The 57,671-nt window shown below is 45.3% G+C and carries 31 protein-coding genes, 8 tRNA genes, 2 pseudogenes and 1 riboswitch (2 of these 42 running past the window's edge); of the genes and pseudogenes, 33 read left to right on the forward strand and 8 right to left on the reverse strand.

The genetic code is table 11. The features are described 5' to 3' along the window. Window positions 1-376: the 5' portion of a phosphatase PAP2 family protein gene (locus tag CZ502_RS07810; RefSeq protein WP_076461289.1), read on the reverse strand. The gene continues 272 nt to the left of window position 1, outside the view; the window shows 376 of its 648 coding nt (coding positions 1-376); the start codon lies at window positions 374-376; the stop codon falls past the left edge of the window. A gap of 180 nt (window positions 377-556) precedes the next feature. On the opposite strand from CZ502_RS07810, the gene CZ502_RS07815 reads away from it, so the two are divergent. Beyond that, window positions 557-1,804 (forward strand): chloride channel protein, encoded by a 1,248-nt coding sequence (locus CZ502_RS07815; protein WP_076461291.1) that lies wholly within the window; start codon window positions 557-559, stop codon window positions 1,802-1,804. A 39-nt stretch (window positions 1,805-1,843) separates the two neighbouring features. On the opposite strand, the gene thiE is transcribed toward CZ502_RS07815, so the two are convergent. Genes thiE through thiM form a run of 3 tightly spaced genes read right to left on the reverse strand, consistent with a single transcriptional unit; the run spans window position 1,844 to window position 4,101 of the window. Beyond that, on the reverse strand, window positions 1,844-2,488 hold the full coding sequence (gene thiE / locus CZ502_RS07820; protein WP_076461293.1) for a thiamine phosphate synthase: 645 nt from the start codon (window positions 2,486-2,488) through the stop codon (window positions 1,844-1,846). Continuing rightward, window positions 2,478-3,302 (reverse strand): bifunctional hydroxymethylpyrimidine kinase/phosphomethylpyrimidine kinase, encoded by an 825-nt coding sequence (thiD, locus tag CZ502_RS07825; protein WP_076461295.1) that lies wholly within the window; start codon window positions 3,300-3,302, stop codon window positions 2,478-2,480. The genes thiE and thiD overlap by 11 nt, the downstream gene beginning before the upstream one ends. Further along, on the reverse strand, window positions 3,295-4,101 hold the full coding sequence (gene thiM / locus CZ502_RS07830) for a hydroxyethylthiazole kinase (RefSeq protein ID WP_076461297.1): 807 nt from the start codon (window positions 4,099-4,101) through the stop codon (window positions 3,295-3,297). Before thiM ends, thiD begins: the two co-directional genes overlap by 8 nt. Window positions 4,102-4,164: 63 nt before the next feature. After that, window positions 4,165-4,270: riboswitch (TPP riboswitch) on the reverse strand. A gap of 181 nt (window positions 4,271-4,451) precedes the next feature. Here thiM and CZ502_RS07835 point away from each other — a divergent pair. Further along, a complete protein-coding gene (locus CZ502_RS07835; protein ID WP_076461300.1) occupies window positions 4,452-6,380 on the forward strand; it encodes a DUF6933 domain-containing protein in 1,929 nt (642 codons plus the stop codon). A 72-nt stretch (window positions 6,381-6,452) separates the two neighbouring features. Here the strand turns inward: CZ502_RS07835 and CZ502_RS07840 are convergent, their stop codons facing one another. Further along, the gene (locus CZ502_RS07840) at window positions 6,453-7,100 is read right to left on the reverse strand and encodes a site-specific integrase (RefSeq protein ID WP_076461303.1); all 648 of its coding nucleotides are present in this window, start codon (window positions 7,098-7,100) and stop codon (window positions 6,453-6,455) included. A 17-nt stretch (window positions 7,101-7,117) separates the two neighbouring features. After that, window positions 7,118-7,972 carry a patatin-like phospholipase family protein gene (locus CZ502_RS07845; RefSeq protein ID WP_076461306.1) on the reverse strand — a complete coding sequence of 285 codons (855 nt, stop codon included), beginning with the start codon at window positions 7,970-7,972 and terminating at the stop codon, window positions 7,118-7,120. Between the two features lie 407 nt (window positions 7,973-8,379). Between CZ502_RS07845 and CZ502_RS07850 the strand changes: the two genes are divergently transcribed. Continuing rightward, window positions 8,380-10,776, forward strand: coding sequence for a glycoside hydrolase family 68 protein (locus tag CZ502_RS07850; RefSeq protein WP_076461308.1), 2,397 nt, complete (start codon window positions 8,380-8,382; stop codon window positions 10,774-10,776). Between the two features lie 361 nt (window positions 10,777-11,137). On the opposite strand, the gene xerS is transcribed toward CZ502_RS07850, so the two are convergent. Beyond that, window positions 11,138-12,238 carry a tyrosine recombinase XerS gene (gene xerS, locus CZ502_RS07855; RefSeq protein WP_076461310.1) on the reverse strand — a complete coding sequence of 367 codons (1,101 nt, stop codon included), beginning with the start codon at window positions 12,236-12,238 and terminating at the stop codon, window positions 11,138-11,140. A gap of 74 nt (window positions 12,239-12,312) precedes the next feature. Next, a tRNA-Pro gene (locus tag CZ502_RS07860) sits at window positions 12,313-12,386 on the reverse strand. A gap of 260 nt (window positions 12,387-12,646) precedes the next feature. Here CZ502_RS07860 and fabZ (CZ502_RS07865) point away from each other — a divergent pair. From fabZ (CZ502_RS07865) to CZ502_RS08000, 30 genes and pseudogenes are all read left to right on the forward strand, one after another. Continuing rightward, the gene (fabZ, locus tag CZ502_RS07865; protein WP_076461312.1) at window positions 12,647-13,093 is read left to right on the forward strand and encodes a 3-hydroxyacyl-ACP dehydratase FabZ; all 447 of its coding nucleotides are present in this window, start codon (window positions 12,647-12,649) and stop codon (window positions 13,091-13,093) included. An 85-nt stretch (window positions 13,094-13,178) separates the two neighbouring features. After that, window positions 13,179-13,625 carry a MarR family winged helix-turn-helix transcriptional regulator gene (locus CZ502_RS07870; protein ID WP_076461314.1) on the forward strand — a complete coding sequence of 149 codons (447 nt, stop codon included), beginning with the start codon at window positions 13,179-13,181 and terminating at the stop codon, window positions 13,623-13,625. 20 nt (window positions 13,626-13,645) lie between these two features. Next, on the forward strand, window positions 13,646-14,620 hold the full coding sequence (locus CZ502_RS07875; RefSeq protein ID WP_076461316.1) for a beta-ketoacyl-ACP synthase III: 975 nt from the start codon (window positions 13,646-13,648) through the stop codon (window positions 14,618-14,620). 22 nt (window positions 14,621-14,642) lie between these two features. Next, on the forward strand, window positions 14,643-14,885 hold the full coding sequence (locus tag CZ502_RS07880; RefSeq protein ID WP_076461318.1) for an acyl carrier protein: 243 nt from the start codon (window positions 14,643-14,645) through the stop codon (window positions 14,883-14,885). Window position 14,886: 1 nt separating this feature from the next. Beyond that, window positions 14,887-15,837 carry an ACP S-malonyltransferase gene (locus CZ502_RS07885; RefSeq protein ID WP_076461320.1) on the forward strand — a complete coding sequence of 317 codons (951 nt, stop codon included), beginning with the start codon at window positions 14,887-14,889 and terminating at the stop codon, window positions 15,835-15,837. Beyond that, complete coding sequence (fabG, locus tag CZ502_RS07890; protein WP_076461322.1) at window positions 15,821-16,555, forward strand: 3-oxoacyl-[acyl-carrier-protein] reductase; 735 nt, start codon at window positions 15,821-15,823, stop codon at window positions 16,553-16,555. The genes CZ502_RS07885 and fabG overlap by 17 nt, the downstream gene beginning before the upstream one ends. Window positions 16,556-16,565: 10 nt before the next feature. Next, the gene (gene fabF, locus CZ502_RS07895; RefSeq protein WP_076461324.1) at window positions 16,566-17,798 is read left to right on the forward strand and encodes a beta-ketoacyl-ACP synthase II; all 1,233 of its coding nucleotides are present in this window, start codon (window positions 16,566-16,568) and stop codon (window positions 17,796-17,798) included. A gap of 7 nt (window positions 17,799-17,805) precedes the next feature. After that, window positions 17,806-18,243 carry an acetyl-CoA carboxylase biotin carboxyl carrier protein gene (gene accB / locus CZ502_RS07900; RefSeq protein WP_076461326.1) on the forward strand — a complete coding sequence of 146 codons (438 nt, stop codon included), beginning with the start codon at window positions 17,806-17,808 and terminating at the stop codon, window positions 18,241-18,243. A gap of 2 nt (window positions 18,244-18,245) precedes the next feature. Next, a complete protein-coding gene (gene fabZ, locus CZ502_RS07905) occupies window positions 18,246-18,677 on the forward strand; it encodes a 3-hydroxyacyl-ACP dehydratase FabZ (protein ID WP_076461328.1) in 432 nt (143 codons plus the stop codon). An 8-nt stretch (window positions 18,678-18,685) separates the two neighbouring features. Next, complete coding sequence (gene accC, locus CZ502_RS07910; RefSeq protein WP_076461330.1) at window positions 18,686-20,056, forward strand: acetyl-CoA carboxylase biotin carboxylase subunit; 1,371 nt, start codon at window positions 18,686-18,688, stop codon at window positions 20,054-20,056. Next, on the forward strand, window positions 20,053-20,901 hold the full coding sequence (gene accD, locus CZ502_RS07915; RefSeq protein WP_076461331.1) for an acetyl-CoA carboxylase, carboxyltransferase subunit beta: 849 nt from the start codon (window positions 20,053-20,055) through the stop codon (window positions 20,899-20,901). The genes accC and accD overlap by 4 nt, the downstream gene beginning before the upstream one ends. Next, window positions 20,894-21,670 carry an acetyl-CoA carboxylase carboxyltransferase subunit alpha gene (gene accA / locus CZ502_RS07920; protein ID WP_143457280.1) on the forward strand — a complete coding sequence of 259 codons (777 nt, stop codon included), beginning with the start codon at window positions 20,894-20,896 and terminating at the stop codon, window positions 21,668-21,670. The genes accD and accA overlap by 8 nt, the downstream gene beginning before the upstream one ends. A 16-nt stretch (window positions 21,671-21,686) precedes the next feature. Further along, window positions 21,687-22,451: an enoyl-ACP reductase FabI gene (fabI, locus tag CZ502_RS07925; protein WP_076461333.1), complete on the forward strand. Its 765-nt coding sequence runs from the start codon at window positions 21,687-21,689 to the stop codon at window positions 22,449-22,451. A gap of 575 nt (window positions 22,452-23,026) precedes the next feature. Then, window positions 23,027-26,548 (forward strand): YSIRK-type signal peptide-containing protein, encoded by a 3,522-nt coding sequence (locus CZ502_RS07930; RefSeq protein WP_076461334.1) that lies wholly within the window; start codon window positions 23,027-23,029, stop codon window positions 26,546-26,548. A gap of 3,455 nt (window positions 26,549-30,003) precedes the next feature. Next, window positions 30,004-35,082 (forward strand): annotated as a pseudogene (locus CZ502_RS11010) (mucin-binding protein); the annotation flags it as partial. 495 nt (window positions 35,083-35,577) lie between these two features. Beyond that, window positions 35,578-36,018: pseudogene (locus tag CZ502_RS11015) on the forward strand (MucBP domain-containing protein); the annotation flags it as partial. Window positions 36,019-36,069: 51 nt separating this feature from the next. Next, entirely contained in the window at window positions 36,070-36,426 is a 357-nt protein-coding gene (locus CZ502_RS11020; RefSeq protein ID WP_438267736.1) for an LPXTG cell wall anchor domain-containing protein, read from the forward strand. A 690-nt stretch (window positions 36,427-37,116) separates the two neighbouring features. Then, a complete protein-coding gene (locus CZ502_RS07940; protein ID WP_076461337.1) occupies window positions 37,117-41,088 on the forward strand; it encodes an MBG domain-containing protein in 3,972 nt (1,323 codons plus the stop codon). Between the two features lie 27 nt (window positions 41,089-41,115). Beyond that, the gene (locus CZ502_RS07945; RefSeq protein WP_076461339.1) at window positions 41,116-54,819 is read left to right on the forward strand and encodes an MBG domain-containing protein; all 13,704 of its coding nucleotides are present in this window, start codon (window positions 41,116-41,118) and stop codon (window positions 54,817-54,819) included. Between the two features lie 202 nt (window positions 54,820-55,021). After that, on the forward strand, window positions 55,022-55,678 hold the full coding sequence (locus CZ502_RS07950; RefSeq protein WP_076461341.1) for a DNA alkylation repair protein: 657 nt from the start codon (window positions 55,022-55,024) through the stop codon (window positions 55,676-55,678). Window positions 55,679-55,782: 104 nt separating this feature from the next. Further along, window positions 55,783-55,854: transfer RNA gene (locus CZ502_RS07955), tRNA-Glu, on the forward strand. A gap of 9 nt (window positions 55,855-55,863) precedes the next feature. After that, a tRNA-Gly gene (locus CZ502_RS07960) sits at window positions 55,864-55,935 on the forward strand. 17 nt (window positions 55,936-55,952) lie between these two features. Continuing rightward, window positions 55,953-56,038 (forward strand) — tRNA-Leu (locus tag CZ502_RS07965). Between the two features lie 5 nt (window positions 56,039-56,043). Continuing rightward, window positions 56,044-56,117: transfer RNA gene (locus CZ502_RS07970), tRNA-Pro, on the forward strand. 211 nt (window positions 56,118-56,328) lie between these two features. Further along, window positions 56,329-56,586 carry a GlsB/YeaQ/YmgE family stress response membrane protein gene (locus CZ502_RS07975; RefSeq protein ID WP_076461343.1) on the forward strand — a complete coding sequence of 86 codons (258 nt, stop codon included), beginning with the start codon at window positions 56,329-56,331 and terminating at the stop codon, window positions 56,584-56,586. 126 nt (window positions 56,587-56,712) lie between these two features. After that, window positions 56,713-56,784, forward strand: a tRNA-Glu gene (locus tag CZ502_RS07980). A gap of 5 nt (window positions 56,785-56,789) precedes the next feature. Continuing rightward, a tRNA-Val gene (locus tag CZ502_RS07985) sits at window positions 56,790-56,862 on the forward strand. A gap of 33 nt (window positions 56,863-56,895) precedes the next feature. Next, a tRNA-Gln gene (locus CZ502_RS07990) sits at window positions 56,896-56,967 on the forward strand. Between the two features lie 116 nt (window positions 56,968-57,083). Continuing rightward, window positions 57,084-57,416, forward strand: a complete 333-nt coding sequence (locus tag CZ502_RS07995) for a toxin-antitoxin system (protein ID WP_076461345.1) — start codon at window positions 57,084-57,086, stop codon at window positions 57,414-57,416. Next, window positions 57,406-57,671, forward strand: partial view of a type II toxin-antitoxin system RelE/ParE family toxin gene (locus CZ502_RS08000; RefSeq protein WP_076461347.1) — the 5' portion only. Its footprint extends 28 nt past the window's final position; 266 of the gene's 294 nt are visible here — the first part of the coding sequence; its start codon is at window positions 57,406-57,408; its stop codon lies off the right edge, out of view. The genes CZ502_RS07995 and CZ502_RS08000 overlap by 11 nt, the downstream gene beginning before the upstream one ends.

The raw sequence follows: 57,671 nt of genomic DNA on the forward strand, positions 1-57,671 counted from the left end.
CGCTGGGGAAACTATACCCACCGACTGCGATTAAGCGATTGGTCGGCCTCGTTCGCGCAATCCCGTACTTAACGAGGATGACTAGACAGTAGCCGATGAACTGGAGCATGCCATACCAGACACTATCGGTCGGGTGTTTCCTTCGCCAGAGGACCAGCATCATCCCAACCGTCACGAGCATGACGGTCACCGGATCACCGAGGAAGGTTAATTCCGTGAGAATTGCGGTCTTCGTCTGCCCAGTTGGCTGGGTAAGCTGGTAGCCCCATGTGTCGATTGCGCTGGTCCATCGGGAGTTGTTGACAACCCCCACCAGCAAAAGGCTGAATAAGAGCCAGCAGCCAATCCCGCTCAAAAATTTATATCGATCTTTCATTTTGCGCCCCCGCTTTAGTAAAGTAGCATGTTCTATTATAGCATTTTCAAAATAAAATAGTGCTGAAGGTTGCTTTAGCTAGTTTACATAATGTTTGATATCCTGGACGAGTGTTTTTTTATTTCACTCAATTTCATGATAAACTATGAAGTGGCGATTTTTAAGTAGGAGAGAGATTGCATGAAAGAAATACAAGAGAACGTTCCGCTGGCGATTGCGACGATTGTCGTCGGAATAATTGTGGGGTGCAGCTCATTGATCTTGAGTGTGCTCTTAGATTTAACTGAAAGATTCTTTTTACACTTTGAAGAGAATAACCACTTTCCGGTAAACATTAATATCACCCCGGCCAACCGTTTTTTCGCGGTCCTGATCGGGGGGATTATTGCAGCAGTGATTTGGTACTTCCTGCAACGTCACTACCGGCCAGTAAGTATTAAAAGCGCGCTTAGCGGAAAAAGAATGCCGCTAGGGAAAACTTTAATCCACGTCGTAACCCAGATTTTTTTCGTGGGGACCGGGAATTCAATTGGGCGTGAACTGGCACCACGTGAAGCAGGGGCTGCATTTGCCCAGCAGTGGAACCGGTCGGTAAATAGGTTTCGCTGGCTGCATCTCAATAAGGAAGACCAGCGCTTGCTGATTGCGGCGGCTGCGGGAGCCGGTTTTGCCGGGGTGTATATTGCCCCGATTACTGGCACAGTCTTTTGCCTGGAACTTTTGTATAAGCAGGTCAATGCCCGGGCGGTATCCGTTAGTTTGACAATGTCGGTCATCGCGACGATGATTGGCTCGATTGTTAAGGGTTATCAACCATATTACATTGTTGGTAGTCGGGATTTTCCCTTGCAAATCGTGCCATTAGCGATCTTCCTGGGCCTCGTTCTCGGGGCTGCCGGTACCTGGTTTAAAAAAGGGGTCAATCTTGCTTCGGCGCACCGGGCAACGACTTCGCGGATTTTGTGGCAATTGCCGTTACTATCATTATGCGCTGGGGCAATCGCGGCCTTTTACCCCCAGATCATGGGAAATGGGCGGGGGTTGGCCCAATTAGCAATGAACACAACTGGTCCTAGTAAGCAGGTTCTTCTTGCCTTGCTGTTTGGGCTGGTGGCAAAGGTGCTCGTAACGATCTTTACAATCAAGTGTGGGGGCTACGGAGGTATCTTGACGCCATCAATTGCCGCCGGGGCGGTTCTTGGTGTCTTTATTGGGATTATCTATATGCAGTTTTTCCCGGTTGTTACCTTTGCCCAGTGTGCAGTCCTGGGAGCGGCCATCTTCCTTGCGGCATCCCAACAAGCACCCCTGATGGCAATGTTTATGCTGTTTGAAGTATGTCATTTAAACTTCACCGCCTTTGTGCCCCTGGGAATTGGGGTAGCATTTTCTATTGCAATGTCGAAATGGCTATTGGCCCGTCAGTAACAAAAAAGCACGTTAGCATGTGACGCTAGCGTGCTTTTTTTAGTAGAGAGCTTTCATTTTTGCAATTGTCTTAACCAGGTCGGCACTCTGGAAAATCATCGAGATCACGGCAATTCCGGCGACCCCGCTGTCATGGACCTCCTGCAGATTATCTTCAGTAATTCCACCAATGGCAACGAGGGGGTGCTGGCTCTTAGCATTAAGGGCAGCCAGTTGGTCAATCCCGATGGCTGGATCAGCATCATCCTTGGAAGATGTTGCAAAGACTGGACCGCAACCGATGTAGTCAACATCGTCTAACTTGTTGGCGGTGGCAATCTCAGCTGGGGTGTTACACGAGTAGCCGATGAACATCTGCTCACCGACAGCGGTCGAGACGGTTTCAATATCAGTGTCGCCCTGGCCGACATGAACCCCGTCCGCATTGATTTGCTGGGCGAGCCGGTAGTCATCGTCGACAATCAGTGGCACGGCGTACCTGGTACAAAGCTCCCGCAACTTTAAGCCGAGATCGACCCGTTGCGCCATCGTAAGGGTTGACTTACCCTTTTCCCGGTATTGAAAAGCAGTGATTCCAGCTTCTAGTGCTTGTTCAACCTTGGCGAGAAACTGATCAACATCGTGATTAACGTCCTGGCTACCCCCAACGAGGTAGACTTGTAACATTTGTGAATTAAATTTCATTAGTTTGTGCTCCTTTAATTTTTGCCCAGTGGTTCAGGGGTCCGTGACCGTGGCCCACGTTAATGCCGTCTTTAATTGTTGCTTCAACATAGGCTTTGCCAATTACAATTGCCTCCGCCATCGAGTGTCCCTTGGCGATTTCAGCTGCGATGCAGGCGGAAATGGTATCGCCCGTCCCGTGTGTATTTTTCGTTGCAACCCGGGGCGCGGCCAACCAGCGGTCACTGCCGTTAGCAAAAAGGACATAGTCACTAGCGATGGCTGGGTCGTCGGCATGACCACCCTTTAAAAGGACGTTTGTTGCCCCCATTGCTTGCAGCTGTTTGGCAGCTGTAATGATGTCATTGCGGCTATTAATTTGCTGGCCCGTCAATACTTCTGCTTCGGGGATGTTGGGCGTGACTAAATTGGCGAGGGGGAGGAGTTCTTGACGGACGACGGCGATCGCGTCATCGCTGAGCAACTTAGCACCGCCCTTGGCGACCATTACCGGGTCAACGATGACGGGACCAAAGTCATATTTCTTGAGGTTATTGACGACCGCTTGAACGTGTTGCGCATCGGCTAACATTCCCGTTTTGCAGGCCCGAATATTAAGGTCGCTGGCGATTGAAGCAAATTGCTCGTCAATCATATCCGTTGGCAGGGGAAAGGCATCCTGGACCCCGATCGTGTTCTGGGCGGTCACCGCAACAACGACCATTGCAGCATAGGCTCCCCGCATCTGCATTGTTTTAATATCAGCTGCAATCCCGGCGCCACCGCCGCTATCTGTTCCCGCGATTGTTAGTGCTTGGGGGTAATCGTTAGTCATGTAAATCTTCCTCACTTTCAATAAATTCTTGCATCATCCGAGAATCCATCAGTGTTAAATGGTCAAAGAACTGGGTTTGCCATGACCCGAGACCAACGGAGTGACGGTTAGCGATAACCCCGCTAGCTGAAAACATGGTAGTCGCAATCATGCAGGCCTTTAACTGGTTCCCGGTCACGGCTGCAAAGGCGGCAATGATACTGGAAAGCATATCGCCACTGCCAACGTTAATGGCTAACATTGGCGTTTCTAACTCGTTGCGATAGGTGTGCTCACCATCGGTAATGGTGTCAATTTTACCAGTGAGCACGACGATGGCGTGGTATTTTTGCGCACACTTTTTTGCCAGGCTGACCTGGTCGCTGACAACACCGGCATCGATTCCGTGGCTCTTGCCGGTTTCACCGACGAGGGCGGCAATCTCTCCGGCATTTCCGCGGATAATATCGAAATGGTACTTCGCTAATAGGTCGGTGGCAATTTTTCGCCGGGACGGGATGGCCCCCACGGCGACCGGGTCCAGAACAAGTGGCTTACTGTCGTCAGTGGCCCGCAAGACGGCATAGATTTGCGTAAGCTGGGCTGCGTTAATTGTCCCGAGATTGATCGTAATCGCATCCGCAATTGCGACCATTTCACTGCTTTCAGCAGCATCAGTCGACATGATGGGGGAGGCCCCAATTGCGCTGAGGGCGTCAGCAACCTTACTAATCGTGACCGTGTTAGCAACCGTCAAGACGAGGGGGTTCTGCCTTTTGACCCGGTCAATTAGCTGCCAGTTAATCTTCTTGTTTTGCATGTTACCTCCTAAAAAAGCGCCCAAGAAAGGAATAAAAACCTGTCTTGGGCGCCGCCACTTTAACTATCCACGACTGCATTTTCCTTCGCGAGTATTAGCTCAACAGGTTCTAGGGTCCGCGCATCTAGCACATCTCAGTCCAGCACTATGGACACCCCTAATGCAAATATCAATAACTAAATTATACTTCATCACTACGATTAATAAAAGATTTTCTATCTAAGTGTTACTACAAATATACTGAAAACAAAAAATATGACAAAGAAAAAACAACCATAAATAATAGCAAAGTCCGCGTATTTATGGTCTAATTATATGTAGCAATTCGTAAAAAATAGGTGGTAACAAGAATGTACATGAACGTTGCTGGTAAAGCGCAAAACTTATTTAGCGCGTTTAACCAAACTAAAAATAACCAGGCGAAAGCAGATGCGTTGGCGAATCCGCTTTTTTCCTGGCACGTTAACTACTTTACGGCCAAGCGGCAGAAAAATGTTGTTTTCTTAAACGATGCCAGTACGCTCGCGGTAGTTGTCTACGATGTCAACGAAAAAAATAAGGGGAAATTACAGGTAAGGTTTGAGGAGAATCTTGCAGCGGTTTGGCAAGAAATTGGCTTACCCGAAGACCTATTGAAGCGGTACTTACAAGCTGGCGGCAGTTGGCAAGTTAATAAGTCAATTAGCCGGTCGGCAATCGCTAGCACAGCATTACTCTGTCGTGAAGTGGGGGAAGAATTAATTGGCCAGGTCGATGCTCCAACGATGGGCCTTGAGATGACCAAGCGGCTCCGGCGGATTAATCAAAAGCCGCTGTTCCTAGATGATACGGTAAGGCTATTTACTGCTGCAGCACCGTTTAAATGGCAACAGGCTACTAATGATGGAGTAGTTGTCGACCGCAGAGCGCTACGGGAAATTATCCGCCGTCTCCGGAAAAACGGCCAGGCAGATCCTGATGAGCATACGCCAAGCGAATTTGAAGAGATAATCAAGGATATCCAGCGAACAAATGATGAGTTAATCGCGATGTTCATTGAAAATGAGCGCGATAAACATTCGGCTAAAACGATTGCGCATTATCAAGACAGCCTTACTTTCTACCTCAACCACTGGCTAGCTTTTCACTTTCAGACAATCCTCAGTGTTGAGAGCACCGCAATTGCGGACCTGCTATATCACGGTTCATCCGCAAACGAGGTGGTGCAGGTGCGGCGTGCAATGAAAGAATTACTGAAGTTCTTAGCTGATAATGGCGCGGTAACTAGCGAGTGGTATAAGGAACGAAAAATGCTGTTGAACCGGGAAGACTTATCCGCTGATGCCCTAACGGACTTTGCTGACAATGATGATGTCGCATGGGCGAAGCGGGATGGGATGATGTTTAACGATAGTGGTGATCCAACCTTGCCAACGATTTTTGACAAGGAAACCGATAAGATGATCGATGACTACTTCACCGCATTTGCGAGCCTGTACGGTTTAATTCCTACCCGCCATGCTTACCAAATTATCACCAGTCAAAACCCGGAGTTAGGTTTACGGATGGATAAGTTCCAATCGTATGTTGAAGAGCGGGTTAGTAACCGCAACCTGCGCTACCTTATCTTTAATATGGCGCAACTGGCAGATGAGCGCCAGCTTAACGGTAGCTTTGCGGATGAACTTTTCATTGTTTACCCGACGATCATTGCCGACAGCAGGCGCCTAGTCAACCTATACAACCACCAACTCGGCTTACAATACTATGTACCGAAGAAAAGTAAGATGATGCGCTTTGCTGAGGACGGCTACTTCGACCTTGGCGAACTGCATAATCGGTTACGGGATATATTTATTACGAATTATGAGTTGACCGGCAGTAACCTTTATGCAGCAATTTACCTCAGCTTATTTGGGTTGAAACTCGACCAGTACGAAGACCTGGACCTAGTAGCAATGACCCGGGCGATTAAGAAGGTTATCTACATGCTCAACGATTCGATTCGCCTCGGCATTGAAGATACCGCGGAGCATGAGCAGTTGATCAAGTTGCTGTTCTTTATTGAAAATAAGATCCGGCGGCCGTATGACCGGGGATGGACGTGCATGGAGATGCGTGATATCCCGACTTTGGCGCAGGTTGTCGAGGACAGTGGGGCAACCTTAACCAATGAAGAAATTTTTGGGATTCGTAGTGGACAAATTGATCGCCAAGAATTGATTGGGGAGATTGAAGAAAGCAATGAAATTCCCGCTGCCGCAAAAGAAAAATTAAAAAAGCAAATTGAAGAAATATAAAAAGTGACGCTCCCTTCGTCAGGTGGGCGTCACTTTTTTGCACTTTAGTTTACATAATATCTGCAATAATAATTACTCAAACTTGAAATTCTGAACAACCTTGTCCAAGTCTTCCTGTTCAATTCCCAAATAATGGCGGGTATTTCGCTCTGATGAGTGGTTAAAAAGTTGGGAAATGATTTCAACGTTAACCCCTTTTTTGTAGAGTTGGCGACCGAACGTCTTCCGGAAGGAGTGGGTACCTAACTTGGCAGCAATTTTCTTATCACCAGTCTTCCGGGCCATCCGCTGTAACATCTCGTAAAAGCCATGAACCGAAAAATGCCCATCCTGCTTGCCAGGGAAGAGGTAGTCATTTTCATCATGGTAGTCGAGGTCGTTAAGGTAGTCGATGATCTCTGCCAAACAGTTATTCCAAAAAAGGGTCTTTGCTTTGCCGGTTTTTTGTTCGATTACCCGGGTCTTCGTCTTGTTAAGGACGTGACCCACGCGTAAGGTAACAACATCAGAGGCGCGCAGCCCATTATTAAGGGCAATCGCAATTAGCAACAGGTTACGGTTAACTAATTCCGGACGGGAGTACAGCTTAATCGTTTCACGAAGACGGTCATATTCTTCGAGGGTTAAATACTTAACGGATTCGACCCAGATTTTACGTTTTCCTTTGACTTGTCCGTTAGTTTTATTCTTGGGAATGTAGACTCGCTTCTTAGTTGACATAATATTTCTTCCTTTGGTTATTTCTCCAGATACTTAATTAAGTCGGGGATAATTGCTTCGCCTTCTTGCCGCCCAGTCTCATAAAGCGCCCGAATCTTCTTAACATTACCTTCAATCCGCTTGATCTTGACTGGCTCTGTTGGAGCGATATTGAAAACTTTTCCTTCGTGAACGAGGTGGGAGATCTGCGCAATTTGCTGATTGTAAACCAATGGCCGGTTAATACCTGCTTCCGCAAAAGCCGGGTGGTCCTTATAAACCAGGTGATAAAGGCGCTTAACAGCTGGACTTGATAACTTCTTCCGGTAGTTAACATCACGGGTCCGAACAATGACGATCTTGTCATAGCCCTGTTGCTGGGCAATATCAAATGGAATCGAGTCGGTGATCCCACCGTCAAGGCATGGCCCTTGCGAGGTCATTTGTGGGTCGGACAGGAAAGGCATTGATGACGAAGCCTTTAGCGCATCAGTAAGATCCTTACCGGTGGGGTCGGTAAAAAGGACGGTCTTCCCAGATTGAACAGAGGTCGCAACCGCGGTGAAGTGTGATGCTGAACGGCGGTAGGCAGTCTCGTCAAAATTTTGCCATGAATAACCGTGGTCCTCGAATAAGTAGTCGAGGTTAATGATCTGCTTTTTAAATGCACGGGTTAATGAAATGTAATTGTGGTCGTGGCGGTGGTTAATATTGATGTTCGCCGCGCGACCATATTGCTTTGATACGAAGTTAACCCCGCATAGTGAGCCGGCGGAAACACCGATCACACTCTTGAACTCAATATGGTGGGCGAGGAAGGTATCGACGACGCCAGCGGTGTACTGACCACGAAAAGCCCCACCTTCTAAAACAAGTGCAGCATTATATAACATATAAACAACAATCTCCTTTATCTCCCAAAATGTAGCGAAAAATAGTGTTTTTAACGTAAGACACTTTTTCAATAAAATTATATAACAGTCTTACAAGAAAATTCAAGAAATTAAAACCCTATGATAACGGCATTTGTGGGCGAGATACGTAAGACTCTTTTATCAAAAGAGTCTTACATAAGCGGTAAAAAACGAAAAAAGAGGGCGAAAACCAGAATTAGCTCTGAGGCGAAATGAAATCATCTTTGACGGGTAGTTGGTCGACTCATTTCGTTTCAGCGTAAATTAATAAAAGCTCGCCTTGTGAAGTTTTTATGAAAAACTATTTACCTTTTGGTGAAAATGTGATAAATTGGATAACGAATTTGATAAACGTTTAACATAGATTGAAAAGGGGTATTATATTAATGTTAGAACGTAAAGAACATAAAAAGATGTACAAGAGCGGCAAGAATTGGGCAGTAGTAACTCTTTCAACTGCCGCTTTAGTACTTGGTGCATCCAGTGTGACTGCATCAGCAAATACGGAAACAGAAACGAACAACAATAACACAGATACTGTCCAGGTAACGACGGAAGACAGTAACGTCAATGTTAAGAGCATTAATTTTAATGGGGGGGGGCAAACTGCCGCTTCTAGTGACTCAGTAGTAAGCACTAAGGACAGTGCTGTGGCTTCAACAGCCGTAAATTCAGCTAGTGCATCCACTAAGGCTACTGCACAGGCCAGCGATGCATCTTCATCATCAGCTTCAAGTGCTAGTTCGAGTGACAGCAAAGGGGCGGTTGCTAGTGCTAGTTCTTCAACTGATAAGAAGAGTGCGGCGGCAAAACCAGCTACAAGCGCTAATAATAATGAAGAAAAAGTTACAGATAGCGCAGAAAAGCAAGCTAAATCTGCTAGTGAAGAAGGCAAGAAGGCTGATGATAATGCCGCAAAGCTAAACAAAAATGCAGCAGCAGTAGTTAAGAATGCTGGTGTTGATCCAGCAAGTTTAACTGCTGACCAAATCAAGGCATTAAATAAGGTTAACTTCTCTAAGCGGGCAAGAACTAGTGCTCAAATGACGTACCTTGACTTTCAAAAGATCGCTGATACGTTGATTAAGCAAGATCCACGTTATGCCGTACCATTCTTTAACGCTAGTCAAATTAAGAATATGCCAGCTGCAACGACTCGGGACGCACAAACTGGGATTGTTCAACCATTAGATGTGTGGGATTCATGGCCAGTCCAAGATGCGACGACTGGTTACGTTACTAATTGGAATGGCTACCAATTAGCCGTTGCAATGATGGGTGTTCCTAACACTAACGACAACCACATTTACCTTCTTTATAACAAGTATGGTGATAATAACTTAGCTGACTGGAAGAATGCCGGCCCAATCTTTGGCTTTAACGCTGATGCACTTACTCAACAGTGGTCTGGTTCAGCAACTGTTAATAGCGACGGTTCTATTCAGTTGTTCTACACAAAGGTTGATACTTCTGATAATAATTCTAACCACCAAAAGATTGCGACAGCAACGTTATACCTTAACCACGATGACAACACCGTTTCAATTGCCAAAGTTGAAAATGACCATGTTATCTTTGAAGGTGATGGCTGGCACTACCAAACCTATGCGCAATGGCGTGCCACTAACAAGGGTGCTGATAATATCGCAATGCGGGACGCGCACATCGTCAAGGATAACGAAGGCAACCGTTACCTTGTCTTTGAAGCAAGTACTGGTTTGTCAGATTACCAAGGCCCTGAACAAATCTTTAACTGGTCTAACTATGGTGGCGATGACCACTTTAACTACAATAGTTTCATCCGTCTGTTAGACAACAAGGACATGAACAGTCGGGCAAGCTGGGCTAACGCCGCGATCGGGATCATTAAGCTTAATAACGATGAAAAGAACCCCCAAGTGGAAGAGGTCATGAGTCCATTGCTTACTGCGAACATGGTAAGTGACGAGATTGAACGGCCAGACGTTGTTAAGTTAGGTGACAAGTACTACCTCTTCGCAGCAACCCGTTTAAACCGGGGAAGCAATGATGATGCATGGATGAAGGCTAACTACAATGTTGGTGATAACGTTGCCATGGTTGGGTATGTCTCTGATAACCTGACTAGTGGTTTTAAGCCATTGAATGATTCTGGGGTTGTTTTGACGGCCTCCGTTCCTGCTAACTGGCGGACTGCTACTTACTCTTACTATGCGGTTCCAGTAGAAGGAAAGGACAATCAAGTTCTTATCACTTCTTACATTACTAACCGTAACGGTGTAGCAGGAGAAAACATGGACTCAACATGGGCACCAAGCTTCTTGCTCCAAATTAACCCTGATAACACGACGACTGTTTTGGCAAAGATGACCAACCAGGGGGACTGGATCTGGGATGACTCCAGTGAAAACCTTAGTATGCTTGGGGATCTCGATTCAGCTGCCTTGCCAGGTGAACGTGAAAAGCCAGTTGACTGGGATCTGATTGGTTGCGGGCTTAAGGATCACGATCCAGAGAAAGCACCACAAGACCAACCAAAACAGCCAGGTACTCCTGAAACGCCAACGACACCAGAAAAACCAGGGACGCCTAATACTCCAGGTACCCCTGAAACACCGAAGACACCGGGAACGCCAACAACCCCAACGACACCTGAGAAGCCAGGCACTCCTTATGACCCTGCCCAACCAGCACGCTTACCACAAACTGGTAATGCTAGTGCAAAGGCCGCAATGGGCTTAGGCGCAGCAACGCTTCTTGCAATGTTTGGCCTTGCCGGTGCAAACAAGCGTCGCTATTACTAATCTTTAATAAAAACATCCTTGCCGATGGAGGCAGGGATGTTTTTTACTACTTGGATGAAAAAACCGCTAAGTCAACGACTCAGCGGTTTTTAATTTGCTTTATTTGGGGGTAAACATACTAGGCAGTATATTTACTGTATATTGGTTCGAGGACCTTTCTGCAGTAGTAGCAGTGAAGGTGACCATTTTTGTCTGCTAGGCGTTTTGCATCAAGTGATGAAAACGTATAGTGCTCATGACAGAAGGGGCAGACGTATTGTTTCTTCCCAAACAATGAGTTGATCAAGCCCAAGATACTTTCCTCCCGATAAAAATTTGCGCCAGAACTATTATAAACTAAATTATCGCAGATTAAAAGTAACTATTCAGTTTTCGGTTCAGTTTCCGGTAAACTATTGCTTGCTGCATTCGCGCTAATCTCGTTCAGGGCTTGCCGTTGCTGCTGCTGGTCAACGTGGGTATAAAGGTCCGTTGCTGACGTTCCCTTTTGGCCCAGTTGCTGGGCGACCAGAACCTGATCCTTTGTCACTTCGTACATCTCCGAAGCAAGGGTGTGGCGCAGCTTGTGGGGGGTGAGGGGATGGCCGAAGGCAGTTGAATACTTCTTAACCATCTTTTCAATTGCGTTGGCCGTCATCCGCCTGGTCTCTTGATGGTAGCGGGTCAAGAAGAAGGCGGTATCCTTTTTAAGGGCGTGGTAGCGCTGGCTCCGGATCTCCTGATAAGCGGAAACGTACTTGATCGCCCAGGGAGCAATCGGTACCGAGTCCCGCTGGCCACCTTTCCGGGTCACATCGAGTAGCTGCTGCTTGAGGTTGAGGTCGGCTAGGTTAACGTTGGCCGCCTCAGACACCCGGACGCCAGTGCCGAGGATCAGGGCAATGATGGCGATATCCCGCTCCTTATTGACCTTATACGCCGGAAGGGCCCGCTTGTCACACTTGGTTGGATACTCGTTTTCAATGAAATTGATGAAGTCAAACTTCATCTGTCCCCGGTACATGTGGGCCGCCAGGGTATGGGCCCGGTAGTTTAAGGTCTTCGTGTCATTGAGCGAATCAATCTTTAGCATGACATTTCGGTCGAAGTAGGGTTCACCATTGTTGTTATCGGCGGTGATTGTCAGAAACTTGTAGAGTGAACGCAGGGCGTTGATGGACCGGTTGATTGAGGTCGGGGAATTAAGCCGCCCCTGGGCATTGGTCGTGTGCTGGAGGTGGTCAATATAAAGCATGATGTCATTTCGCCGGAGATTTTCTAAGGCCGTCACTGGTAGTTCACGATTAGTGGGTGTTTCGACAAGGCCACTTGCCCGCAACCAGTCAAAGAAACGGCGGATCTCCGTTAGGTATTGGTAGGTCGTTGTCACGGCATGGTTTGTCCCCAGGTAGTATTCGTTAACGTAGTCGGGAAGGTTTTGTAATTCTTCCTGGATCAACTTTAAGTACTTATCTGCTTCCATCTAAATCGGACCTCACTTTTTAACTTAAATAATAAAAAAAGCCGTCTGAAAGCTAGCTTTCAACGACTCCACGATCGGGAAAACAGGATTCGAACCTGCGACCCCCTGGTCCCAAACCAGGTGCTCTACCAAGCTGAGCTATTTCCCGTTATGCAACAAATCCTATTTTACCAATTTATCAGTCACCAGTAAAGACTAACTTTTAATTCGCCTGAGGAGAGGGCAGAAAAAATTTTAAAAGTTTAAATATAATTTAAAAGCTATCATATCAACGGCCTAACTATCACATGGGGTTAACTACTTTTTCGAAAATCGCTAAAATAGTTTGACAATCAAAATACTTTTGCATATAATTTGACCATCGAATATTTTGATACTCGAAATACTTTTTGAAGGCAGGTGAATCTTTTGGCAATAATGACCGCGCAGGAGATCATGGACCTCATCCCCAACCGATACCCGATTTGCTACATCGATTACGTGGATGACATGGTTCCTGAAAAAGAAATCACGGCAACCAAGAACGTGACGATCAATGAATCATTCTTTCGCGGACATTTCCCGCACAACCCAGTAATGCCGGGAGTCTTGATTATTGAAACACTTGCCCAGGCAGCGTCAATTCTGATTTTAAAATCGCCACGATTTTACAAAAAGACTGCTTACCTTGGTGCAATTCATAAGGGCAAGTTCCGGGCAATGGTTCGGCCAGGGGATGTTTTAAAACTCCACATTGAAATGAAAAAAGTGCGTTCAAAGATGGGAATTGTCGAAGCCACGGCAACTGTCGATGGCAAGACGGCTTGCAGCGCGGAGCTGGTTTTCATCGTTGCAGAACGTAAAGAAAAGATTTAACATGGTTAGCTTTTATCATTTATAATGTATTTTGATAATCAAATTATTTGTACTGTCGAATAAAATTGAAAGGGAGAAATGCATTATGAGTCGAGAAAGTGATTACCTCAAGATAAACAGGGGGCTCATCAAGGCCTATTCGGGGATCTTATGGATCGAAGAAAATGAGCTGCGAAAGAGTACCTTTAATGATTTGACGATCAAGGAAATGCATGCCATTGACGCAATTTCAATGTACAACCACCAGACCATCTCACAAGTAGCAGACAAACTTCACCTAACACCGGGGACGATGACTTCAATGACCGACCGCCTGATTAAAAAGGGCTATGTCGAACGGATCCGCGATAAGGAAGACCGGCGAGTAGTTCGCTTGGCATTGACAAAGCGGGGCCGGGTATTATACCGGGCACACCGGGCCTTCCATAACATGATGGTGAAGAGTTTTCTCAAGGGGATGAATGATGAAGAGATGAAAGTCGTCAAAAAGGCAATGCAAAACCTTGAAGATTTTGTTGACGAACACTCATAAAACAAAGGTGTGGAAAGTTAGTGCAAGATGTAAAGATTATTAGTACTGCTAGTTATAATCCGCCATGTGTTGTCACTAATGACCAACTAACTACTTTGATGGATACTTCTGATGAATGGATTAAGAGTCGCACGGGAATTTCTCGCCGCCACATTAGCCAGGGTGAAAATACAGCCGACTTGGCGGTGAAGGTAGGCAAGCAATTATTAATAAACACAAATATTTCCCCTTCCCAGGTCGACTTAATCATCATTGCCACCATGTCACCCGATGCCTACACGCCGTCTACCGCGGCTATCGTCCAGGGACGGCTGGGGATGGCCAATGCAGTTGCGTTTGACATCTCGGCCGCCTGCACCGGCTTCGTGTACGCCTTTAACACGGCAGAACTGCTGTTAAAAAGTACAGCTTGGCAGACGGCGATCGTGATTGGGGCGGAAGTATTATCCAAACTGGTTGACTGGCATGACCGGAATACCGCGGTCTTGTTCGGCGATGGTGCCGGTGGGGTCCTTTTGAAAAAGGTCACAACGACTGTACCGTTAACTCTTGGCCGTCACTGGCAGACATACGGGCAATTGGGTGACAAGATTGTTGCCGGGCAGACGAAACCGGGCGACCACTTTCCCAAGGAGTTAACCGCTCTCAGCCCATTTACCATGGCTGGCCGGGAAGTGTACCGGTTTGCGACCCATGAGGTACCGGCATCAATTGAACAGGCTGCCAGGGTGGCACAGATTAACCTTGACGCGGTGGATCATTTTATCCTCCACCAGGCAAATGTCCGAATTATTAAGCAAATTGCTAAACGTTTAAAGCAACCACTCACCAAGTTCCCCGTTAACATCACTGAATATGGCAACACCGCGGCCGCCAGTGAGCCAATCCTATTAGCCGAGTGTGTGAGAAAAGGGATTGTCAAGCGTGGTGAGATTATCGCCCTCAGCGGTTTTGGTGGTGGATTAAGCACTGGCACGACAATTATTAAATACTAAGAAATAAAGGAAGAGATTGATTATGACGAAGGAAGAAATTTTTGACACAGTAAAGAACATTACGGTTGACGAATTAGACGTTGATGCTGACAAGGTAACGATGGATGCCAAGATCAAGGATGACCTTGACGCTGACAGCTTGGACGTCTTTGAAATCATGAACGAACTTGAAGACAAGTTTGATATCGAATTAGATGCTGACGAAGGGATTCAAACCGTTGGCGACGTTGTTGACTTTGTTCAAAAGCAACTCGACGAGAAGTAAGATGCGCTACGGAATTCTATTTAGCGGGCAAGGTGCCCAACGAGCGGGAATGGGAGTCGAGCTAATGGCCGACTCTCTTTTTTCAAGCATTGTTGAAGAGGCGAGCGCGGTTAGCGGCCTCGACTTGCTGACGATCATGAAGGATGAACATGGCGAATTAGCCAAAACGGAATATGTCCAGCCCGCCCTGGTGACCGTCAGCTACGGGATCTACCGGATGTTAAAACGGGACGTGCCAACCCTGCCAATCAGTGGGATGGTCGGCCTCTCCCTCGGTGAATACGCGGCGCTGTTTGCTAGTCAAGCAGTGACCTTTGCTGCGGGGATGAAGCTCCTTGTCGACCGGGCTAAGTATATGCAGGCCGATGCCGACAAGGTTGCTAGCACGCTGGCCGCAATCCTTGAACCAGATATTGTGGCCGTAACTGCGCTTTGCCAGCAACTCGCAGCAAGTGGGAAGCAAGTCTATATTGCCAACTACAATTCACCCGCCCAGTTAGTCATTGGGGGACGGGTTGCAGACGTAAAAGAGATGGTCAAACAGGTTAAATCCAACCACCTTGCCAAGCGGGCAGTGATATTGAAGGTCAGCGGCGCTTTTCATACCCCCCTCTTCAATGGGGCGCGGGCGAAGATGCATGACCGCCTGCAGGATGTTAGTTTTGCTACGCCAAGAGTGCCGGTGATTTCGAACACGACGGTTGTACCATTTACCAAGGAGACGACCAGCGCGATCCTGGAGCGGCAATTAGCAGTGCCAACCCACTTTGGGGATGACCTACAGTATTTAATTGACCACCAGCACATCAACGCGACACTGGAGATTGGCCCTGGGAAAACCCTGACCCGCTTTGCGAAGCAGGTTGACCGGCAGCTGACAACTAACCACATCGCCAACCTTACTGACTATCAAAAATTTGTAAAGGAGTACCAAGATGGAACTCAAAAATAAAGTTGCCTTTATCACCGGTAGTAGCCGGGGAATTGGTGCCGCCACCGCCTTGCTCTTTGCTAGAAGTGGCTGCCGGGTAATCCTAAATGGGCGCCACGATGAATTACCGGCGGAATTGGTAACGGCACTCAATGAAACGGGCACCGAATATACCTATATTAAGGGTGATATTGCTGACGAAACAGCGGTTAAGCAACTAGCAAAGGACGCCTGGAACACTTATGATGGGATCGATATCCTGGTCAACAACGCCGGCATCACCCGGGATAAGCTCCTGATTGGGATGAAGACCGCGGATTTCGACGACGTAATCAACGTTAACCTGCGGGGGACCTTCATGCTGACACAGCGGATCCTCAAGAAGATGTTCAAGCAGCGGTCAGGCAGCATTATCAACCTTGCGAGCGTCGTTGGCCTTCACGGAAACGCGGGTCAAGCAAACTATGCGGCTAGCAAGGCGGCAATCATTGGCCTGACAAAGACGGTCGCCCAGGAAGGGGCATTGCGGGGGATCCGCTGCAATGCCGTGGCACCAGGGATGATCAAGAGTGACATGACCGCGGCGCTTTCCGACCACGTCCAAAAACAAATCTTAGAACTAATCCCATTGAAGCGGCTTGGCTTACCAGGTGAGGTTGCGGAAACGATTAAGTTTTTAGCGGCTAATGATTACATCACCGGGCAAACGGTCGTTGTCGATGGCGGAATGACAATGTAGGAGGAATAAGATGCCAAGAGTAGTAATTACCGGGATGGGGGCAATTGCTCCTAACGGGAACGGCGTAGAAAACTTTGTAAAAAATAGTCTCGCGGGTAAGATCGGGATCAAGAAGATCAGCAAGTTTGACGCCACTGACACCGGCATTACCGTTGCTGGGGAAATTGATGACTTTGACCCGCAAGCAGTTGTTGGTAAAAAAGCGGCGCGGCGGATGGACCTCTACTCCCAGTACGCAATTCAAAGTGCGGTGGAAGCAATGGAAATGGCCGGGGTAACGGAAGAAAATACCACGCCAACTGACCTGGGGGTGATCTACGGGTCGGGAATTGGTGGCTTGACGACCATCCAGGAACAGATCATTAAGATGCATGACAAGGGACCAAAGCGGGTATCACCGATGTTTGTCCCAATGGCGATTGCCAACATGGCTGCCGGTAACATCTCAATCCGCTTTAACGCCCAAAATATTTCGACGTCAATCGTGACGGCTTGTGCGACTGGGACCAACTCAATCGGTGAAGCCTTCCGCCAAATCAAGGAAGGGCGGGCCAAGGTGATGATCGCCGGTGGTTCCGAAGCATCAGTCAACGAGATTGGGATCGCTGGCTTTGCGGCCTTGACCGCGCTTAGTGACACAACTGACCCGGCGAACGCCTCATTGCCATTTGACGTTCACCGGAACGGCTTTGTCCTCGGTGAAGGTGGGGCCACCCTCGTGCTAGAAGAGCTTGACCATGCTAAACAGCGGGGCGCCAAGATCCTCGGCGAAGTCGTCGGCTACGGCGCAACTACGGATGCTTACCATATCACCTCACCGGACCCCACAGGTAAAGGGGCTGCCCGGGCGATGCAGGAAGCAATTGACGAAGCCGGGATTAAGCCCAGCGAAGTTGACTACATCAATGCTCACGGAACTGCCACCCACGCCAATGACGCGGGAGAGGCCAAGGCAATCAACCAGGTCTTTGGTAAAGACAGTGACGTGCGGGTCAGCTCGACGAAGGGGATGACCGGTCACCTGCTCGGGGCTGCCGGGGCAATTGAAGCAGTAATCACGGTGGCCGCGCTTGAAAAGGGGAAACTGCCAGCTAATATTGGTTGTCACGAACAAGACCCGGAATGCCAGGTCAACCTGGTGACAACGGCCAACCAAGCTGCCCCGGATGCTAAGTACGCCATTAGTAATTCATTCGGCTTTGGTGGTCATAATGCCGTCTTAGCCTTTCGCAAATGGGAGTGATTTTTAATTGGAGCTTAAAGAGATTCAAACCTTAATGCAGAAATTCGAAGATTCCGACATGCGGGAGCTTGATATTGACGATGACGGCTTCCACCTCTATTTGAGCAAGAACAAGCAGGCACGGCCAGTTAAGCCAGCCGCCAGTAGCCAGCCGTCTAAAGCAGTGACTACCCCGGCCAAGCCGACCAAAACCGCGACTTCTGCTGGCAAGGAAATCAAGGCACCACTGGTCGGGACGGTCTACTTACAACCGAAACCGGACCAGCCCGCCTATGTCAGTGTCGGCGACCATGTCCAAAAGGGTGACGTGGTCTGCGTGATCGAGGCGATGAAGATGATGACCGAGATCAAGAGTGACTACACCGGGGTCATCACCCACGTCAACGTCAGCAACGAAGAATTAGTCGAAGTTGAACAACCGTTATTCACGGTCGCGGAGGATTAGCAATGACAGAAGAATTAGACACAAACGCAATTCAAAAGATCATCCCCCACCGTTACCCGATGCTATTAATCGACCGGGTAGAAAAACTGGTGCCCGGTGAAATGGCAATCGCCCGGCGGAACGTGACCATCCATGAAGAAGTCTTCAACGGTCACTTCCCAGAAAACCCGGTCCTCCCGGGGGCATTGATTGTCGAATCACTGGCTCAGACCGGGGCGGTTGCTTTACTATCGGAACCAGAATTTAAGGGGAAGACAGCCTACTTTGGTGGCATCCGGTCAGCGGAATTCCGCAAGGTCGTCCGGCCTGGTGACCAATTGAAACTCGAAGTTCACTTGGAAAAGGTCCGCGGCCACATCGGTGTCGGCAAGGGTGTTGCCACTGTCGATGGCGAGCGGGCATGTACCGCAGAATTAACTTTTATGATTGGCTAGGTGTTGAGATGTTTTCAAAGGTTTTAGTTGCAAATCGTGGTGAGATTGCCGTGCGCATCATCCGGTCGTTACGTGAACTGGGGATTAAGACGGTCGCAATTTACTCCACGGCGGACCGGGAAAGTCTTCACGTGCAATTAGCTGATGAAGCAGTGTGCGTCGGGACGGCCCGGGCACAGGACTCATATTTAAACGTAAAAAACATCCTTGAGGCTGCGGTCGGGACCGGCGCCCAGGCGATCCACCCAGGATTTGGCTTCCTGTCAGAGAACGCTGAATTTGCGACGATGTGTGCCGAGTGTGGGATCACCTTTATCGGCCCGCAAGCGTCGGTGATCGACCTGATGGGGAATAAGGAACACGCCAGGGAGCAGATGAAAAAATCCGGCGTACCCGTCATCCCCGGCAGTGAAGGCTATATCGTCGACCCGGCCGCGGCAGAAGCAGTCGCCAATAAGATCGGCTACCCCGTCCTATTAAAGGCGGCCGCCGGTGGTGGTGGAAAAGGTATTCGGCGGATTGAAAATGACCAGCAGATGAAGCGGGCCTTTGCCGAGGCACAGAGTGAGGCTAAGCTGTCCTTTAACGATGACCGAATGTACTTGGAAAAGATCATGGAAGACGTCAAGCACATCGAGGTGCAGGTCTTTCGGGACAACTTTGGTCACGCGGTTTACTTCCCCGAGCGGGACTGCTCTTTGCAGCGGAACAAGCAAAAGGTGATTGAAGAAAGTCCCTGCCAATTAGTGACCGCCAGTCAGCGAGCAAGCCTCGGCCAGATTGCCTTGCGGGCGATTGACGCCATTGACTACCACAACACCGGGACGATTGAGTTTTTAATGGATAGGGACCACCATTTCTACTTCATGGAAATGAACACCCGGATCCAGGTGGAGCACACCGTCACGGAAATGGTCACCGGGATTGACCTGGTTAAGGCCCAGGTCTTGGTTGCGGCGAATGAACCCCTGCCATTTACGCAGCAAGACATTCAGATCCGCGGCCACGCAATCGAGTGTCGGATCAATGCTGAGGACCCCAAGCGCAACTTCATGCCGATGACGGGGACGGTCAACTACCTCTACCTGCCGGTCGGCAACCTGGGGATGCGGATTGATACTGCCTTGTATCTCGGGGCGAAGATTACGCCCTTTTATGATTCGATGATTGCCAAAGTGATTGCTCTCGGACATGACCGGACAGAGGCGATTGAGAAGATCAAACGCCTGCTTGGTGAAATGGTCATCATCGGCGTCACGACCAACCAGAACTTCCACCTGGCAATCCTCAATGATCCGGAATTCTTGAAGGGGACCGCGACGACGACCTTCTTGGAGGATTCATTTCTACCGCGTTGGAAAGGAGAGGGAACCGCGTGAAATTATACGAACAGAGTAATACCTTAAGTGAGCGCCACGTCAAGGCGGACAAGGAAGCTGACGCGAAGGTGCCCGACCGGATGTGGGTCAAGTGCCCGCACTGTGGGACGACTTTATTTGCTAAGCAACTGACGGCGTACGCTACTTGTCCCGAATGTGACTACGGGTGGCGGATTGCTGCCCGCCAGCGACTCTCCTGGCTAGTCGACGACTTTCAAGAAGATGACACTGACTTGCAGACGGATGACCCGCTTGACTTTCCGGGTTACCGGGAGAAGATTGCGAAGATGCAGGAGAAAACGGGACTAAACGATGCGGTCTTGACCGGTGAAGCCACGATCGGCCAGGTAAAGTTTGCCCTCGGAATCATGGACCCGACCTTTATCATGGGGTCGCTGGGGACGGTGACCGGGGAGAAGATTAGCCGCCTATTTGAAAAATCAACGCGTAAGCGCGAGGCAGTAGTGATGTTTACGGCGTCTGGTGGTGCCCGGATGCAGGAGGGGATCTTATCCCTAATGCAGATGGCGAAGATTTCCCAGGCGATTGCGGACCATGCAGCCGCCGGGCTCTTGTACATCGTCGTCTTGACTGATCCGACGACCGGGGGTGTAACCGCCAGCTTTGCGATGGACGGTGACATCACCTTAGCGGAACCCCACGCCCTTGTCGGCTTTGCGGGGCGGCGGGTGATTGAGCAGACGATTCACGAAAAACTGCCCAACGACCTTCAGTCGGCGGAAAACATCCTCAAACACGGTTTCATCGATGCAATCGTCAAACGGCAGGATGAGAAAGCAAAACTAGCCTGGTTAATCAAGACAGGAGGTGGTCACCGTGGCTAAATTGAGCGCGGCCGAAATCGTCGCTAAGGCCCGCAGCGACCAGAAAATCACCGGGAAGGAAATTATCAACTACCTTTTCGATGACTTCATGGAACTCCACGGCGACCGGTGCGGCAGTGATGATCCGGCGATTGTCGGTGGACTTGCAAGTTTTCACGGGCAGGCGGTAACGGTCATCACGACTGACCGGGGAGCAACGACGGCGGAAAAGGTTGCCAAGCACTTCGGCAGTCCGATGCCCGGTGGCTACCGAAAGGCTGTGCGGTTAATCAAGCAGGCTGATAAGTTCCACCGGCCAGTCGTTTGCTTCGTCAATACGGCCGGAGCTTTTCCTAGTAAGGAAGCCGAAGAAGGCGGCCAGGGAGAAGCAATCGCCCAGAGCATCCTGCAGATCAGTCAAGTGAAGGTCCCCGTCATTACCGTCATCTATGGTGAAGGCGGCAGTGGTGGGGCGCTGGCCCTTGCTTGTGGGGATGAGGTCTGGATGCTCGATTACGCGACCTACTCGATTCTCTCGCCAGAGGGCTTTGCGTCCATTCTCTGGAAGGATGCTTCCCGGGCAGACGAGGCTGCCGCAGTGATGCAGATGACCCCGGAAGCCCTGTTAAAGAAAAAGGTGATTGAGGGGATCATTGAAGAAGACGAAAGTAATCACCAGCGGACCGCCGGAAATATCGCGCGGGTGCTGGCAGACCGCCTGGCCGCCCTAGAAAAATTATCACCGCAAGAATTGCTCGCCCGGCGGCAGGCACGGTATCGAAAATTTTAAAAAGGAGCAGGACAAAATGGGAAATTTGTTGTCAGGTAAAAAAATTATTGTGATGGGGGTCGCTAATAAGCGGTCGATTGCCTGGGGTTGTGCACGCGCAATGGCTGACCAGGGGGCGGAGATCATCTACACCTACCAAAACGACCGCTTAAAAAAGAGCATTAGCCGGCTAGTCAACGATGACGACCACTTAATCGAGTGTGACGTCGCTAGTGACGAGAGCATCAAGGCGGCCTTTGCGACGATTAAGGAACGCTTCGGCCAAGTCAACGGCCTGGTGCACGCGATCGCCTACGCAAAGAAAGACGAACTTAGTGGGTCAATCTTAAATGCCAGTCGGGAAGGGTACGCTCTTGCCCAGGACATCTCCGCCTATTCACTATTAGCCGTTAGTAAAGAAGCGGAGAAGCAAGACCTGTTGACCGCTCCGGCAAGTATCGTTACCTTAACCTACTTTGGTTCGGAACGGGCAGTGCCAAACTACAACGTGATGGGCGTTGCCAAGGCGGCCTTGGAGGCGAACGTCCGCTACTTGGCACGGGATCTCGGCGAAAAGAACGTCCGGGTCAACGCCATCTCAGCTGGGGCGGTGAAGACCCTCGCGGTCACCGGGATCAAGGGACATAGCGACCTCTTGAAGGAATCGCAGTCGCGGACGGTGGATGGCGTCGATGTCACGACGACTGAAATCGGTGGCGCCTGCGCATTCTTGATGAGTGACATGTCAACCGGGGTCGTCGGCGATGTTATCTATGTCGACAAGGGTGTCCACTTAATCTAAATAACTTTCCATTTCCTGGCAATCGGCCGGTCAGTTGATCGCCTGTTTGCACTTATTTCTTTTATTATTCGGCCGGGGGATGGGAAAAGGCGTGAATGAGCTAGTATCGTCATGCCACCATCAATCACAATGACCGCCAACGTTTGGTAAACCAGACGCTGGCGGTCATTTTTTAAATTTCGGTTGTGCTGGTGGCGTTTTCTTGCTGATGCTTTAGGCATTGATCGGGGACGGTGCCTATTTAGCCAGCGTTGAAGGGGAGTTGCACGATAATTTCAATTACGGTATTGTGAATAGGTGAAGTCACATGATAAGCTTGCGCCCACTAGGGGTAGGCGAAGGCTTGTTTGTGAGGCATTGAGCGGTTTGCTTTTACTAATGATCTAAAAATATTTTTATAGTAAAATAGCGAACCATTCCGATTAATTGCGTGTTATCATAGTAGTGAATGCTATAACAAAAATGATTGCAAAAAAAGCACGCGTGATCTAGTAGTTGTTATAGTAGGGAATACTTATTACACAAAATTGAATAATCAATGCATTACTGAAAATCGAAAACGGGGGTTTTGATAAATGGTATCGAAAAATAACCAATGGAATAAAATGCAACAAGAAGCTGACCGGGTGCCGCACTATGGGTTGCGGAAGCTGTCGGTTGGGGTAGCAAGTGTCTTGCTGAGTACGACATTACTGTTCGGGATGGCAAGCACAGCGCACGCTGATAATGCGCCGTCGAATACTACTGCGGCCACCACAAGCACAAGTAGTGCAGGTGACACAGACGTGCAAAGCGAAGGGGAGACACCAGCACAACATAATGCGCCAGTTGCTAGCGGCGTAGGGGATGAAACTGCAACTACGCCGGAAATGCAGACATTTACTGTTCCGCAAGCATCTTCACCAGTATCTAAGCAAGCTTTGGCTGAAAGTAAAGCTGAGAAGACAACAAATATTAATTTTCTTGACGAAAATAGTGACTATAAAGATACGGTAACTGTTGAAACTGGAAAAGATGTTCAAGTAAACTTCCAGACTAATGACTATGTTGATGGTGATAAATTTACTTTCAAAATTCATCCATCATCTGACGGAATTGATATTTCTAACACATATAATTTAACACCAGCTGATAATCAAAAAAATAAAGCAACAGTTAGTAAAGTAAGCGAAAACGTAAATGAATATGAATTCAGTGACACGATGAAGGGTTCTGGTACCTACAATCAAATTATTGCAATCAAAACAAATGGTACTTTTGACCCAACAGTCGTACGCAAGGATGGAACTTACGAAATTGCCATTGACGTGTATAAAAATGGTCAAAAAATTAAAAACACTACTTTCAAACAAATAGTCCATCATAAGCCGTACATTTATTGGCAAAATAATAATGGTGAAAACGATAGTCTTCACAACATTTACACTATGGATCATCAATATGTTTCAAATGGACAAGTTTTACCTAATGTTGACTATCAATGGCGCTTGGCTGCTGGAATTAATCCAATCTTTAATCAAGGAACAACATTAACGGTTCCAGTGCCAGAACATTTTATTCTAAACGAAGCAAAAACTAAGGCTAACAGTCCTAAATGGTTTAAAGACTACGGTCATCTTTCGATCAAACAAGATGGAAATAAACTTATAATTACATTTCCTAAGATCAATGACGACCAGTTAAAAGAATTAAAACTTAGCGCTTCTCAATCTGCTGAGAACTATCCTGTTCAACATGACTTCTATATCGTCGGTAAAATTGATCAAAAAGTAGCTGATAAGACAACTATTTCTGGTGCTGATGATATCACTATTAAAAATGAGTCTGATCAGGATCACACCGTGCCACTTAAAGCCGTTCTTCTTGGTACAAATAATACTATCGAAAATACTCCAATTGGTGATTTGCTTGCGGGAAACATCACTCCAGACCAGCACAATGAAAAATTACATAAATACTTCCCTGATCAACCCGAATGGATTACTACCAGAGAAGATAGTGACAAGGGTATCCACGCATTAAATAGAAACGTAAGTATAAGCAGTCAAGCTAATGAAACTCTTAATGGCGTTGATGCAACGGTTATTGTGCCAGATGGTATGAATATTTCTACCATTGTCAATAATGACACCAGTGATGCAAATCCAGTATTCCAATACGAATACACTGATGGCTCAAAGTCTGATAAATTTACTAAAGATAACATTCCTACCGCTCCAGCTGGAAAGTTTATTAAGAATATTCATGTTCATTCAGACAAAGTTGACCCATTCCACAAAATGTTCAGCATTGATTTAATGGGTGTTTTAGCAAAACAATACCGTGGTGATAATAATGGAACTGCTGAAAAGACTGACAAGTCTCAACCTGCTAAAGGTGATAAGGTAAGTAATTTAGATCAATTAATTACTAAAATTGCTCTTACTCTTCCTGACTCAAAAACTAATCCAAAACATGATCCAACAAGTAACGACAGCGTTTGGTACCAAGGCCAAATTGTTTTAGATAAAAATCCGGATACAGATATCCATTTTAATCAAAACGAAGCAGAAGCCAATCAGCCTAGTAAACAAGCCGGTGCCACAGGCGGTACTCTGACAATTACGCAACTTGATGTTCAGGACGAAGTTCCTAATTTAACTTACCATGTAATCATACCAATAAATGCAGTACTTAATCCTGATAACCCTATCAGCAACTTGCCTAAAAACGCTACAGTCAGCTACTTTGATGTTAACGGTCGAACTGTTGTTAAAATTCAAATCAAGGGTGGTAAACGTGAAGATATCATTAATAAACCATTTACCTTACATTTAGACAATGCAGCCGTAATCAATAATAAAACTCTTAAGAGCTACTGGGATGTATATGTTACTGTACCAGATGGACAAAAAAGCTATGATCCTTTTGATACAGATAACCCATCTTACATTTACAGAGGATATCCTGAAGACGAAGAAGATCTAAAAACCGATGCCTTTGTTGAGAACAATAAGAATTCATACTGGGCATATACTAGCAATCATGAATGGAGATTAGTAACTGCCACAGTTACCCAAACAACGACTGAAGCTGTGGGTAACTTGCTTCCCTCCTATGCTGCAGTTGGTAAATCTGACGATAAGGGCTCAAAGAACATGAAGTTCAGCTCCACGATTATGAATGCTGATTCTAATGACGTAACACATCTTACTACTATTCTTAGAATGCCGAACACTGAAGATGGCAAGTCCGAATTTAACTTTAATTTACAAAAGCCAGTTAAAGTCATAAATGTAGCTACTGGCCAAGAAGTTACTGAAGGTGTTCAAATCTTCTATACTACTAACAAAGATTATAAGTCTAAGAAAATGGCAGATATTAGTAAAGATGATTGGCAAAATGATTTCACAAATAGTCTCCCTGCTGATCCTTCAACAGTCACTGCAGTCGCTGTTAAAATCGCCAAAGTTCCAACGCAGGCTTTCTATCGTGTAGTTGCTGAAGGGACTGATCCAACTTTAAGAACCGATGCTGGTAAGACTGCATACGTAGCTAACAAGATTTGGTCTGATCAATTATTACCAAAGAACGTTGAAGCTGGTAAGACAAGTACTGATGATGACACATCCCTTTCAGCAAAAATTACTGTCTTCGGAGAATCGCACATCAAAGTTAAGTTCCGTTATCAAAAGCCAGACGGCTCTTATGAGTACATTGACGGTGACGATTTAGTCTTAGAAGACAACAAGGATATTCTTAAAAAGGAAGATCTCTTTAAGAAGATTTTGGGTATTGATTCAGATACTTTAAAGAAATACGGACTTGATTCGAAAGATATCAATAAGCTCAATGACAACCCTGAATTCAGAAAAGAATTAACTAACAGATACCCTGGCCTTTCAGACTATGCAATTGATTTCACTAAACCTAGCGATCCAAGTAATCAAAACGGTGGTGACGTTGCTAAATGGGGTGACACTTCTACTTGGTACTTTGATGGTAACCAAGTGACATTTGACTTAACCAAGCTCGTTAACTCAAGTCCTAATGTTACTTTGTCACGTGAGACTACTTTTGTATCAAGTAAAGATGACTCAAAACTTAAGAACCGTTAAATGAAGCAAACATTGACGCTGACTCACTTGATATCAGTTACGATCCATTGACTAAGGATTACATTGTTTATGACATTAGTAATCACCTTTCATATAAAGAATATGAGCCAAAAGATGATGTTTCTAACTACAAATTGGATAACGCTGATGCTAAATTAGATGGTCCTAGTCATACGGACATTCAAAAGGTCTTGGAAGATAACCGTGGCACTTTATTTGAAAGTTCGCACCAACATGGTATGCGTGTTGATATCACTAAAGATGAAAAAGGTCAATTCAAAGCTTCTGAACCAGTTGAAGATGACTCTCTTGAACCTGGTAATATCTCAGTTGTTTACCATCAAGTAGCTCACTATAATCCAAAAGTTAACGTTTCAATTAGTCGTGAAATTGATTACGTTTCAAACGCTACTGGCATATCACTTCAGGATACAACTAAGAAAGATAACTTCAACTCAACTACTATTTCAACTGAATATGATCAAAATACTAACGAACTTACCAACATGAGTAACGTTCCAGACAATTTTGATTACAGTAAAGAAAATGCACCTGAAATTGGCGGTTACACTGTTGATCCATCAGATAGTGAGTTAACTGGTCCTCAAGATGCTGACATTCAAAAGATTTTATCTGATAATCAAGAGCAACTGTTTAACTCTAAGAGTGAGCATGGTTTCAAAGTTGAAGTTACTAAAGTTGGTGACAAGTACACTTCCAAGGTAACTGAAGATGATTCACTTGAACCTGGCAACATTTCAGTTGTTTACCATCAAGTAGCTCACTACAACCCAAAGGCAAAGATTTCAATTAGTCGTGAAATTGATTACGTTTCAAATGCTACTGGTAAATCAATTCACGATCCTGCGAAGAAAGATAACTTTAATTCAGCTACAATTACGACTGACTATGATAAAGACAGTCATAAGATTAATAGCATCAGCAACGTAGGTTCTGATTTCGATTACAGTGAAGACAATGCACCTAAGATTGACGGTTACACTGTTGATCCAACAGATAGTAAGTTAACTGGACCTCAAGATGCTGATATTCAAAAGATTTTAACTGATAATCAAGATCAATTATTCAATGCTGGCAACAAGCATGGTTTCAAAGTTGAAGTTACTAAAGACGGTGACAAGTACACTTCTAATGTCGTTGAAGATGATTCACTTGAACCTGGCAACATTTCAGTTGTTTACCATCAAGTAGCTCACTACAACCCAACTTTTGATGTTGAAATTAACCGTGAAGTTGATAGTGTATCTGCAATTGATGGTACAGAACTCAAAGATCCAGAAAAAGAAACTAACGTTGCATCCGGTACGATTATTGTTTCTTATGATCCGCAAACTCATCAGGTTAAGCCAAATGGAACCAAAGTGTCTGATAACATCGAATATGGGACAAAGGATCCAGATCATATTCCGGGATATGCAACTAATGGCTCAATTCCAGCAGTAAGTACTAATGATATTAATAAGGCTATTAGTGAACATAGCGAAGAATTATTCAATCCAAATAATAAACACGGTAAGACAATCACTATTGATCAAATTACGGGTAAAACTACTGTAACTGATAATGATAAGGCTCCTGCTGGTAAGATCACGGTTAACTTGAAGCAACAAGCTAAGTACATCCCTAGCCACGCAAACTTGATTACTATGTTCCCTGGCCAAGATAATACGCTGGAAGTTGCTGGCAATATTGGTAAAGATGGTAAGCCAAGTGATGACATTAACTTTGAGACTACTGATAATGACTTGAAGAAAGATGGTTACACTTACAAGGTTTACTATGTAGACGGCACTTATGACAGTAATGGCTTAAAGGATGATTATAAGTACTTGACTGAGAACTGGATTCAAGGGTTGGATGGCTATGATACCTTAGCTGACGCACAAAAAGCACATGGGTATGATGACATAGCAGACGGAGATACAAGCAATGATGGAACTAAGTCATTTGCTAAATTCAATACGCAAAACTTCGTTGTTGTTTATACGCCAGTTAACGAGCAACCACAAGACATTTACATTACCAGTGACAACGATCCTTATGCTAAGAATGATGCCTTGAAAGATTTCGCTATTCCAAAAGATATTGTTTCTGATAAAGACCAGCAAGCAAAATTGATCGCAGCGATCAAGAAGGCTCAAGAAAATCCTAAGGCTGACCAAGATACATTGCAGCAAATGTTGGAAATGGCAGAAAACGGTAACTTTGCTCAGCTTTACAAATTATCGGGCAAGAGCTCACAGTTCCCATTTACTGATGATAATTTCGGTTCACAGGGCTTTAATGAGCGGATTCATATTAATGAAGAAGGTAACCAGATTCCTGTTTATCCATTTATTGATGAAAGTAATGCTGGTCAATCATCACTTAATAATAATTCCCCACTGTATGTCCGCAATGGTCACTATATTCAAAAGGTAACTTTGACTGATAAGAACGGTTCTGGTAATAAAATCACCATTACTCATACGGTTGATCCTGATAAATTAAAAGAAAACAGCAGCTTTGATAGTGACTGTATCGGTGACTCGGCAGTATTAAATCTTATTGATTACTTAACTAATAAAGATTCAGGCAATACTGATTCACTGCCGCTTAACGATCAAACTAATAGCGCTTGGACTATTTCTGTCGATGGTTTAAATAGTTCAACAGTTACTACTGATAAAGATGGTAACAAATACCTAACTATTAGTAATGGCGACCGTTTTGTTTACAACAATACTGAATATGATGGTAAGACGGATTCTGACCCACAGATTATTAATCTGCACTATGCTCCAATTGTATTATCTGAACAGAATCCTGATAGCACTTACCAGTCAGTCACTATTCACTATGTTGATGTAACTGATCAAGACCCAATGGATGAAGAGACTCGTCGAGGAATCTTTAATGACTACGGTGTTAAGTTACCTGATGGCACCAAATATGCTTATAACTACAGTAATGGTTACGAACTTGATATTGATGATGAAGGCAACGATGGCGTTAAGGCCAACTTGACGATTAACGAAAACCATGATGGCTACACTTATGACAATAGCGAGCAAGATGCCAAGATTCTTGAAAAATTGGCTAAAGACGGCTATTACGTTGTTCAACGCGATAAGGAAACTACTGGTCAGCATAACTTTGACCAATATGCTTCTGATATTAGTACGCATGAATACAATGGTAATGAACTGTATAATCCCCTCGGTTCTGGTGGTTACTCTAACCAAAACTACTATGTCTACCTAGTAAAGGGTCAGAGAGTAAATTACAAGGTCGTCCTTGAAGATAAAGATGGTAATGAAAAAGAGACTTTAGTTCCAGAAAGTATCCTTGGACTGGGGCAAACTGGCGACAAGTTCTCAGAAACAAAGTCTGGCGTAGACCAAGTCAACTCTAAGACTTCAATTAGCGATCGTTACCAAGCAATTATCGAAGAGATGGCTAAGAAGTATCCTAACTACACGGTAGTAACTAAGGATAATCCGAATACCAAGTTAGCTCAAACAGACGAAATCGGTACTGAGGAAGCCTTTGGTGATGGCGATATCACTAAGACTATCTACCTTGTTCCTAAGTACGGTAATGTGACGATTCACTATGTTGACGTTGACGGGGATGCCCGTAAGAACCCTGACAAGAAGGAATTTACTTCTACTGATGGTCAAGAACTTGGTGAACACAAGCAAACGCCAGTAGATGCAGACACGGAATACGGTACAGACTACGAAAATACTCCTTGGAATTACGACAAGGCTGGCTATGAATTAGCTACTGTTGAACTTCCAAGTACTGCCACTAAGGGCCAAGTAAATGATGGCACCAAGGATATCTATGTTTACTTGAAGCACAAGCAAAGTGGTCTTACGACGCAACCTAAGACAGTGAATGAAACAATCAAGTACGTTGACCAAGATGGCAAGCCACTTCCAAAGGATGTCAAGGACACCACTAGTCGTGAAATTACCTTCACACCTGAAGGTTACCACGATGATGTGACAGGCAACGATGTCATTATTGGATGGGCTTCATCTGGAGCTATTGTCAACGGTGGTTTTGACAAAGCCCCAACCACGGCTGAAGGTTATGACTTAGACCAAGAAGCCACTAACGGCGACAAGGATAATCCTGAAAATATCTTCAATAATGATAAAGATGTTGCAGCTGTTCCTGTCACCCATGAATCAGATGACGTAACTATTACGGTTCACTACAAGCAACAGGCTGAAACCCACATCCATTACATCGATGTCAATGGCAGTGACAAGACTTCAGGCTTCAGCAAAGACGACGGTACAGCAATCGACGGCCACGATGTTGATCACATCGGTCACATCAATGACTCAATCTTCCCTATTGGCCAGACCCCATGGGACTACGAAAAAGCTGGTTGGGTTCTTGCTGAAAATCCATCAAACGTTAACCAGGACATGAAGTTAACTAAGGATACTCCACACGATGTCTATGTTTACTTGAAGCATGACACCACTGACATTAAGGATCCAAAGAAGATCAATGTCACTGAAACAGTTCACTATGTTGACGAAGATGGTAACCCAGTTAAGGATGAAAACGGTCATGATATCGTTGAAACCAACAAGCAAAACCTTACTTTGACCCAAACTGGTAAGTACGATAAGGCTATCAAGGAAAACATCCCTGATGGTTGGAGTGCAGATAAGAAGGGCTTCTCTACTCTTCCAACTAAGGATGTTCCTGGCTACGATGTCGACAAAGTTTACCACAAGGATCAAAACAGCATAAAAATTGACGATAAAGATCAAAATGGTAAATCTATCAAGGAGGTTTACTACGATCCATCCAAGGTTAAGACTGACGAAACCGAAGATCAAAACGTCGACGTTTACGTAGTTTTGAAGAAGCAGGCTAAGACAGCTGTTCACTACATTGATGTTGAAGGCGTAAATAAAGATGCCAAGGATCTTACTTCAAAAGATGGTTCAACTATCGAAAACAAAGGTCATGACTTCACTGTCAAAGGCCACGTTGGTGATACGAATGTCTTCTCAAACAAGCTTTGGAAGTTTGATCAAAATGAATGGGAATTTGTGACTCAAAGTCCTGAAATTGACAAAGGCAAGTTGACTGACAAAACTCCTTCAGACCTTTACATTTACTTGAAGCATAAGCATAGTGCAATCAAGACTCAACCAATGACTGTCAACGAAACTGTTCATTACGTTGATCAAGATGGCAAGTCAATTAAGGATGATTCGACTGCTAAGATGACTTTGACTCCTCAAGGTTACTATGATGAACATACTAAGAAGGATGTCATCACAGGTTGGAAGGCAGATCTCAAGGATTCTAAGTTCCCTAACTTTGACACTGCAATCAACGGTTATGACATTGATAAGGACAAGACCAAGTCAACTGATGTAACTGGCGATTACAACAAGGTTAAGGAAGTCCCAATCACTGTTGAAAACAATCAACAACCTAAGGATGTTGATATTACTATTTACTACAACCAAAAAGCTGAAACTCACATCCACTACATTGATGTAAATGACAGTAAGAAGACTACTGGCTTTGACAAGAATGATGGTTCAGCTATCGATGGCCATGATGTTAACCACGTAGGTCACATCAACGATTCAATCTTCCCTGACGATAAGACTCCATGGGATTACGCTAAAGACGGCTGGGTTCTTGCTGAAAATCCATCAAACGTTAACAAGGACATGAAGTTGACCAAGGATACACCAAATGATATCTACGTCTACTTGAAGCATGTCACTAGTGATCTAACTCCTAAGACCATCAAAGTGACTGAAACGGTTCATTATGTTGATGAAAATGGCAACCCAATCAAAGACGAAAAGGGTCAGCCAATCACGCAAGTAAATGACCAACACCTTACTTTGATTCAAACTGGTAAAAAAGATAACGTCACTGGAGATAACATCCCTAATGATTGGACATCCGATAAACCTGGTTTCTCTAGTCTTTCATTTGATAGCAAGCCAGACGGTTACGATGTCGACTATGTTTACCACAATGATCAAGATGGTAAGAAGGTTGAAGATGGCGAGTCCATCAACGAAATCTCCTACGATCCAAGCAAGGTTGCTAAGACTGCAACAGAAGATCAAAACGTCAACGTTTACGTAGTTTTGAAGAAGCAGGCTAAGACAACTGTTCACTACATTGATGTTGAATGTGTCGATAAAGACGCTAAGGACCTCACTCCTAATGATGGCTCAACGATTGATAATGAAAGTCATAATTTTACAGTCGATGGCCACGTTGGTGACGACTTCTCCGACAAACTTTGGGGCTACGATTCAAATGAATGGGAATTAGTAACGCAAAATCCTGAAATCAATGGTGGCAAGTTGACTGACAAGACTCCATCAGACCTTTACGTTTACTTAAAACACAAGCACAGTAACCTCCAAACTCAACCAATGACTGTTAACGAGACTGTTCATTACGTTGACCAAGATGGCAATTCAATCAAGGGCGACTCAACCGCTGAGATGATTTTGACTCCGCAAGGTTACCACGATAACCAAACAGGCAAGGATGTCATCACTGGCTGGAAGTCAAACTTAACTAATTCTGAATTCCCAATTCACAAGACTCAGGTTGATGGCTATGATGTGGACATGACGAAGACTGCGGCTACTGATGTGTCAGCTAACCACAGTGAAGTTAACCCTGTCAAGATTTCAGTAGGCAAGGACAACGAGAAGCCTAGTGACGTCGAAATCACCGTGCATTACCAAAAGAAGTCATCGCTTAAGATTAATTACGTTGACGTAAATGGCCTCAATCAGGACCATTACCAAGACGGGAAAGTAATCGAAAATGGTCAGCACGATATCTCCTTAGCTGGTCATAAGGGGGACGCCGTCTTTAATAACGGTGCTACGCCATGGGACTTTACTAAGGACGGTTGGAAACTTGTCAAAGAGACCAGTCCAGTCAAGTCAGACTTAACCCTTGGCGATCAGCCGCGGGAAATCACCGTTTACCTGGTTCACGGGCAAACGACGACGAAGCCGCAAGAAGCGAAGGAAATCATTACTGAAACCAGCCAAACGCGGACGATTAACTACTACGATGACAAGACTGGTAACCCGCAAACCGGTGCTGGTTCACTAGCCGGTAAGGGAGCTAAGAGCATTACGCAAAAGCTTAACTGGAAGCGGACACCGGTCTATGACTTAGTTGATGGTCACCTCCTTGGCTTTGCCCAACTGGATAAGGACGGCAATCCAATGATGAGCCCATTTGGGATGTTCTTATTGTTGCCAACGGGTGACGAAAATGATCCAGCCTCATGGACACCAGTTTCACTGGAGCAAGATGGTAAGAAGCAGTCATGGGATAAGAACGAATTCCCAGCAGTTGAATCACCAGACTTGACCAAGCACGGTTACCAAAAGGACCAGTCGAAGAAGCAACACGCGGACGATAAGCAAGGTCAACTGGTTGAAGCAGCGGCTGCGGACCCAAGCAAGGGTAACCAGACGCAAAACATCTTCTACGTTCATGACCAAACGCCAGTGACCCCTGCGGACAAGCCAACTTATCCTGCGAACGCGCAAGATAAGAAGCTGACCAAGGTAACGCAAACGCGGACAATCCACTACCTTGACGATGTTAGCGGCGAAAAGGTCCATGATGACGTGGTTCAGACGATTACCTGGTCACGGACACCGGTTTACGATGCCGTTGATGGTTCATTCATCGGCTATGCCGGCAAGGACGGTAAAGTTGATCCAGCATTGAACGATGAAAACTCATGGGTGGTAACGTCAACTGACAGTAACTACCCGGCAGTTAAATCACCAGCAGTTACTGGTTACGCGAAGACGCCATCGCTTATTCGCCATACTGCTGATGGTAGCGGACAAGAAGTCTTAGCCGCTGACGGGGTACCGGCTACTGATGACATCGTCGTTAATGTTTACTACTTCCACGATACGGAAGAAGTAACGGCGACGAAGACGGTCAGTGAAACAATCCACTACGTCTACAAGGACAGTGGTAAGCCGGCCGCCGCTGATAAGACGGTTAAACTCAGCTTTAGCAGAAGCGGGCAAAAGGACAAGGTCACCGGCAAGACCACCTGGGGTGAATGGACGCCTAGCCAGGACTTTGCCAGTGTCACTAGCCCGACAATCAGTGGGTACACACCTGACCAGCACATGATTGACGCGCAAACGGTCGGCCACGACTCTCAGGACCTTGACTTTACCGTTTACTACAGCAAGGATACGGTAACGACGCCTGGTGAAGATCAACCGACGACGCCGGAAATACCATCCCCGAAGACCTATACTTGGACGATCGAATACGTTGACGAAAACGGCAATAAGATCATCCCGGATGTCCAGGACCCAACTGCCTTCCACGATGGTGACCAATTCGACGGTGCTAAGCGCAGCTACGATAAGACCACGATCAGCAAGGATGGTCAGACTTACGAACTAGTCGCAAGCAAGCACGCGAGCGGTTCAATCGCTGGTGGGGATGTCACGACGACCTATGTCTACAAGCTAGTGACGTCAGAAGAACCGGGTGAGCCCGCAACTCCTGAAAAGCCTGGCAAACCCGACACACCAGTTGTACCGGACCAGCCAAGTCAACCAGGGGATGGGGAACCAGCTCAGCCAAGTCAACCAGGTGAAACACCGGGTGATAAGCCAGAAGAGCCAACCCACCCAGGGACACCCGAAGAACCGGTAACGCCAACGACGCCGGATACCCCTGGTGATGAAACGCCAAGCAAACCAGCAGGACCGAGCGAGCCTGACCAGCCGGGTGAACCGACAATTCCGGATGTACCAGCTACTTCGGAAACACCGACAACACCGGACCAACCAAGTACAGCGGAACCTGGTCAACCTGCGGAGCCGGGCACCCCAGGGGAAGATGTTCCTCCAACGCCAGAGACGCCGGTAACGCCAACGACACCAAGTGAACCGGACCAGCCAAGCACGCCAGTTCACGATGGCCGGTACATGTTGACGATTCGCTACCAGGATGAAGATGGGAACAAATTACAACCGTCAGTAACCGATAGCAACAAGTACCAAGCTGGTGAGGCGTTCAATGCAGCAGCGTTCGAGCAAGCCGAGATTACCAAGGATGGGAAGACTTACCAACTCGTGCCAGCCAAGAGCTTCAACACGACTGGTGAGTTTAGCGACCACAGTGAGTTGACCATCTACGTATACCGGGAAAAGGGTGCGGCACCAAAGACGACCCTTAAGTTGACGATTAAGTACCTTGATGAGTTCGGTAACGAGATTGCGGAGACCGTTAATGGTGGGGATGCCTTCAAGAATGGCCAAGACTTTAACAGTAATGGTCACCTGAAGACGACAATCACCACCGCTGACGGGAAGGTCTACAAGCTAATCGCCAAGAAGATCTACAACGCGGTCGGAACATTCGGCGATAGTGACGAGACCACCGTCTTTATCTACCAACTCGTCGCTGATGGCAATGCGACATCGGCAGAACCTGCAGTGCCAGGGACACCGGCTGACGAGCCAAGCCAGCCAACTAACCCAGTAACGCCGGCAGAACCGACAGGACCGTCTACGCCAGCTGATTCAGCTAGCCCGGCCCAATCGACGACAGCAGGAAGTTCTGCTAGCGCCACACCGGTAGCCGATGGGCAAGCAAAGGCAACGAGTGCTGCTAGTCCAGCGGTAACGAAGACGGTTGCGGACGCAAGCCAGTCGACACCTGCCCAAGCAACAGCGGCAAAGCAGTTGCCACAAACGGGTAACGCTAACGCGAAGGCCGTGATGGCACTGGGTATTGGCAGCCTGATTGGCGCACTTGCTGCTGGCCTTGGCTTAGGCAAGAAACGGCGGTAATAAATCAAGATAGCGAGCTCGAAGAAGCGTTTAGACTTTCAACTAAACGCTTCTTTTTTTACGGCAAAATTGGGCACGCTTTCAGTTTGATATTTTAGGCGATAAAGTGCTTACGAATTCATTGGCGGTTAAAGACGCAGTAGTTGCGTATGGCCCTATTTTATTGTAAGGTAAATATGTTCCAGTCACTTGATAAGCGTTGCCCATTCACGGGCATGTACAAGTGAGATATTTAACAGTTTATTGTTGGAAAAACTTTATTTATTTTAAAACGATTTTTATAGTTAATTAATAAACTTTTCGTTGAATGCGTGTTATGATAACAGGTGAAAACTATAACGGTTGTGATTGCAAAATCATTTTTGACCGAATTGTTGGGATAGTAAAGCACTGTTGGTTGATAATTACGCAAACAATTCATTAAAGAACTAATAACACGAAATCGGGGGTTGATAATGATTTCCAGATTTAATTAACGGAAGTTGCGGTATGACACGAGTCCTCACCATTGGTTACAAGGGTAATCAGGCGAGGATTTTCTGCAATCTTTCAGCAAAGTTCGTGATAATAGTTCTTGATATGTGGAATGTGATTTTTGTTCTTCCGAAAATGATAAATAGGGTATCTAATATCGAGAGAGAAAGATTATTTCGGTGAATCGATCACAAGAAAGTAAATGGGGGAAATACGATGGGTAAGAATAACCGTTTAAATAACGTCAATTCGCAAAGAAAAAATTATCGCCTCTATAAGGCAAAGAAGCAGTGGATTACTGCCTGTGCGACCTTCTTCTTCACCTTAGGGGCCAGTGCGGCCGTAATGACGTCCAACGCGGCGGCTGCGGATGACCCTGCGACAGGGACAACGAGAGAACCGCAAGTTGAGGAAGTGAACAGTAGTGCTAGTAGTAGTGCAGAAAAGTCAGATACGCCTGCTGTTGCTTCATCTTCTCCAGAGGGTAGTAATGCAGCAAAACAGGGTGATAGCTCAGCAGCGTCAAGTGCTTCAGTAGCGGGAGAGCCGCAAAAGTCTAATGTCCCCGAGCAGCCAGGAGCAGCTAGAAGTATACCAACGGTCAGCTTTGCGGCTGCACCAGAAAGCAATACAAACACAGAAGGCGATACAAACATTGCACCAGAAGGCGTTCAGTCGATGGATGAAATCACAGGTGAAATGAACGCTGTCATGAAGGGGACAGATATTGCTGGCAACGCCGCCGTCTTTATCAAGAACGCCGCCGAGTTGAAACAAGCTGGTGCCAAAATCACTTGGGAAAAATCACTTACCGAATCTGTCGACCCAAATGGTATGGGTAACATCTTATCCGGCACAGTTTTGGTGACTTATGAAGATGGCAAAACAACTTCTGTCAATGTTTCAGCATATGCCCTTGCCCCAGCAATGACCCTTAATGGTGCGGCTAATAATCGTTATTACTACATCAATAACATTGGTGATGGAGCACCAACTTCAGCCCAGCAACCAGATGCCAACGGGATGATGATTTACGATCCAAAATGGAATGAAAAAGATTCTGCAGGCAACGATTTGAATCGGACGACGATTTTAGTCCCTTATATCGGAGATGACACCACAAATAGTCTTGGCTTTAATTTTGATGAGTTTTCGATCGAACTGCCTAAGCAGATTGATACTTCATCAATTGGGATTAAGTTCTTTCAGGTTAAGATTACACCTAACCAATCCAACCCCACCCAGTATGCTAATTTACTTAACACCGGTGCGGTTACCGTTAATATTCCATATTTAGTAAAGGACTTACCACTAAAAGCGGATACGGGCCAACCAGTCTATGTTCAAAAAGGTAATAATGGAGCCGTATCTGCGGGTGACAAAGGTGAAGGTTACTTCGATTCAACGGTTGCTGATGCCTCAAGTGAAAACTCGACTGGTTTTGGCCGCTACTTCTATGGTACAGCTGCTAATGGTTACCAAGACTATGCCTTAGCTTATGCCCTTGGGATCGGTGCTGTTGGTGATTTTAATAATACCCCAGGTGCGCCCAATCCTGATGCGGACTCGATGGAAATCTGGATCAATGTTCCGAATGCTGAACACCATAAATTCCAAGTAATTCAGGTTGCCCCAAAGGATCTGCCAGATAGTAATCCACTATATATCTTTAGGGATTCTTTCAAGCTTCCGCAGTATCAACCGGGTGGTCCAATGGCTATACAAGGACCTAGTGCAGTAGTTAACGCGCTGAACGATAACGACAATTTAGAATATGTCAAAAATGAGATGTTGCCGGCCATCGACGGCCAGGTTACTGGATCTTATATTAAGAATGCAAGTCCTGCAGTGCTGGATTCTGATAACAATCGGCATTTCACCTTCAAATATAATCCATACTACGGTGGTTTCGTAGCAAGCGGGCAAAGCCAAATCCCGCTGTTGAGTACTAGCAACTCAGCAAATGTTACCATCCCTTTTAGAGATGAAATTGCTAAGGCTTTTGACAGCCTCGGCACTAATAGCTCATGGGGGCAGCTTAGTGGCGGTGGTGGCTATGGCCCAATGAATCTTAGAGCGATTCTTCGCTCTAAAGAATATCTAGACAGCATGTACTATGCTCAAGATGGCGACATTTACATCATTGACCGTCCAGTAGCTAAGGATGTGCAAGACAACATTATCGACGTTTCTAACGGGGGCGTTACTCTAACCGGCGACAAAGCTGCAATTTTACTCAAAAATCCGACAACTTTAGACGGTAAGTGGCCGGCTGGTACGACCTTTACTTGGGTGTCGGACGCAACTGGTAAAACACAAGCTGATCCAATGACTTTTGATAAGGCTGGTGAGACGAAACAAGGTTTCCTCAAAGTCCACTTGCCGATGCCAAATGGGATAAGTGACGGCCAACAAAAACGCTGGTTTGACGGTGTAATTGAAGTCACTGCCCAAAGTAAGGCCAAAACGTACAACCCAGGTGGTGACTTTGCTTACGGTGAAGCCAAAACCGCTGCAGAATTAGTGCAAAACAAGAGTGCCTTCCCAGACGGCACCACTTTCCACTATGCTGGTAAGGATGCAAAAGGCAACATTTGCTATCAAAATAGCGATGGTAACTGGGTTTATGAAGTTAAAGACAGCGAGGGTAAGGTTCAACAAGTGGCCGCATCTGGCAAAGTCACTTCCACAGAACCTGACTGGACTAAGTGGGGTGAATACTCCAACGTCTACATCTACGCAGATTATGCTCAGACTGATGTTAACGGTAATGTGGTTGGCCGCGCCCAATCAACGCCATCACACGGAATCGTCACTATCGACCGCTTCGTTAACTACTACGTAGTTGAAGGTGGCGACTTGCCCACTGATCCAAGTACCTTGGTTCAATTTGACGCAGATGTTCTTAAGGACAACGAACTAACCTTTAGTAAGGGATTTACCGAAGTAGGCAGTGATGCAGCTGCTAACTTGAGCAACGAGAAGTCGAACCAAGCACAATTTACAGTTAACATTAAGAATAAGAAACTTGGCACTACCAATACCGTCAAGGTTTACTTGAACGTGGTCGTCATTCCAAAGATTGATGGAGTAGGTAACCAATGGTTCAACGCTAATGGTAGCCACAACCAAGATGTTGATACTGACCACCAAACTGGCGATTACACTATTGCTAACAAACAAGCTGCAAGCAAGCTGACTGACTACACTGCTGCTGATGCTTCTTACATCGGCTATGACTTCCATAAAGATCCTAATAATCCTAACGAAGGAACATTCTCAGAAGCAACGAAGGAGTACAAGCCAGGGATGACAGTGACTGGTTTAACTCCCGAAACTGGTGAACTAACTGGTGGTAAGCAAACCGCCATTGTCCGCATTGATGTGCCAAAGGGTGCTCACGGCGGTAACGGGATTGTCATCCAAAGCGATAGCAAGGGAGATTACTACAACTTAAAAGTGCCAATTAACGTTATCTTCAAAGGTGAGATCACGCTTTCTGGACCACAAACCGTCACTTACAATGGTGAAGCGCAGAAAATCAACCAAAAAAAGGCAAAAGGCAAGTATCTTGGTGAGCTCGACATTAGTAATCCAGCTTCTGATAAAAACGTAGATAAGATAACAAAAGTGTCTGTGGAACTCACAGCCGATGATCTGCAATTCTTAGACGAAAATGGCGACCCTCTGACGACTCCAGTGATTAATGCTGGCACCTACCCTGTTCTCTTAACTAAAAGTGGGGTTGACAAGGTTGAGAAGGAAATTGCAGAGAAGTCAGAGAAAACTGGCTACAAGTACGACTTTAGTGACACCAAGCCTAACATTGCTGACTTTGTGGTTGAAAAGGCTAAAGTAGGGGTAACTGTGTCTGCTGCGGGCAACAAGACCTATGACGGCAAGGCTGTCACTGACCTTAAGCCATCATTGACAATTACTACTGTTAATGGCAAAGAGCCGTTAGGACCGATTACTCTGCCAAACGTTTCTGATGTAACTAAGCTTGGTTTAATAGCCGGAGAAGACTACGAATGGTACTTGAGTGACGCTAAAGGCAATAAGATTGGCAGTGCATTAACAGAGGCTCCGACTAACGCAGGTAACTATACTATTGGATTGACCGAGGCTGGTCAGAACAAGATTGCTAATTTAAACAAGGATAATATTGAGTGGACTGTCAAGACCTAGGGTCCATACGTTATTGAAAAGGCTAAAATGCCGGTATCGTTTGCAGCATCGGTACAGTCCGTTAGCTCGTCAAGTGACTTTGATCCAGAAAATTACTTCAATCCGCAAGCGATGGTGGATGGTAGTAGTACAACTACCGTTGTTCTACAGAGAGTCAAAGGCAACGCTAACGGCTACTACCTTTTTGAAGATGAAGCCGGCAATAAAACTATAGAATTGCCAGCTGAAAACGGCAGTTACAAGGTCACTTTGACTGAAGCAGGGATGGCGAGAGTACGAGAACTTTTTGCTGGCAAAGTTAACTTTAATAACTACGAAATGGTCAACCAAACAGTTGGTGTCTTGAATGTTGTTTCGACATCAGCCATGATTCACTACGTTGACGCAGATAACAATGACGAACCACTTGATGTGCAATATACGCAAGTAATTGCTGGTGAACCAAACTCGAAACTTGAATTTGGTGACAAGTTGCGGATTCCAGAGGGCTATCAACTAGCAGTCAATCAGCCAACTAGCGTTACTTTGGGGGCTTTGGGTTCTAACACTAATGTAACGATCAAGCTGGTTCGCAATAGGGTTGTAGTAACCCCAGAGGATCCCAAGACACCACAAGACAAGTTGCCAGAAACTCCGGGTAAGGACTATCCAGATGGCACTAATTATCCAACTGGTGTTGCTCAAGATGATTTGAATAGGACCATCACCCGGACAATTACCCAAAAGCTGCCATCGGGTGAAGAAAAGACGACTACCCAAACGGTTACTTTCGCAAGATCAGCAATGGTTGATTTGGTCTCAGGTGAAGTTACATACGGCGAGTGGAAACAAACTGGATCATGGGATAAAAAGGACGTTGCTCAAGCCGGCTACACCGCTCACATTACGCAGACAGTCAATGGAACAACGACAACTTTGACCTCCATTGACCAAGTCACGGTTACTCCAGATAGTCAGGACACGACTGTCACAGTTACTTACTCTGCTGAAGCAAGTGCTACGTTGTCAGGTAAGGCTTCAAGTGACTACTCTGGCTCAGCCATTAGCTGGGATGATGTTAACAGTGAAGATAATGGTAATAATATCAAAGTTACAGTTACCGGTCCTAATGGTGGAGATTACAAGTTGCAACAAGGCGATGTTGAATTTTCTGCCAATGGCACTGACTGGTCAACCGCTTTGCCAACTAATGCTGGAACCTACCAAATTCACTGGACCCAAGCTGGTATTGCTAACATCAAGAAGAAATTCGGTAACGCTTCAATTACGTGGGGCGATAAAGACGCTAACATCAAGGGTAGCGCTACTTACACAATTAATGCAGCGACTGTCGATGTTACATTGTCTGGATCTGGAACCAAGGTTTATGATGGTCAACCAGTTTCAACGACTGAGTTGAATAATGAAGCCAATGGTGGCAAGAATAACATTCATGCTGAAATCCAAGTTTCAATCAACGGGACCATCACCAGTATTGATTACATCCTACAAGATGGTGACTATACTTGGGTCGATTATCCCAACCCAACACCTGACGATGGTCACCCAGATTATGTAACAAATGGACAGGCTCCAACGGACGTCGAACCTGGTCAGGCATACAAAATCCAACTTAATCGAAAGAGTCAGACATTTATCGACCACATTACTGCAGCAATCTTGAAGCAAAACCCAGATTTTGAAGGTAACTTTGAGATTTCTAGCGAAAGTGCAGGCAATCAAGACGCCACCTTCACCATTACGCCGGCACCGGCTAAGCTGGAACAGACTGGCTCAGCTGATAAGACTTATGATGGTAAGGCTGGCAGTGTGACTCTTGAACAACTCTTGAATAACTTGAAACCTAGTCTAGCTGATGGCAAGCCACTGTACGGTAAGGATGCCTTTAATACTACCGGGTTGACATTAGACGACTTTGACTGGTACGAAGGCAACACTGATCTGGGCAAGGTCAGTGGTAAAGACACGGCACCAAAGAATGTCGGTCACTACACGATTAAGTTGAACCAAGATGGTCTCAACAAGATTGCTGGCAGGGGTGACCAAAACTACAACCCTAACTACAGCTTCTTGACTGGTCCAGAAGGTAATCAAGAGCCAAACTACTCCGGCGCCTTTAAGTACGACATTAATCAAGCTGATGGTACGGTTTCAATTAAGAATACTACTGAAAACAATTACTCTAAGCCTTACGATGGTCAACCAACTACTAGTGTTGACATGTCTAAGTTGACAGTTACGGCAGCTGACGGTAAGCCTGCGGTAATTGACTTCAGCACAACTGGTTTAACCGACGATGACTTTGTCTTCACTGACGCTGAAGGTAATGTTTTAGCTAACCAACCAACTGCCGCTGGTACTTACTACATTAAGTTAACTACTGCTGGATTAGCTCAATTAAACACGGCTAACCCTAACTACAAGTTGACTTACGACAATAGTTTGGCAACTTACCAGATTACGCAAGCTGATTTAACTGTTAAGCAAAGTGGTTCAAGTAATCACGATTACACTGACAGTCCACTTTCTCCAGAATTAAGTGGCGTTTTAGCTAACTTAAAGGCAACTGCTGGTTTAGTTAATGGTGAAAGCTTGAATACTAGCGGCTTGACATTAGCTGACTTTGACTGGACAGCTAAGACAGATGCTGGTGACTACACACTTAAACTGAATGCAGCTGGTTTGAAGACGCTACAAGATAACAACAAGAACTACAGTATTAGTGCAGTTACTGGTGCTTACACCTTTACCATCAATAAGGCTAACGGTAAGGCTGTCTTTGGCGGCGATGGCAGCAAGACCTACAACGGTTCTGCCATTACTGATTACAAGCCAACTATTACCGTAACCGCTCCTGGTACTGCCACGATAGTTGATTTAACTGCTGGTACTGATTATGTTTGGTACTTGCTCGATGCTAACGGCAACAAGACAGGCTCAGCCTTGACTACTGCACCAGCTGATGCTGGCAACTACAGTGTTGAGTTGACAACTGTTGGTAAGGGCAAGATTACTGCTCTTAACGCTGCTAATATCGATTGGACCGGTAAAGATGCCATTACTGGTACTGGTTCATACATCATTAGCAAGGCAACTGCCACAGTGAACTTCACTAACAGCAGCGGCCAAACTGTTGATTACAGCGGCCAGACTGGTAAATTCGATGCAAGTAAATTCACGCCAAGCATCACAACTAATAATGGTCAAACGTTGACTATTCCAGAAGGTGTCCACTTATCACTTGCTGCTGGTGACTTCACCATCAACGGTGTTAAGACGACAACTGAACCGGTTGCTCTTGGCTCTTACACAATTGGTCTAAGTGATACTGGTTTTGCTAAATTGCAATCAGCAACCAACAACTACAATTGGGACAACAAGGCTACAGCTAGCTACGTTGTTAAGGCTAACGACAAGGCAACTGTCACTGTAACTAATAATGTCGCTGACGGCGGTCACCAAACTGTTGTCTACAAGGGCTCAGCTTTTGGTACTAATGACATTAACTTGGGCGACTACGCTTTGACTTTGCCAACTGGTTTAACTTACCAATTACAGGCAGGCGATTTGGAATTAGTCAGTGATCCAACTAATGTTGGTACCTACACTGTTCAATTGAGTCAGCAAGGTAAGACTAACTTGCAAAAGGCCGGTGGTGATAACTTTAAGTTTGATTTTGATAAAGCCGGTGTTGCTAACACTACTGCAAACTTTGAAATCACCAAGGCTACGCCAAGCGTAAGCTTCAACGGTGTCGGTTCTAAGACTTTTGGTCAAGATGACGAGGCATGGACTACACCAGCAGGTTTAACATTCACTGATGCACCAGGAATGGGCAACCAAACCATTTCCTTAGCTAACGGCGACTACGAATTTGTTGGTCAAGATGGCACTGTTTACCAATCAGTTCCAACTAACGCTGGTACTTACAAGGTTCAACTTACTGACCAAGGTAAGGGTAAGATCACTGCTTCAACAATCAATAGCGCTAACCTTGATTGGGCTAAGGCTCAGATTAGCGGTGAAGGTTCATTCACTGTTAATGCCGTCGCAGGTACAGCCACATTAAGTGGTACTAACGGTAGAGACTACAACGGTTTAGCTGTTACAACTACCGACATTAACAATGGCGGCAACATTGTCGTAACGATCGCAATTCCAAATAGTGATAAGACGATTAGCTACAAGTTAGCTGATGGCGACTACACTTGGAAGGATAATACTGATCCAACCAATGTTGGTACTTACACAATTGAACTTAACAAGGACAATATTTTAGCTCACTTGCAAGCTCAAATTGCTAATGACCCAACTTGGAAGGGCAATGTAACCCTTACTGATGCTAACTTGTTAGGCACAGCAGCGTTTACGATCAACCAAAAGGCAAGTAGCGTTTCTTTAACTGGTGACAATTACAAGGATCCTGCAGCATACACTGGTAGTCGAGTTTCAACGCCACTTGCCACTTTGAAGGCCGCTTTGACCAGCGCTGATAATTTGGTTCTTCCAGACTTATTTGCAAATAATTTTAACTGGTACGACCAAACAGGTAAGCAGCTAGATTCAGCTCCAACTGCTGCTGGTTCTTACACGATTAGGTTGAATGATGCTGGTCTGAAACGGATCCAAAGGAAGAACCCTAACTACAAGATCTCAATTGGAACAAATAGTTACGGCTTCAAGATCAAGTCTGCAACTGGTCACGTTGTTCTTAACAATAATGCAACTGATACCTTTACTGGCGTTGCAAATAATGATGTTTATAAGAATTACACGCTAACTCTTTCAACAGAACCAAGCGTAACTGATAAGATTGGTTACACTCTTCAAAAGGGTGACTTACAATTCTTAGTTAACGGCAAATGGACTTACAATGTCCCAACTAATGTCGGTACGTATGAAGTTCGGTTAGGCCAAAAGGGTTGGGACAACTTAAAGAATAGTTCCAACAATAATTCACAAAACATCAATTGGTTGGCAACTGAATCACAAGCTAATAAGAATTACTACACTATCACCGCTGCTTCAGCAACAGCTAGCTTAGGTGGTAAAAACAGCATGGTCTACGATGGTCAGGCACCGGCTGTATCTGATGTTAATGGTGGTACTATCGGTGTAACTTTAACTTTCCCAGGCGCAACTGATGCTAATAAAGTATTTAAGTTGACCGATGCTAGTTACTACACTTGGAATACACCAAATCATACTGATGTCGGCAATTACACCATTACTTTGACTGATGCTGGTAAGACTGCTATTCAAAATTACATTGACAGTATTGTTGGTGAAGGTAATGTAATTCTTTCAGGTGATGCGGCAACGGGGTCAGCTGAATTTGATATTACCCCTGCTCAATTAACAGTTGAACAAAGTGGTAATGGTTCTAAGACTTACAATGGCGATCCTGCTAGTGTTGATCTCACTACTTTGACTAATGCTAATAATTGGACAGCAACTGGCTTACTTGGTGGTCAAAGCTTAAGTATTCCATCTACTTTGACTATGGCCGACTTTGCTTGGTACCAAGAAAATGCCGATGGTAGTGAAACTAAGCTTAACGAAGCCCCAACTGATGCTGGTAATTATGCCCTTAAGTTGAATGAGTCTGGTTTAACTAAGCTTAAGAATGCTAATAAGAATTACAATGTTAACGTAAGTGGCAAGTACTCATACACTATCAACAAAGCTGATGCGGTCATTTCACTTGATCCTGCTAAGAATAAGCAAGAATCACCTTGGACTGGCAGTGCGATTGCGGTTAACCCAGCTGACTTTGTTCCAAGCATTAAAGATAGTTCGAATAAGAAGGATATCTCATATCCAAGTACCTTAACTCTTGTTGCTGGTGACTACACTGTTAGTCAAGATGGTAAAGCTGCAACTGCTCAAGAACCAGGAACTTACCAAATTCAATTAACTGAACAAGGTTGGAAGAAGGTTGCTAATGCTGTTACTGGCACCGGTAACTACAACTGGTCATACTCAGGCAATGGTACTTTGACGATTGCTAAGAAGCAGCAAGCAATTACCATTAGCGGTAGCCAAACAGTAACTTACACTGGGGATGCAGCTGTCTTGCCAACAAATGAAGACGGCACACTCAAAGGCTACACGGTAGAACTTGGTAACGGCTTAACTTACCAGTTGAGGGCTGGCGACCTTGAATTTGTTAAGGCTGAGCATACTAATGCTGGTACTTACAAGCTGAAGTTATCAGATGCTGGTCTTGAAAACATCAAGAAGTTAGCAGAAGGTAACCACTACGATTACAGCTACACTTACGATGAAGTTAAGAACTCTGCTGAATTGATCGTTGAAAAGGCAACCGCTAGTTACCAATTAAGTGGTAGTCAAAGTTCAGTTTATGGTGAGCCAGTTGCAATTGATTTGGCGAAGGGTACTTACACAATTAGCCTAACGACCAATAATGGGCAGGCCTTAACTTATCAATTACAAGCTGGCGATCTTGCCTTTGAAAATGGCACGACACCAACTAAGCGCGGCCGGTACAATGTTGTACTTTCAGCAGCTGGTTTGCAGCACTTGCAAGCACTCAATGCTAACTACACTTGGGATGCTGAAAAGTCAACTTCAACTGCTTACTACCAGATCAACCCAGCAGAAATGTATGTTGGTCTTGGCGGGGCAACGAACAGCGTTTACAACAATGCTGTTCAACCAGTTCCAACCGATAAGTTAGCGGACTTACACCTTGTTTGGGGTGGTAGTGACACCATTCCAAGCGATACTAACGCTATTGACTTACAAGCTGACGACTTTGACTACTACCAAAAGCAAGAAGATGGCAGCTTTAAGAAAGTTGAGCCGAAGGATGCTGGTAAGTACTACTTAGTCTTGAACGAGACGGGTCTTAACCGGTTGAACGCTGCTAATCCAAATGGTAATTACACATTCACGCTCAACGATAAGCCAAGCCAAATTAACTATGGTACTTACACGATTGATAAGTATGATGCCAAGGTAACTTTGACTGGTTCACAATCAGCTGAATATGGTTATGCACAGCAATTAGCCGTTAAGAACTTCCACTTGGTTGTTCTTGATAAGGACAACAACCAGATTATTCAGGTTCCAGACGACATGATTGCAGCTGGCGACTTAATAATTAAGGGTCAACCAACTACTACAGCTCATCCAAACGATGTTGGTACTTATGATGTTGAAATTACCGATGCTTTGCTTCAGAAGTTAGAAAAAGAGTACCCAAACATTAACTTTGAAGAAGAAAATGTTTCTTCTAGCACTGATTCTACGGGTAACAAGCAGCCGATAAATTCAAAGAATAATGATGGTAAGTACATCATCACCACCATTGATGCTTACATTACGATCAATGGTAGCCAATCGGTTTACTACAACCCTGAGCATTCATATGATATTGATTCAACTAACTACAGCGTTACTTTGAGGGACAAGAATAACAAGGAAATTGTGATTCCTGCTGACATTAAGTCAAAATTGCAATTTGAATTTGTTAAATCTCCAACTGATGCTGGTGATTACCAAGTAAAATTGACTCAAGGTTCAATTAACTTGATTAATGGCATTGGTGCTAATAACCCTAACGGCGAAGATAATTACGCTTGGCATGATACAGTTCAATCACAAAAGTATGTTGTAAATAAGGTTCCAGTAACCGGAACGCTTGTTAATGCCGGGACAGACCCAGCAAGTTCAATTTATGGTAAGCCAATTAACTTAGATAATTACTTGGATAAGTACAAGGTTACTTTGCTTGATCAGGTTACTAATCAAACAGTTAACTACACGCTTCAAAAGGGTGACTTAATCTTTGTTAACGGTGATCCGACGACAACTGGTACATTTGATGTTAAGTTGTCACAAGCTGGTGTTGCTCACCTGAGAGCACAGTATCCAGAATCAAACTACACGCTGGGTTTGAATCAACACGCTACTTTCAAGGTAACTGCAGCTACACCAACAATTACAATTACTGCTAATGGTGAGAGTCAAAAGACTTACGATGCAAACCCTGCAGAAATTAAGCCGGGCGACTTCACTATCTCAATCACCACTAATAATGGTCATACAATTGATTACTCATTAAATGATGATGATTTACAGTTTGTTGGTCAAACGCCAACTAATGTCGGTCAGTATGATGTAACGATTAAGCAAAGCGTAATTGATAACTTGAAGCAGCAATTCCCTAACTACAACTGGGATGCAAGTTCAATCACTGGGGCAACTGGCAAATTTACGATTTCACCAGCTGCAGGTTCAGCTGAACTTTCCGGTAGTGTTACTAAGCCATATGATGGCACGGGAATTAGTGATTTAAGTCCAATTACGGTCACGGTTAACTACCCAGGTGTTGGCGAAAATACTAGTTACCAATTAACTGATAGTGATTTTGTCATTGTTAATGATGTAACTGGCACGCAGTATCAACCAAGCCAAGCGCCAGCTGATGTGGGTAATTACCATATCGAATTAACGGCGGCTGGTAAGGCTAATATCGCTAAGTTAGGCAATAGTGAAGTTAAGAACATTAATTGGACTGATGCTTCATACACCGGCAGACCAACTTACACGATTTCTGCAATTGCAATCAATGTAACTGGTAAGGGTCAAACCCAAACTGCAACTTATGATGGTAGTTCATTTGGTACTGCTAATCAGCTTGATCTTGATAAGTTTGTGCCAACACTTGAAGCTGGTAAAGTCACTGTGCCAACTATTCCAACTGGTACTTTGACCAACGATGATTACACCATCAAGGATAAGGACGGCAATGTTGTTACTGATCCAACTAAGGCTGGCGACTACACTGTTTGGCTGAATGAAGATGGTATGAAGAAGCTTTCAGATCTTTCAAGCAACTTCACTTGGCCAACTGACCCAGTACAAATGGGTACTTTGACAATTAACCAAGCTGAAATAACTGGAACTTTATCCGGTTCAAACAGTAAGACTTACGATGGTGATGATGTTTCAACTACTGATATTAATCAGCAGGGCGGCACTATCACCGTTCAAGTAACTGTTAATGGTGTAACTTACAACTACAGCTTGCAAGATGGCGACTACACTTGGAACACCAAGGATGGTCAAGCGCCAACTGCTGCTGGTAGTTACACTGACAAGATTGTGCTTGACACTACTGGTGAATTGCCAAAACACTTGACTGACTTTCTTGTTGGTAAAGACAGTGAGCTCGCTGGCAATTTCAAGATTGATACGAATAAGCTCACTGGTTCAGCAAGCTTCACGATCAATAAGAAGGATGCAACTGTAAGTCTTGGCGGATCAGATCACAAGGATTATGACGGCAGTGCTGGTTCTGTAACACTTGATCAATTACTCAATAACTTGAGTTCAAAGGATCTTGTTAACAGTCAAACTTTGGATACTACTGGTTTGACGCTGGCTGACTTTACTTGGTCAAATCCAGATCATACTCCAGCTGGTGAATACACTATTAGTTTGACTCCTACTGGTCTTGAAAAGTTACAAGCCAATAACCCTAACTACAATATTTCTGTAGAAGGTAGCTTTGCTTACACGATCAACAAGTCCGCCGCAAGTGCAGTTCTTGCTGGCTCAGGGCAAAAGACTTATAATGGTGAGCGTGTTTCAAGCGCTGACTTGCAAAATGGCAACATCACTGTTAAGGTCACGCTTCCTGGCCAAACGGATCCACAAACAGTAACGCTTGGTGTGAGTGACTTTGCCTGGAATACTTCTGATGGCAAAGCGCCAACCAATGCTGGTGCCTACACCATTACAATCAATGACCAGGGTAAACAAGCAATTGAAGATCAATTTGCTGATAACCAAAATATTGATTGGACCAAGAGTACTTTCACTGGTTCAGCAACTTACAAGATCAACAAGGCAGCAGGAACAATTAACTTTACCGGATCAGATGGCAAGGACTTCGATAATAAAGAAATGACGAGCCTTGATAAGGATAAGTTCTATGTAACTGTCAATGGCAATAAGGTTGCGTTACCTGATGATGGTTTTGAAATTGTTGATAAAGATGGCAAGCAAGTAACTCCTAAGGATGCCGGAACTTACTACATTGTTTTGACAGACAAAGGCTTACAAGAATTGCAAAAGGACAGCAATTACAGCTGGACACCAAACTGGAATGGTAACACCGTTCCAAATGAAATTGGTACTTATGTCATCAATCAAGCTAAGGCAACGCCATCGCTTAGTGGACAAACTGCTAAGACTTACAATGGTGACGCAACTACTCTTGCTGAAGTAACGAAGGATGGTAAGATCACGGTAAGCGTTGATTTAGGCAATACTGAATTTACGATTCCAAATTATGCTCTTACTGTTAATGATTACGAGTGGCTTGGAACGGATGGTCAAAAGCTTTCCGCCCCAACTGATGCTGGCAAGTACATCATCAAGTTGAATGATACTGGTTTGCAAAACATTCAAGCTTACTTAGATAAGACGTATGGTCAAGGCAACGTGCTCGTTGATTCAACTAAGGATAGTGGTCAAGCTAACTTTGAAATTACGCCATTTGAAGTGACGGTAACTATTAATGGTAAGGCAACTGTTGGCGCTGGAACGACAACGATTCCAGACGGCAAGTACAGCTTTAACTTTGATCCAACTAAGAAGGGTGATAAGTTGCCGAATGGTTGGCAAGCACCAACGCTTTCTGCTAGTGAACTTGAATTTACGGGGGATGCACCTACTGCGGAGACGAAGAATGGGACATTTACTGTAAACTACAAGGGCGGTCAAGCCGCTCTGCAAACGCTACTTGGTGAAAACTATCAGGTAACTTACACCACAGCTTCAAATAATTACATTGTTGCTGCTTCAACTCATGTCATTGATTATCAGGATAAAGATGGTAATCCAGTTGGCAACCAAACCGTATCTGGTGATCCAGATGAAATTGTTCCATTCACACCGGAATATCCAGCTGGTTGGAAACCTGTAGATCCAGCTTCAGTTCCAACCACAGTTCCTGTTGATGGTGGAACAACCACGATCATAGTAGAGCACAAGGTAATTACGGTAACTCCAGATGATCCGAAGACGTCAGAAGATAATTTACCTGATACTCCAGGTAAAGATTACCCAGACGGTAACAAGTACCCAGCTGGTGTAAGTGAATCTGACTTGAACAAGACCATCACGCGGACAATCATTGAAAAGTTGCCTTCTGGTGATAAGACGACTGAACAAAAAGTTACGTTCACTAGAACAGCAACAGTTGATTTAGTTACTGGTGAAGTCAAATACGGTGATTGGACAAAGAGTGGCGCATGGAGCAAATTTACTCCAGGAGTTGTTTCTGGCTACACTGCAAATCCGACTGTGGTTAAGGCAGAAGATGTAGCTGTTGATACCAAAGATCAGACAGTCACGATTAACTACACGGCTAATGTGGCAGATGAGCAAACTGTCACGATCAAGTTCGTCGATGATGATAAAGGCGGTAGTCAAGTTGGTGATTCGATCACTAAGAATGGTAAGACTGGCGAAAGTGTTCAGTTGGGCTTGAGTGTTCCAGAGAACTACAAGCTAGCTGAAGGTCAAACCCTACCTACGGATTACACCTTCACGTCAGCTAAAGATCAGACGATCACGATTCATCTGGTTCACCAGACTTCCGAAGTGGATGGTAACAGCACTGATATTCCAGAAGCCATCAAGCAGCAACTGAATGATGAAGTTACCCGGACCATCAACTACGAAGGTCTGAGTGCGGATCAATTAGCTCAATTGCCAGCAGGTCAAAAGAACGGGACGAAGCAAACAGTTAAGTTTGTCGGTTCCGCTACATACGACCCCGTTGATAAGAAGTTGGTTGGTGATATTACTTGGAAGGTTGGAACCCCAGCAAGCTACAAAGGCTTCACGCCAAAGAGCTTCCCAGGCTACACGGCTTCTGTATCTGAAGTTCCAAACTTTGCGCCAAAGCAAGGTGACAAGGACAGCACGGTAACGATTAGCTACACTGCTAATGACCAAACCGGCAAGATCTCATATGTTGATGGTGACGGCAATGAAATCAGTTCAACACCATTGACTGGCAAGACTGGTGAAACGGTAACAGTAACGCCAAAGATTCCAGCCGGATGGAAACTAGTTCCAGGACAGGATATTCCTGAAACGGTAACAGCAACCCCGGATGGCATCCCAACGGTAACGATTACAATCCAGCATAAGAAGATCACGGTAACTCCAGATGATCCAAAGACGCCGGAAGATAAGTTGCCGGAAACGCCAGGCAAGGATTATCCAAATGGCAGCAAGTACCCAACAGGTGTTGCCAAGGATGACTTGAATAAGGACATCACCCGGACAATCAAAGTGCACTTGCCAAATGGTAGTGTGGAGCAGCATGAGCAAACCGTTCACCTGACCAGAAACGCAGTTGTTGACCTAGTCACCGGTGAAGTAACTTATGGTGCTTGGTCAACTGGTAAGTGGGACGCATTTACTCCACAGGCCATCGATGGATACACTGTCAAACCGGCAACTGTATCAGCGATGACGGTTACAGCGCAGACCACGGATCAGACAGTTGAAATTAACTACCAGAAGAACGATACCCCTGCACCAACCCCTGTTCCAGTTCAGGAAAGCAAAGAGGTTACGGAAACAATTAAGTATCAATTTGCGGACGGGACAGAAGCGGCGCCAAGTCAGGTAGTTAAGATTAAATTTACGCGGTCAGGCTTGAAGGATCCGGCAAGCGGGAAGGTTACTTGGAATGAGTGGGAACCTGCTACTCACGCGTTTAATGCGGTAACATCCCCACAGATTGCTGGTTACCAGCCAGACATTGCGATTGTTGAAAAGCAAGAGGTAACTGCTGATTCTGCAGATCTTAGTTTTGTTGTCAAGTATGTAAAGAATGATGACAAGCCGGGCGAACCGACAACGCCAGATGAACCGGGCAAGCCGGACAATCCAAACAAGCCTGATAACCCAGGTGAACCGGATAATCCAACAAACCCAGATAAGCCAGGCAAACCGGATGATCCAAACAAGCCTGATAACCCAGGCGAACCGGATAATCCAAACGAACCTGACAACCCAGGCAAGCCGGATGATCCAAACAAGCCTGATAACCCAGGCGAACCGGATAATCCGACAAACCCAGATAACCCAGGCAAGCCGGACAACCCGACAAACCCAGATAAGCCAGGCAAGCCGGATAATCCAACGAACCCAGGTGAACCGGGTACTCCAGATAACCCATCGAACCCCGACCAACCTGGTATTCCGGATAACCCATCACAACCGGGAACCGGCGATGAAGATAAACCAGGAAACCCAACAATTCCTGACAATCCTTCAACGCCAAACAAACCGGATAAGCCGTCTGATACGGATAATCCGGGAACGGGTGAAGAAGGTAAACCTGACACTCCTGGTAAGCCAACCCCTGGTACTCCAGAAGGGCCGGATAATGGCACTCCATTAACTCCAGATACGGAAAAAGAATCTGGCAGTTTACCTGTGCCAGGCGATCACTCACCTGAAGACTCAACACCATCAGATGAGAAGTTAGTCAGCGACAAGCAACCTTCAAACGTTGCTACTGATAAGCAAAACGCTGCAAAGAACGGTGTTAATGCTAAGCAATTACCACAAACTGGTAATGAAAGTGGCAAAGCTGCTGCAATCACTGGCATTGGCTTATTAGGTGTTCTCGCCTTATGCTTCGGCTTTGGTAAGAAGCGTCGTGACGACTAAATAATTCGAAAGGACTGTGACATAAAATCTGTTAACCAGATAAAATTACAAATAGCACAGTACACAAATGGGCTCCAAAGCTCGGTAACGCCGAACTCTGGAGCCCTATTTGTGTTTACGGGGGCGTGAAAGCGGAATCATAATTGATTGGCTTCTTTCACGCTCCTTTTTCATGCTAAAATAAGCAAGGAGGTGAGTCGCAATGGATTTTTTGGAATTGAAACAAAAATTTGAAAACGGTCAGGATCCGGCGCGGGCGACACAAATGGCTGCTTATATGCGGAATAAATTTTCCTTTTACGGCTACCAGAGCGCACCACGTAAAGCGGTATATCACCAGGACCTACTTGCTGAAAAGAAAAAGAAAGTCGTTGACTGGGCACTCTTGGATCAAGGATGGGCTGACGAACACCGTGAAATGCAATATTTTGTTTGTGACTACCTGATTGCGATGAAACGTTACCTCGTGTACGAAGATATTGCCCATATCGAACGCTACGTCCGTTCTAAGCAATGGTGGGATACAATTGATAGTTTGATTAAGCCAATTGGCTACATGGGCTTACAGGACCCGCGAGTGGACGATTTAATGCGCAGGTGGTCGGTCGATAAAGACATCTGGGTACGGCGGGTGGCAATCGAGCACCAGCTCCTGCGTAAGGATAAGATGAAGACAGGTTTACTAGCGGAAATTCTCACAAACAACCTTAACAGTAAAGAGTTCTTTATCAATAAAGCAATCGGTTGGGCATTGCGGGATTACTCAAAGACTAATCCGACCTGGGTGAAGGAGTTTATTGCAGACCACACGGACGGCTTAGCACCGCTATCAATCAAGGAAGGGAGCAAGTATCTTTAAAATTTCCTGATTTTTTTGTAAAAAATACTTGCCATTTTACTTGAGGATTGGTATTATTAAAAACGTTGTGAATGACTTGTTTAAGTTGTTCGCCTGGCTAACACGACCCGTTAGTCAAGTGGTTAAGACACCAGCCTTTCACGCTGGTATCGTGGGTTCAAATCCCGCACGGGTCATTTAATTATGCGGAAGTAGTTCAGTGGTAGAACATCACCTTGCCATGGTGGGGGTCGCGGGTTCGAATCCCGTCTTCCGCTTATGCCAGTTCTATTATGCCGGGGTGGCGGAATTGGCAGACGCACAGGACTTAAAATCCTGCGGTTAGTGATAACCGTACCGGTTCGATCCCGGTCCTCGGCACTTTTCGGGAAATAGCTCAGCTTGGTAGAGCACCTGGTTTGGGACCAGGGGGTCGCAGGTTCGAATCCTGTTTTCCCGATACTGGTTTAGATAGGTAGGAGATTGATTCTCCTGCCTATTTTTTATTACCAATTTGAGTCGGTAGGGCCCATTCGCTTGAGTTATTGAAAAAGCAGTGAACAAATTATAAGCTGTTTTTTAAGCCTTTCCTTATAATATTTATTATTAAATAATTGCATGTAATAATATAATTACAGTAAGCTAAGGAAATGCGAAAGGAAGTGGCAAAGATGCTACATTGGATTTGGGTGTTAATCGTTGGCGCAGTCATCGGACTGGTTGCCGGAGCAATTACCAAGCGGGGTGGCTCGATGGGCTGGATTTCTAACATTATTGCGGGGCTAATCGGTTCAAGCCTCGGTGAGTGGCTTCTCGGCGAATGGGGGCCACAGCTAGCAGGAATGGCCATTATCCCGTCAATTATCGGGGCGGTAATCCTGGTCCTGATTGTGTCAGTTTGCTTAGGAATTTGGCAGAAGAATGAATAGGGTGAGGAATCCTATGGCACCTACTAAGGGTGCTTTTAATTTTTTAAATCTTTTTTACGAAAAGGGCTTGCTATTTAGGTGAAAGGTTGGTATTATAATATTCGTCGCTAAGATGTGATAGCAAATGACCCGTTAGTCAAGTGGTTAAGACACCAGCCTTTCACGCTGGTATCGTGGGTTCGAATCCCGCACGGGTCACTTTTGGAGGATTAGCTCAGTTGGGAGAGCATCTGCCTTACAAGCAGAGGGTCACAGGTTCGAGCCCTGTATCCTCCATTAGCAGCTGTAAAGTTGCTAGACCATAAGTATTGGGCTATAGCCAAGCGGTAAGGCAACGGTTTTTGGTACCGTCATGCGCTGGTTCGAATCCAGCTAGCCCAATCGGTTTGAGAGTAGTGAATTTCGGTTCACTGCTCTTTTTTGTTTTGGTTTGCTAATAAGTAATTACTTGTAATTATTATTTGACCATGAGAAAATAGACTTAGAGAGGTGATACTATGGATGTTACAAAAACTAGAAAGCAAGGAAATGCTCTTATGGTAACAGTTCCTAAGTCATTTAATGTTGGTGAAGGGGTAAGTTTGCGGCCACAATTAACTGATAAGGGAATTTTTTATGAATTCGTTAACGAAGATAATTTTTTTGATTTTGACGAAGATATTTTGAAAGATTTAGTGGCTAATGGCTATGAAGGCCAACGGCTAATTAATGAATTTAGAAAAATGAAGCAAAATATTCCGGTTGCAATGGATAAACTCATTGATCAAGCAGAGAGGGAGACTCCCAATTCTATGACTAAAGAGGAGTTTAAAAAACAAATTGGCTTATAGTATCAACCCTTCAAAACGAGTAATTAAGTATCTAAAGAAACTAAAAGATAAAAAACTTAAAAAGAAATTCACCGATATCATTTTCGACACGATCGCAAATGATCCGTATGTTGGTAGTAAGAAGCATGGTGACTTAAAAGCATATTTCGCCTATGGCTTTAAGCACAATCAGGTAGATTATCGAATCGCCTATAAGATTAATGATGATAATGAGATCGTAATTGTTGTATTAGCAGGTCCCCACGAAAAATTTTA

Origin of the sequence: Limosilactobacillus caccae (assembly GCF_900156885.1) — a bacterium.
Lineage (GTDB): Bacteria > Bacillota > Bacilli > Lactobacillales > Lactobacillaceae > Limosilactobacillus > Limosilactobacillus caccae.

Excerpts from the sequence above, each read along its gene's own strand:
- CZ502_RS07815 (WP_076461291.1), top strand. The coding sequence starts at position 557 with ATGAAAGAAATACAAGAGAACGTTCCGCTGGCGATTGCGACGATTGTC.
- CZ502_RS07975 (WP_076461343.1), top strand. The coding sequence starts at position 56,329 with ATGCTACATTGGATTTGGGTGTTAATCGTTGGCGCAGTCATCGGACTG.
- xerS (WP_076461310.1), bottom strand. The coding sequence starts at position 12,238 with ATGGAAGCAGATAAGTACTTAAAGTTGATCCAGGAAGAATTACAAAAC.
- thiE (WP_076461293.1), bottom strand. The coding sequence starts at position 2,488 with ATGAAATTTAATTCACAAATGTTACAAGTCTACCTCGTTGGGGGTAGC.
- fabF (WP_076461324.1), top strand. The coding sequence starts at position 16,566 with ATGCCAAGAGTAGTAATTACCGGGATGGGGGCAATTGCTCCTAACGGG.
- fabG (WP_076461322.1), top strand. The coding sequence starts at position 15,821 with ATGGAACTCAAAAATAAAGTTGCCTTTATCACCGGTAGTAGCCGGGGA.
- CZ502_RS07840 (WP_076461303.1), bottom strand. The coding sequence starts at position 7,100 with ATGTCAACTAAGAAGCGAGTCTACATTCCCAAGAATAAAACTAACGGA.
- CZ502_RS07995 (WP_076461345.1), top strand. The coding sequence starts at position 57,084 with ATGGATGTTACAAAAACTAGAAAGCAAGGAAATGCTCTTATGGTAACA.
- accC (WP_076461330.1), top strand. The coding sequence starts at position 18,686 with ATGTTTTCAAAGGTTTTAGTTGCAAATCGTGGTGAGATTGCCGTGCGC.
- CZ502_RS07870 (WP_076461314.1), top strand. The coding sequence starts at position 13,179 with ATGAGTCGAGAAAGTGATTACCTCAAGATAAACAGGGGGCTCATCAAG.
- fabI (WP_076461333.1), top strand. The coding sequence starts at position 21,687 with ATGGGAAATTTGTTGTCAGGTAAAAAAATTATTGTGATGGGGGTCGCT.
- CZ502_RS07885 (WP_076461320.1), top strand. The coding sequence starts at position 14,887 with ATGCGCTACGGAATTCTATTTAGCGGGCAAGGTGCCCAACGAGCGGGA.
- CZ502_RS07835 (WP_076461300.1), top strand. The coding sequence starts at position 4,452 with ATGTACATGAACGTTGCTGGTAAAGCGCAAAACTTATTTAGCGCGTTT.
- CZ502_RS07850 (WP_076461308.1), top strand. The coding sequence starts at position 8,380 with ATGTTAGAACGTAAAGAACATAAAAAGATGTACAAGAGCGGCAAGAAT.
- CZ502_RS07940 (WP_076461337.1), top strand. The coding sequence starts at position 37,117 with ATGGGTAAGAATAACCGTTTAAATAACGTCAATTCGCAAAGAAAAAAT.
- CZ502_RS07950 (WP_076461341.1), top strand. The coding sequence starts at position 55,022 with ATGGATTTTTTGGAATTGAAACAAAAATTTGAAAACGGTCAGGATCCG.
- thiM (WP_076461297.1), bottom strand. The coding sequence starts at position 4,101 with ATGCAAAACAAGAAGATTAACTGGCAGCTAATTGACCGGGTCAAAAGG.
- thiD (WP_076461295.1), bottom strand. The coding sequence starts at position 3,302 with ATGACTAACGATTACCCCCAAGCACTAACAATCGCGGGAACAGATAGC.
- CZ502_RS07930 (WP_076461334.1), top strand. The coding sequence starts at position 23,027 with ATGGTATCGAAAAATAACCAATGGAATAAAATGCAACAAGAAGCTGAC.
- CZ502_RS07945 (WP_076461339.1), top strand. The coding sequence starts at position 41,116 with ATGCCGGTATCGTTTGCAGCATCGGTACAGTCCGTTAGCTCGTCAAGT.
- fabZ (WP_076461328.1), top strand. The coding sequence starts at position 18,246 with ATGACAGAAGAATTAGACACAAACGCAATTCAAAAGATCATCCCCCAC.
- CZ502_RS07880 (WP_076461318.1), top strand. The coding sequence starts at position 14,643 with ATGACGAAGGAAGAAATTTTTGACACAGTAAAGAACATTACGGTTGAC.
- CZ502_RS07845 (WP_076461306.1), bottom strand. The coding sequence starts at position 7,972 with ATGTTATATAATGCTGCACTTGTTTTAGAAGGTGGGGCTTTTCGTGGT.